At 70.9% G+C, this 53707-nt stretch carries 62 protein-coding genes and 1 pseudogene (2 of these 63 cut by a window edge); 31 read left to right on the forward strand and 32 right to left on the reverse strand.

What is annotated here, in order from left to right:
* Together E6W39_RS20715 and E6W39_RS20720 are read left to right on the forward strand one after the other, a co-directional pair.
* Positions 1-734: the 3' portion of an acyl-CoA dehydrogenase family protein gene (locus E6W39_RS20715; protein WP_228718256.1), read on the forward strand. Its footprint begins 376 nt before the window's first position; the window shows 734 of its 1110 coding nt (coding positions 377-1110); its start codon lies beyond the left edge, outside the window; it ends in the stop codon at positions 732-734.
* The gene (locus tag E6W39_RS20720; protein ID WP_141634795.1) at positions 731-1774 is read left to right on the forward strand and encodes an acyl-CoA dehydrogenase family protein; all 1044 of its coding nucleotides are present in this window, start codon (positions 731-733) and stop codon (positions 1772-1774) included. Before E6W39_RS20715 ends, E6W39_RS20720 begins: the two co-directional genes overlap by 4 nt.
* Positions 1775-1937: 163 nt before the next feature.
* Here E6W39_RS20720 and E6W39_RS20730 read toward each other — a convergent pair whose 3' ends face one another.
* The 3 genes from E6W39_RS20730 to E6W39_RS20740 form a co-directional block, all read right to left on the reverse strand.
* Entirely contained in the window at positions 1938-2150 is a 213-nt protein-coding gene (locus tag E6W39_RS20730) for a hypothetical protein (protein WP_141634796.1), read from the reverse strand.
* Complete coding sequence (locus E6W39_RS20735) at positions 2150-2548, reverse strand: carboxymuconolactone decarboxylase family protein (protein WP_101380597.1); 399 nt, start codon at positions 2546-2548, stop codon at positions 2150-2152. Before E6W39_RS20735 ends, E6W39_RS20730 begins: the two co-directional genes overlap by 1 nt.
* A 138-nt stretch (positions 2549-2686) precedes the next feature.
* Complete coding sequence (locus E6W39_RS20740) at positions 2687-3556, reverse strand: helix-turn-helix domain-containing protein (RefSeq protein ID WP_141634798.1); 870 nt, start codon at positions 3554-3556, stop codon at positions 2687-2689.
* 112 nt (positions 3557-3668) lie between these two features.
* On the opposite strand from E6W39_RS20740, the gene E6W39_RS20745 reads away from it, so the two are divergent.
* Entirely contained in the window at positions 3669-4025 is a 357-nt protein-coding gene (locus E6W39_RS20745) for a VOC family protein (protein WP_141634799.1), read from the forward strand.
* A 16-nt stretch (positions 4026-4041) separates the two neighbouring features.
* Positions 4042-4455, forward strand: a complete 414-nt coding sequence (locus E6W39_RS20750) for an SRPBCC family protein (RefSeq protein WP_141634800.1) — start codon at positions 4042-4044, stop codon at positions 4453-4455.
* A 59-nt stretch (positions 4456-4514) separates the two neighbouring features.
* Here the strand turns inward: E6W39_RS20750 and E6W39_RS20755 are convergent, their stop codons facing one another.
* Together E6W39_RS20755 and E6W39_RS20760 are read right to left on the reverse strand one after the other, a co-directional pair.
* Positions 4515-4946, reverse strand: coding sequence for a BrxA/BrxB family bacilliredoxin (locus E6W39_RS20755; protein WP_228718257.1), 432 nt, complete (start codon positions 4944-4946; stop codon positions 4515-4517).
* The gene (locus tag E6W39_RS20760; RefSeq protein ID WP_323809063.1) at positions 4940-5389 is read right to left on the reverse strand and encodes a DUF5994 family protein; all 450 of its coding nucleotides are present in this window, start codon (positions 5387-5389) and stop codon (positions 4940-4942) included. The genes E6W39_RS20755 and E6W39_RS20760 overlap by 7 nt, the downstream gene beginning before the upstream one ends.
* 257 nt (positions 5390-5646) lie before the next feature.
* On the opposite strand from E6W39_RS20760, the gene E6W39_RS20765 reads away from it, so the two are divergent.
* Together E6W39_RS20765 and E6W39_RS20770 are read left to right on the forward strand one after the other, a co-directional pair.
* A complete protein-coding gene (locus tag E6W39_RS20765) occupies positions 5647-6072 on the forward strand; it encodes a CBS domain-containing protein (protein WP_141634803.1) in 426 nt (141 codons plus the stop codon).
* A 158-nt stretch (positions 6073-6230) separates the two neighbouring features.
* Complete coding sequence (locus E6W39_RS20770) at positions 6231-6884, forward strand: GNAT family N-acetyltransferase (protein ID WP_228718258.1); 654 nt, start codon at positions 6231-6233, stop codon at positions 6882-6884.
* Between the two features lie 149 nt (positions 6885-7033).
* On the opposite strand, the gene E6W39_RS20775 is transcribed toward E6W39_RS20770, so the two are convergent.
* The 3 genes from E6W39_RS20775 to thiC all read right to left on the reverse strand — a co-directional run bounded on the left by E6W39_RS20775 (position 7034) and on the right by thiC (position 9710).
* Positions 7034-7432, reverse strand: coding sequence for a type II toxin-antitoxin system VapC family toxin (locus E6W39_RS20775; protein ID WP_220140244.1), 399 nt, complete (start codon positions 7430-7432; stop codon positions 7034-7036).
* A 37-nt stretch (positions 7433-7469) separates the two neighbouring features.
* Positions 7470-7697 carry an AbrB/MazE/SpoVT family DNA-binding domain-containing protein gene (locus E6W39_RS20780; protein WP_141634804.1) on the reverse strand — a complete coding sequence of 76 codons (228 nt, stop codon included), beginning with the start codon at positions 7695-7697 and terminating at the stop codon, positions 7470-7472.
* 162 nt (positions 7698-7859) lie between these two features.
* Positions 7860-9710, reverse strand: a complete 1851-nt coding sequence (gene thiC, locus E6W39_RS20785) for a phosphomethylpyrimidine synthase ThiC (protein WP_141634805.1) — start codon at positions 9708-9710, stop codon at positions 7860-7862.
* 300 nt (positions 9711-10010) lie between these two features.
* Between thiC and E6W39_RS20790 the strand changes: the two genes are divergently transcribed.
* Both E6W39_RS20790 and E6W39_RS20795 read left to right on the forward strand, forming a co-directional pair.
* On the forward strand, positions 10011-10217 hold the full coding sequence (locus E6W39_RS20790) for a hypothetical protein (protein WP_141634806.1): 207 nt from the start codon (positions 10011-10013) through the stop codon (positions 10215-10217).
* Between the two features lie 203 nt (positions 10218-10420).
* On the forward strand, positions 10421-11899 hold the full coding sequence (locus E6W39_RS20795) for an SPFH domain-containing protein (RefSeq protein WP_141634807.1): 1479 nt from the start codon (positions 10421-10423) through the stop codon (positions 11897-11899).
* Positions 11900-12020: 121 nt separating this feature from the next.
* Here the strand turns inward: E6W39_RS20795 and E6W39_RS20800 are convergent, their stop codons facing one another.
* The 5 genes from E6W39_RS20800 to E6W39_RS20820 all read right to left on the reverse strand — a co-directional run bounded on the left by E6W39_RS20800 (position 12021) and on the right by E6W39_RS20820 (position 15389).
* Entirely contained in the window at positions 12021-13016 is a 996-nt protein-coding gene (locus E6W39_RS20800) for a hypothetical protein (RefSeq protein ID WP_228718259.1), read from the reverse strand.
* 5 nt (positions 13017-13021) lie between these two features.
* A complete protein-coding gene (locus tag E6W39_RS20805; RefSeq protein ID WP_141634808.1) occupies positions 13022-13741 on the reverse strand; it encodes a VC0807 family protein in 720 nt (239 codons plus the stop codon).
* 215 nt (positions 13742-13956) lie between these two features.
* Positions 13957-14157 (reverse strand): DUF5326 family protein, encoded by a 201-nt coding sequence (locus E6W39_RS20810; protein ID WP_141634809.1) that lies wholly within the window; start codon positions 14155-14157, stop codon positions 13957-13959.
* A 178-nt stretch (positions 14158-14335) separates the two neighbouring features.
* Entirely contained in the window at positions 14336-15004 is a 669-nt protein-coding gene (tenA, locus tag E6W39_RS20815; protein ID WP_141634810.1) for a thiaminase II, read from the reverse strand.
* 67 nt (positions 15005-15071) lie between these two features.
* The gene (locus E6W39_RS20820) at positions 15072-15389 is read right to left on the reverse strand and encodes a cupin domain-containing protein (protein WP_141634811.1); all 318 of its coding nucleotides are present in this window, start codon (positions 15387-15389) and stop codon (positions 15072-15074) included.
* Between the two features lie 59 nt (positions 15390-15448).
* Between E6W39_RS20820 and E6W39_RS20825 the strand changes: the two genes are divergently transcribed.
* A complete protein-coding gene (locus tag E6W39_RS20825) occupies positions 15449-15829 on the forward strand; it encodes a phage holin family protein (RefSeq protein WP_141634812.1) in 381 nt (126 codons plus the stop codon).
* 67 nt (positions 15830-15896) lie between these two features.
* On the opposite strand, the gene E6W39_RS20830 is transcribed toward E6W39_RS20825, so the two are convergent.
* Positions 15897-16328, reverse strand: coding sequence for an SsgA family sporulation/cell division regulator (locus E6W39_RS20830; protein WP_141634813.1), 432 nt, complete (start codon positions 16326-16328; stop codon positions 15897-15899).
* A gap of 276 nt (positions 16329-16604) precedes the next feature.
* Here E6W39_RS20830 and E6W39_RS20835 point away from each other — a divergent pair, with 276 nt between their 5' ends.
* Positions 16605-17108: an NUDIX domain-containing protein gene (locus E6W39_RS20835; RefSeq protein WP_228718260.1), complete on the forward strand. Its 504-nt coding sequence runs from the start codon at positions 16605-16607 to the stop codon at positions 17106-17108.
* Positions 17109-17128: 20 nt separating this feature from the next.
* On the opposite strand, the gene E6W39_RS20840 is transcribed toward E6W39_RS20835, so the two are convergent.
* A complete protein-coding gene (locus E6W39_RS20840; protein WP_228718261.1) occupies positions 17129-18646 on the reverse strand; it encodes a globin domain-containing protein in 1518 nt (505 codons plus the stop codon).
* A gap of 392 nt (positions 18647-19038) precedes the next feature.
* Here E6W39_RS20840 and E6W39_RS20845 point away from each other — a divergent pair, with 392 nt between their 5' ends.
* Positions 19039-19698, forward strand: coding sequence for a DUF6159 family protein (locus E6W39_RS20845; RefSeq protein ID WP_141634814.1), 660 nt, complete (start codon positions 19039-19041; stop codon positions 19696-19698).
* A gap of 86 nt (positions 19699-19784) precedes the next feature.
* On the opposite strand, the gene E6W39_RS20850 is transcribed toward E6W39_RS20845, so the two are convergent.
* The 3 genes from E6W39_RS20850 to E6W39_RS20860 form a co-directional block, all read right to left on the reverse strand.
* On the reverse strand, positions 19785-20255 hold the full coding sequence (locus E6W39_RS20850; protein WP_141634815.1) for an NUDIX domain-containing protein: 471 nt from the start codon (positions 20253-20255) through the stop codon (positions 19785-19787).
* A gap of 92 nt (positions 20256-20347) precedes the next feature.
* Positions 20348-20761, reverse strand: a complete 414-nt coding sequence (locus E6W39_RS20855; protein WP_141634816.1) for an NUDIX hydrolase — start codon at positions 20759-20761, stop codon at positions 20348-20350.
* Complete coding sequence (locus E6W39_RS20860; protein ID WP_141634817.1) at positions 20758-21423, reverse strand: NUDIX hydrolase; 666 nt, start codon at positions 21421-21423, stop codon at positions 20758-20760. The genes E6W39_RS20855 and E6W39_RS20860 overlap by 4 nt, the downstream gene beginning before the upstream one ends.
* Before the next feature lie 426 nt (positions 21424-21849).
* Between E6W39_RS20860 and E6W39_RS20865 the strand changes: the two are divergent.
* The 6 genes and pseudogenes from E6W39_RS20865 to E6W39_RS20890 all read left to right on the forward strand — a co-directional run bounded on the left by E6W39_RS20865 (position 21850) and on the right by E6W39_RS20890 (position 26744).
* Positions 21850-22358: pseudogene (locus E6W39_RS20865) on the forward strand (nucleoside-diphosphate kinase).
* Positions 22359-22438: 80 nt separating this feature from the next.
* Entirely contained in the window at positions 22439-22738 is a 300-nt protein-coding gene (locus E6W39_RS20870; RefSeq protein WP_141634818.1) for a hypothetical protein, read from the forward strand.
* A 152-nt stretch (positions 22739-22890) separates the two neighbouring features.
* On the forward strand, positions 22891-23475 hold the full coding sequence (locus E6W39_RS20875) for a CYTH domain-containing protein (RefSeq protein WP_141634819.1): 585 nt from the start codon (positions 22891-22893) through the stop codon (positions 23473-23475).
* 43 nt (positions 23476-23518) lie between these two features.
* Complete coding sequence (locus E6W39_RS20880) at positions 23519-24283, forward strand: hypothetical protein (protein ID WP_181799371.1); 765 nt, start codon at positions 23519-23521, stop codon at positions 24281-24283.
* Between the two features lie 2 nt (positions 24284-24285).
* Positions 24286-25653 carry a hypothetical protein gene (locus E6W39_RS20885; protein WP_141634820.1) on the forward strand — a complete coding sequence of 456 codons (1368 nt, stop codon included), beginning with the start codon at positions 24286-24288 and terminating at the stop codon, positions 25651-25653.
* A 377-nt stretch (positions 25654-26030) separates the two neighbouring features.
* A complete protein-coding gene (locus E6W39_RS20890) occupies positions 26031-26744 on the forward strand; it encodes a class I SAM-dependent methyltransferase (RefSeq protein WP_228718262.1) in 714 nt (237 codons plus the stop codon).
* 332 nt (positions 26745-27076) lie between these two features.
* Here the strand turns inward: E6W39_RS20890 and E6W39_RS20895 are convergent, their stop codons facing one another.
* Positions 27077-27280, reverse strand: a complete 204-nt coding sequence (locus E6W39_RS20895) for a DUF397 domain-containing protein (RefSeq protein WP_141634822.1) — start codon at positions 27278-27280, stop codon at positions 27077-27079.
* The gene (locus E6W39_RS20900) at positions 27273-28139 is read right to left on the reverse strand and encodes a helix-turn-helix domain-containing protein (RefSeq protein ID WP_141634823.1); all 867 of its coding nucleotides are present in this window, start codon (positions 28137-28139) and stop codon (positions 27273-27275) included. The genes E6W39_RS20895 and E6W39_RS20900 overlap by 8 nt, the downstream gene beginning before the upstream one ends.
* Before the next feature lie 278 nt (positions 28140-28417).
* Here E6W39_RS20900 and E6W39_RS20905 point away from each other — a divergent pair, with 278 nt between their 5' ends.
* The 5 genes from E6W39_RS20905 to E6W39_RS20925 all read left to right on the forward strand — a co-directional run bounded on the left by E6W39_RS20905 (position 28418) and on the right by E6W39_RS20925 (position 30550).
* On the forward strand, positions 28418-28849 hold the full coding sequence (locus E6W39_RS20905; protein ID WP_141634824.1) for an ATP-binding protein: 432 nt from the start codon (positions 28418-28420) through the stop codon (positions 28847-28849).
* On the forward strand, positions 28846-29079 hold the full coding sequence (locus E6W39_RS20910) for a hypothetical protein (RefSeq protein WP_141634825.1): 234 nt from the start codon (positions 28846-28848) through the stop codon (positions 29077-29079). Before E6W39_RS20905 ends, E6W39_RS20910 begins: the two co-directional genes overlap by 4 nt.
* Positions 29067-29306, forward strand: coding sequence for a hypothetical protein (locus tag E6W39_RS20915; protein WP_141634826.1), 240 nt, complete (start codon positions 29067-29069; stop codon positions 29304-29306). The genes E6W39_RS20910 and E6W39_RS20915 overlap by 13 nt, the downstream gene beginning before the upstream one ends.
* Positions 29307-29520: 214 nt before the next feature.
* Positions 29521-29823, forward strand: coding sequence for a hypothetical protein (locus tag E6W39_RS20920; RefSeq protein WP_141634827.1), 303 nt, complete (start codon positions 29521-29523; stop codon positions 29821-29823).
* Between the two features lie 274 nt (positions 29824-30097).
* Complete coding sequence (locus tag E6W39_RS20925) at positions 30098-30550, forward strand: hypothetical protein (protein WP_141634828.1); 453 nt, start codon at positions 30098-30100, stop codon at positions 30548-30550.
* A 108-nt stretch (positions 30551-30658) separates the two neighbouring features.
* Here the strand turns inward: E6W39_RS20925 and E6W39_RS20930 are convergent, their stop codons facing one another.
* From E6W39_RS20930 to E6W39_RS20940, 3 genes are read right to left on the reverse strand one after another with little or no spacing between them, the layout of a single operon-like run.
* Positions 30659-31999, reverse strand: coding sequence for a dihydrolipoamide acetyltransferase family protein (locus tag E6W39_RS20930; RefSeq protein WP_407658420.1), 1341 nt, complete (start codon positions 31997-31999; stop codon positions 30659-30661).
* Positions 31987-32973: an alpha-ketoacid dehydrogenase subunit beta gene (locus tag E6W39_RS20935; protein WP_141634829.1), complete on the reverse strand. Its 987-nt coding sequence runs from the start codon at positions 32971-32973 to the stop codon at positions 31987-31989. Before E6W39_RS20935 ends, E6W39_RS20930 begins: the two co-directional genes overlap by 13 nt.
* A 5-nt stretch (positions 32974-32978) precedes the next feature.
* Positions 32979-34112: a thiamine pyrophosphate-dependent dehydrogenase E1 component subunit alpha gene (locus E6W39_RS20940; protein WP_141634830.1), complete on the reverse strand. Its 1134-nt coding sequence runs from the start codon at positions 34110-34112 to the stop codon at positions 32979-32981.
* A 172-nt stretch (positions 34113-34284) separates the two neighbouring features.
* Here E6W39_RS20940 and E6W39_RS20945 point away from each other — a divergent pair, with 172 nt between their 5' ends.
* On the forward strand, positions 34285-34848 hold the full coding sequence (locus E6W39_RS20945; protein ID WP_141634831.1) for an Lrp/AsnC family transcriptional regulator: 564 nt from the start codon (positions 34285-34287) through the stop codon (positions 34846-34848).
* Positions 34849-34867: 19 nt separating this feature from the next.
* Here the strand turns inward: E6W39_RS20945 and E6W39_RS20950 are convergent, their stop codons facing one another.
* Positions 34868-35452, reverse strand: a complete 585-nt coding sequence (locus E6W39_RS20950) for a TetR/AcrR family transcriptional regulator (protein WP_141634832.1) — start codon at positions 35450-35452, stop codon at positions 34868-34870.
* 113 nt (positions 35453-35565) lie between these two features.
* On the opposite strand from E6W39_RS20950, the gene paaN reads away from it, so the two are divergent.
* Positions 35566-37248 (forward strand): phenylacetic acid degradation protein PaaN, encoded by a 1683-nt coding sequence (gene paaN, locus E6W39_RS20955; RefSeq protein ID WP_141634833.1) that lies wholly within the window; start codon positions 35566-35568, stop codon positions 37246-37248.
* A gap of 90 nt (positions 37249-37338) precedes the next feature.
* On the opposite strand, the gene E6W39_RS20960 is transcribed toward paaN, so the two are convergent.
* The 4 genes from E6W39_RS20960 to E6W39_RS20975 all read right to left on the reverse strand — a co-directional run bounded on the left by E6W39_RS20960 (position 37339) and on the right by E6W39_RS20975 (position 39464).
* Positions 37339-37767 carry a type II toxin-antitoxin system VapC family toxin gene (locus E6W39_RS20960; RefSeq protein WP_141634834.1) on the reverse strand — a complete coding sequence of 143 codons (429 nt, stop codon included), beginning with the start codon at positions 37765-37767 and terminating at the stop codon, positions 37339-37341.
* Positions 37764-38045: a hypothetical protein gene (locus E6W39_RS20965; protein ID WP_141634835.1), complete on the reverse strand. Its 282-nt coding sequence runs from the start codon at positions 38043-38045 to the stop codon at positions 37764-37766. Before E6W39_RS20965 ends, E6W39_RS20960 begins: the two co-directional genes overlap by 4 nt.
* 161 nt (positions 38046-38206) lie before the next feature.
* Positions 38207-39025, reverse strand: a complete 819-nt coding sequence (locus tag E6W39_RS20970) for a MerR family transcriptional regulator (RefSeq protein ID WP_141634836.1) — start codon at positions 39023-39025, stop codon at positions 38207-38209.
* Between the two features lie 64 nt (positions 39026-39089).
* Positions 39090-39464: a winged helix-turn-helix transcriptional regulator gene (locus E6W39_RS20975; RefSeq protein ID WP_141634837.1), complete on the reverse strand. Its 375-nt coding sequence runs from the start codon at positions 39462-39464 to the stop codon at positions 39090-39092.
* 74 nt (positions 39465-39538) lie between these two features.
* Between E6W39_RS20975 and E6W39_RS20980 the strand changes: the two genes are divergently transcribed.
* The 7 genes from E6W39_RS20980 (at position 39539) to E6W39_RS21010 (ending at position 48276) form a co-directional block, all read left to right on the forward strand.
* Entirely contained in the window at positions 39539-40300 is a 762-nt protein-coding gene (locus E6W39_RS20980; RefSeq protein WP_141634838.1) for a group II truncated hemoglobin, read from the forward strand.
* 116 nt (positions 40301-40416) lie between these two features.
* Positions 40417-41934, forward strand: coding sequence for an FAD-dependent monooxygenase (locus tag E6W39_RS20985; protein ID WP_141634839.1), 1518 nt, complete (start codon positions 40417-40419; stop codon positions 41932-41934).
* A gap of 44 nt (positions 41935-41978) precedes the next feature.
* Positions 41979-42875, forward strand: a complete 897-nt coding sequence (locus E6W39_RS20990; RefSeq protein ID WP_141634840.1) for an oxygenase MpaB family protein — start codon at positions 41979-41981, stop codon at positions 42873-42875.
* Between the two features lie 273 nt (positions 42876-43148).
* A complete protein-coding gene (locus tag E6W39_RS20995) occupies positions 43149-45566 on the forward strand; it encodes a protease pro-enzyme activation domain-containing protein (RefSeq protein ID WP_220140245.1) in 2418 nt (805 codons plus the stop codon).
* 314 nt (positions 45567-45880) lie between these two features.
* Complete coding sequence (locus tag E6W39_RS21000; RefSeq protein WP_141634841.1) at positions 45881-46915, forward strand: hypothetical protein; 1035 nt, start codon at positions 45881-45883, stop codon at positions 46913-46915.
* A gap of 55 nt (positions 46916-46970) precedes the next feature.
* Entirely contained in the window at positions 46971-47435 is a 465-nt protein-coding gene (locus E6W39_RS21005) for an SAM-dependent methyltransferase (protein WP_141634842.1), read from the forward strand.
* Positions 47436-47505: 70 nt separating this feature from the next.
* Positions 47506-48276 carry a TrmH family RNA methyltransferase gene (locus E6W39_RS21010; RefSeq protein ID WP_228718264.1) on the forward strand — a complete coding sequence of 257 codons (771 nt, stop codon included), beginning with the start codon at positions 47506-47508 and terminating at the stop codon, positions 48274-48276.
* Positions 48277-48288: 12 nt separating this feature from the next.
* Here E6W39_RS21010 and E6W39_RS21015 read toward each other — a convergent pair whose 3' ends face one another.
* The 4 genes in view from E6W39_RS21015 to E6W39_RS21030 are tightly spaced (at most 46 nt apart) and all read right to left on the reverse strand, a layout consistent with a single transcriptional unit that may run on beyond the window.
* Positions 48289-50508: an FUSC family protein gene (locus E6W39_RS21015; protein WP_141634844.1), complete on the reverse strand. Its 2220-nt coding sequence runs from the start codon at positions 50506-50508 to the stop codon at positions 48289-48291.
* A 10-nt stretch (positions 50509-50518) separates the two neighbouring features.
* Positions 50519-51814, reverse strand: a complete 1296-nt coding sequence (locus tag E6W39_RS21020; protein ID WP_141634845.1) for an HTTM domain-containing protein — start codon at positions 51812-51814, stop codon at positions 50519-50521.
* Positions 51814-52533, reverse strand: coding sequence for a DUF5819 family protein (locus tag E6W39_RS39545; RefSeq protein WP_181799373.1), 720 nt, complete (start codon positions 52531-52533; stop codon positions 51814-51816). The genes E6W39_RS21020 and E6W39_RS39545 overlap by 1 nt, the downstream gene beginning before the upstream one ends.
* 46 nt (positions 52534-52579) lie before the next feature.
* A protein-coding gene (locus E6W39_RS21030) for a rhodanese-like domain-containing protein (RefSeq protein ID WP_141634846.1) crosses the window boundary here: on the reverse strand, positions 52580-53707 show its 3' portion. It continues 111 nt past the right edge of the window; only the last 1128 of its 1239 coding nucleotides appear in the window; its start codon lies beyond the right edge, outside the window; its stop codon occupies positions 52580-52582.

Raw genomic sequence — 53707 nt, forward strand, 5'->3', positions numbered from 1 at the left:
TGGCCTCGGTGCGGACGCGGGCGGAACGGACCGGCAACGGCTGGCGGTTGACCGGCACCAAGATGTGGACCGGCGGCGCGCACGTCAACGACTACGCGATCGTGCTCGCCCGCACGGACGAATCGGCGGACCGGCACGCCGGGTTGAGCCAGTTCATCGTCGACCTGCGCGATCCGCGGATCCGGGTCGAGCCGATCCGGCTGCTCAGCGGTGAGCACACCTTCAACTACGTGCACCTGGAGGCCGTCGAGCTCGCCGACGACGCGCTGCTCGGCCACGCCGGTGACGGCTGGCAGCAGGTCACCGGGGAGCTGGCCCTGGAGCGCAGCGGGCCGGAGCGGTTCCTGTCCACGCTGCCCCTGCTGATCGCGCTGGTCGCAGAGTTGCGGCGCGGTGCCTGCAGCCCGGAGCAGCACGCCCGGGTCGGCCGGCTCACCGCGCGCCTGGCCTCGATCCGGCAGCTGTCGCTGTCCGTGGCCGCCGCCCTGGAGGCCGGCCGCCCGGCCGATGTGCAGGCCGCGCTGGTCAAGGACCTCGGCACCCGCTTCGAGGGCGAACTCATCAACGAGGCACGGGAGATCCTGCCGGTCGCCGCCCGGTTCGACGCCACCCGCGGCAGCTACCCCGAACTGCTCGCCACCGCGATCCTGCACTCACCGGGATACACCCTGCGCGGCGGCACCAACGAGATCCTGCGCGGCATCATCACCCGAGGCCTGGAGGCGTCCCGATGAGCACCCAATCCGTCTTCGAACGGGCTGCCACCGTGCTGGCCGGACCGAGCGCGCCCGACACCCCCCGGGCGGTGTGGGACGCGCTGCGCACGGCCGGTGCCCTGCCGCCGCTCGACGCGGACCCGGCCGACCTGGTCGCGCTGGTCGGCGAGGCCGGCTACCACGGCACCCCGGCCCCGCTCGCCGAGACACTGCTGGTCGCCCGCCCACTGCTGGCCGCGGCCGGGCTCGCCGCACCCCACGGGCCGCTCGCGGTCGCCGCCGGCCCACTCGACGTGGTCTTCGCCCACCCCGACACGGGCAACCGGGTCGGCCCGCCGGGTGCGGGCGGCACCGACGACGCCGTGCGGGTCAGCGGCGTGCTGAGCCGGGTGCCATGGGCCCGGGCAGCCGACGCCGTGGTGGTGCTGACCGAGGGGCCGTCCTGCGGGCCGGTCCTGCTGCTCCTCGAAGCAGGCGAGTTCCTGCGGGTCGAGGGCACCAACCTGGCGGGTGAGCCCAGGGACGACCTGGTGCTGATCGACGCGGCCGTCCCCGCCGAACGGGTTCGCCGGATCCCGGCCGCCCTGGCCCGTGAGGCGCAGTGGCGCTCCGGCCTGGCCCGTGCCGCCCTGATCGCCGGCGCGGCCCGCCGCTGCGTCGACCTCACCGTCGCCCGCACCGGCTCCCGCGTGCAGTTCGGCCGCCCGCTGAGCCACTTCCAGGCGGTCAAGCAGGAGGAGGCCAGGCTGATCGAGGAGGCGGCGCTGGTCGACGCGGCCGTCGGCGCTGCCGCAGCCGCCCTGCCCACTCCCGACACCTGCGAGCTCCCCGCTTGGATCGCCGCCGCCCAGGCCTCGGCCTCGGTCGCCGAGATCACCCGCATCGCCCACCAGCTCCACGGCGCCATCGGCTTCACCGAACTCAGCCGACTCCACCTGGCCACCACCCGGCTGTGGTCGTGGCGCGACGAGGACGGCACCGAGCAGGCCTGGTGCCGGAGGATCGGCCGGCAAGTAGTGGAGGGCGACCCGCTGTGGCCCCAGGTGACCGGCGGCTGAGTCGACCGGGCGGCGGGGCCGGGGCGGTGCTCCCGGCCCCGCCGCCCGGTGGAGCGGACTGGCTACGGGCAGATCGGCTCAATGGTCGGGAAGTAGCTGCGGTACCGGGCGGCATCACGCGTGAGCAGCCGATGGCCCCGGACCGCCGCTGGGCGCCGATGTACTAGCTCCCCTCAGCTGTCTCGGCCGGGGTCGACAGGTTCCGCACCTGCTCGTCGTAGTCGGCCAGCACACTCGCCAGCTGCTCGAGCGACTCCGGCGGAATGTCGGCGGGCGCGGACTCCACCACGTAGCGCGCGGCCGCGGTGAGTGCGGCCAGCTCGTAGGCGTGGAACGTGCCGCGCAGCACCATCGGCCGCACCCTCTCCAACTGCATCACGCGGCCTTGGCGCGGACGTAGTCGGTGACCTGCTTCAGCTCGGCCTCGAACTGGTCGTAGTCCTCCTGCATGCCGTTGATGTACGCGCTCCAGCCGAGGCTGGCCTTGGCGTAGTGGACGGCCTCCTGGATCTCCTCGTCGGTGGCGCCGAAGAGCTTGGCGGCCTCGGTGTGGAACAGGGAGCAGTAGCGGCACTTGGTCTCGGCGTGCAGCCCGACCCCGATCAGTTCCTTGTACTTGTTCGGGATCAGCGTCTCGCCGAGTTCGATCCGCTTGAAGATCTCCCACTCCGGCCCGAGCAGCTCGGTGGGGATCTTGGTGAAGAAGTGCGGGACGAGGCCCAGCGTCTCCTTGATGTCGGCCTCGATCTCGGCACGGTTGACCGTGGTGGCCATAACGGCCTCCTCTTGGGTCCCGGATGCCCGGCTCGGCCCAGTCCGCGTGGCCCGAAGACTTCCCGAAGGCCGAGCCCTGCCTTCGCCGCACCGCCCTGGTCGGGCTCCGTGCGCGAGGACCGGCATCGGGCCCTGCCCTCACCGTAACCAGCCGGGATCCGCCCCGGCCAGCACCGGAGGCCGGGCTACCTGCGGCAATCCAGTCGCACCCGGGCCCGGGGCGAGGAGTCGGCGCAGCGCAGTCGGCGTGTGTCCCACGTGCTCGCGGATGGTGCGGGTCAGGTGCGCCTGGTCGGCGAAGCCGAGCTGTGCGGCCAGGTCGGCGAGGCTGGGTGCGCCCTCGGCGATGCGGTCCATGGCCCGGGTGACGCGCACGCGGTTGCGGTAGCGGGTCAGGGAGACACCCGTCTCCCGGGAGAACACCCGGCTGAGCCGGTAGGGCGACACCTCCAGCAGCGCGGCCAGGCCGGAGAGCCCCGCCGCCTCCGCCGCCTCCTCGGTGATCGCCTCACGCGCCGCGGCGGCCAGCGCCCGGTCGGCCGGCCGCGAATGCGGACGCGGACGCGGCTGGGATTGGACGGACGGCTCACCGGCCGCTGCCGCGACCAGGCGAACCAGCTCCTCGGTCAGCGCGTAGTCGACGTCGCCGGTGCCCGCGGCGACGACGAGACGGCGGTGGGCGAGATCGACGCGCGCGTCCACGTAGACGGTCGCCGCAGTGGGAGGGTGTCCCAGGAGGGCGGGCGTGAAGCTGACCGACGTGCAGAGGTCGCCGCCGGCCGGGTGCGCGAAGCGCTCCTCCTCACCGGGTGCGCCCAGGTAGGCCATGGTCGGGTCCAGATCGGCCTCGCCGCCGTCGACCCAGCGCCGGAACCTGCCGCGTCGCACCAGCACCAGGCGGTGGTCATCACGGGTCTCCAGCCCCGACCATCGGACGTGATCGGAACGGCACCCCACCACGGCCACGGTGAACTCGGGCCGGGCGGCGAGGATCGAAGCCGAGAGCATGCCGCGAACGGTAGCCGCCGGGTACGACAGAACGGCCCGCAAGGATCTTCAAGACCTCCATGGCCATCACCCCGGATCCTTGGGGAACTTGATGACACGAAGGGAACCATCCATGGCCGTCCACGCAGAGCTCACCGCGATCACCATCGACTGCGCCGATCCCCGGGCCCTCGCCGAGTTCTACCGGAAGCTCACCGGCTGGGACATCGGGCAGGCTGACGACGACTTCGTCCAGCTGGGCCAGGGGACAGTCCAGTTGGCCTTCCAGCGGGTCGCCGACTACCGGGGGCCGAGCTGGCCCGACGCCGCAAAGCACGCCCACCTCGACTTCACCGTCGCCGACCCGGAGATCGCGGTGAAGGAACTGCTCGCAGCGGGAGCGGCCAAGCCCGAGTTCCAGCCCGGCGGGGACCAGTGGACCGTTCTCGCCGACCCCGAAGGCCATCTGTTCTGCCTCGCCTCAGCCTGACCGGGAGTCGATCACCATGGCCTCGATCCACAAGGAACTCATCGTCGACGCCCACCCCGAGCTGGTGTGGGCGGTGCTCAGCGACTACGGCGCGGTACACGAGCGCCTCGCACCCGGGTACGTCATCGACACCCAGCTGAACTCGGACACCCGCACCGTCACCTTCGCCGACGGCACGATCGTCCTCGAACGGCTCGTCGACCTCGACCACCAGGCGATGCGCCTCGCCTACACGGTCATCGGCGGCAGCCTCCACCCGTCCCACCACCACGCTTCCATGCAGGCGCTGCCGGAAGGCGGCGGCCGGACGAGATTCGTGTGGCACACCGACGTCCTCCCCGATGCCCTGGCCGCACCGATCGCCGAGTCCATGGAGCACGGCTCGGCGGTCATCCGGCGCGCCCTGGAGGCCGCGCAGCCGGGCAGCTGAACTGCCCCTGCCAGGGCGGCCGTTCCGGGGCATCACTCACCCGGAACGGCCGGCCGGGCCTACTCGCCGAACTCGTCGAACGCAGCGGTGAGGTCGGCCGCCACCGCCTGGGGGTCGCGGGCCTCGATGCGGTGACGTGGGATGAAGTAGACGAGCTCGCCGTCCTTGAACACGGCGAACGACGGCTCGGACGGCGGGATGTCCGCGATGTAGCTGCGGAACCGCGCGGTGGCCTCCAGATCCTGTTCGGCGAAGACCGTCAGCAGCCGGTCCGGACGCTTGGAGGCGTTCTCCAGGGCGAGGCGCACCCCCTGACGAGCCATCACCGCAGCGCCGTACACCGCATTGACGACCACCAGGGTCAGGCCAGTGTCGGCGTCCTTCATGGCGGCTTCCACGTCGTCGGCAGTCAGCAGTTCCGCCCACCACGCAGCGCCGGACGTCAGGCCGTGATCTCCCGCCCAGGCGCGGTGCTGGCCATCTGTCAGCAAGCAAGCAGGAGTTCGGCTGCCGGGGTGTGGTTTCCGGTCGTGGCGGCTCCGGCCATTGCCGAGGCGGCCGTGGCCGGGTCGGTGCCGGGCGGCACCACCAGCAGCAGGAAGTGGTCCTGGAAGCCCCGAGTGACGCTGATCGTCGCGTTGCTGCCGGTGAACCAGTTGATCCTGATCATCAGGTTGTTCACCACGATGGACCGGGGCACGCCGTCCCAGGCCGTGGTGTCGAGACCGACCCGGATGATGCGCCCGAAGTGGGCGCCGAGCGCGGTGATCAAGTCCGGCAGCTCGACGGCGAGGTGCTTCGAGCGGGGCCACCAAGCCCCGTCGAAGACGCCCTCCCGCGACATCGACGGCTCAAGTAGCAGCCGCGGCAGCAGCGATTCATCGGCCGATGACCACAGCCCGGCAGAGGCAGGGAAGAAGAAGGTCGGCATCATGCGGAGCCGCCCGTCTGGTCCACGAGGGACCAATCATGACCCAGGGCGACGTCGACGCTGATGCCGGTGTACGGAATGTCCTTGGTTGTCTCCCAACGTACTCCGCGGCGCTCTTCCCCGGGGCCACCCGCCACCGGAGTAGCCTCGAAGACATCCAGGGCATCCCGCATTCCGGTACTCGTTCCGGCTTCGTTCTGGGTGAAGGACAGCCCGGCGGCCCCTGATCGGGCAGCCGGAGACGGGAAACGGTGAAAACCGTGACCACTCACTCACCGCAGTCGGCACAGCGCGACCACGGCCTCACGGTCGCCGACGCCATGGAAACCTGCGACTACCAGATAGCCGACGACAGCACCGTCGATCGCGCCAACGACATCCTGCACAGCGCCCACGTCGAGTACCTGCTCGTCCGCGACCACAACGGCCGCTGCGAGGGGCTGGTCACCCGCATCGGACTCCGCCCGTTCCTGGCCCGCTCCTGGTACACCGAGCGGACCGCGATCAGCGCCACCTCGCACCAGCGGGGCCCGTTCGCCTGGCCGACCATGGGTCTGACCCTGGCCGCGCTCGCGATGCGCATCAAGCGCCTGGCGGTCTGGCCCGTCGTCGACGACGACGGCTACATCCTCGGCGTGCTCACGGCGGACCGCGCCACCGGCGTCCTCGCCGCCGCGCCCGCCTGACCCGACAACCGCTCCCCGCCCCGTCCATGGAGTTTCGGACGGCTTGGGCCCGGCCGGGAGCGGAACCGTCACGAACACCGGTCGCACTCTCGCCACATCACCCGCCACCCGTAAGTGATGCAGTAGCATTGCACCTATTACACACTAAGGGGGCGGCAGTGCACGACGTCACGGTTGGCGAGCTCGTACGGATGTGGGTTGACGGCTGGATCGTCTCGCGCGGCGCGTCCGATCCGATCGAGCAGCCATGGGGATGGACGATCGACATGGGGCAGGCCACGCACGTGTCGCGGCATGTGCTGCCCGCTCCCCGCGAGGCAGACGTGCGCAAGATCGTGGCCGATACGAGTGCGCCGGGGACGTGGCTGAAGCTGTTCGCGGCGGAGGGCACCGTCCGGCCATGGCTGGGCCCTGGCTGGCAGTTCGACCAGGTCGCATGCCTGATGACCGTGCCGCTCGCCCCCGAGCGGCCCGAAGTTCCGGCCGGCTACACCCTGACCCGCTGGACCAGGGGCGGGGTCACCCGCGTGCTGGTCCGCACCTCCGAGGGGCACTTCGCCGCCCGCGGCCAGGTCGCCGCGACCGGCCGCAGCGCCGTCGTCGACCAGATCGAGACCGCCCCGGGACACCGGCGTCGCGGGCTCGGTGCCCTGGTGATGCGAACGCTGCAGGACACCGCCCACGCAGCCGGCGCCACCACCGGCGTGCTCGTCGCCACCCCTGACGGTCAGGCGCTCTACTCCACGCTGGGCTGGACCACCCACTCCCCCATGACCAGCCTGTGGTTCGAGCCGTCGGACAGCTCCTCCTGACGCGCCGAGGCCCGGCGGAGTGGAGGCTGCACCGCCCGTGCAGCGGCCTCACGAGACAGCGAACCGCCGACCTGAAGCACCTGGAGGTGGAGCACTTGTCGCCGGCAGTCGCGCCGTCGCCGTGCTCGTCGCTGATCTTCTGCGAGACGCTACGGACAGATCAGTTCGATGGTCGGAAAGTAGGTCCGGTAGCGCGAGGCGTCGCGCGTGAGCAGTCGGTACCCACGCACAGCCGCATGCGCTCCGATGTAGAAGTCCGGCAGGGGCGCGGTCTTCTGCCCGCCACGCTTGCGGTACAGCAGGAATGCCTTGCCTGCAAGGAACCCGGCCTCGTAGGGGAGCGGCTCTCGGGCGAAGTCCGCGGTGGGCAGGACCGCGTCCAAGTCCTCGATCGCCGCGTACGCCACCGAGACCTCGGCGTAGACGATCGGGTTGATCACCACCTCCCCCTCGTCCTGGGCGTTGGACAGCGCGGACTCCGACCAGTCGGCCCATTTCTCATCGTCCGTCATCAGGTCGAGCAGCACACAGGAGTCGACCAACGTCACTGGTCGGCCCTCTCCCGGGCCGACCGGCCTCAACCGACTACTCGCCACGCAAGAGCTCCATGATCTCGTCCGTGGACATGCCGCCCGCAGCGCTTCCCCTCATCCGGCGGGCCACCCGCTGTCCTCTGGTGCCATGCCCCTCCCGGCGCACTATCCGCAGGACGCCACCCTCCTCGATGACGTCCACCTCGTCCCCGGGTCGCAGACCGCACTTCTCGCGAATGTCTGCGGGGATGGTGACTTGTCCCTTGCTGTTGAGTCGCATCTCCCACCTCCTGTACCACGTAATACTGCTACCACGTAATACTAGACCGCACGTGTCCGCCCGGAAGCGGTGCGACCATCGCCCAGTCCTTTCGGGCGGCGCTGAACATGGCTGTGGCTCGAGAGTCGGTCCAGACTCCCGAGCCACAGCCATGTGCCGGGGTCAGTCCGCCAGCGGCAGATAGACCCGGTTGCCCTGGGCCGCGAACTCGGCGGACTTCTCCGCCATGCCCGCCAGCGCCTCGGCGTCGAACTCGCTGGCCACCGCCGACGAACCTCCCCCAGCCTTCGGCCGGGAGGTGCCCCCATCGTGCTCGTCGCGGATCTTCTGCGAGATCTTCATCGAGCAGAACTTCGGCCCGCACATCGAGCAGAAGTGCGCCGTCTTGGCCGGCTCCGCGGGGAGCGTCTCGTCGTGGAAGGCGCGGGCCGTCTCCGGGTCGAGGGCCAGGTTGAACTGGTCCTCCCAGCGGAACTCGAAGCGGGCGTCGGAGAGGGCGTCGTCCCAGTCGCGCGCGCCGGGGTGGCCCTTGGCGAGGTCGGCGGCGTGGGCGGCGATCTTGTAGGTGATCACGCCGGTCTTGACGTCGTCCCGGTTGGGCAGGCCCAGGTGCTCCTTGGGCGTGACGTAGCAGAGCATCGCGGTGCCCCACCAGGCGATCATCGCGGCGCCGATGCCCGAGGTGATGTGGTCGTAGCCGGGCGCCACGTCGGTGGTCAGCGGGCCCAGGGTGTAGAAGGGGGCCTCGTCGCAGATCTCCTTCTGGAGATCCATGTTCTCCTTGATCTTGTTCATCGCGACGTGGCCCGGGCCCTCGATCATCACCTGGACGTCCTTGGCCCGCGCGATCCGGCCGAGCTCGCCGAGGGTCTGCAGTTCGGCGAACTGGGCCTCGTCGTTGGCGTCGGCGGTCGAGCCCGGGCGCAGGCCGTCACCGAGCGAGAAGGTGACGTCGTAGGCGCGCAGGATGTCGCAGAGTTCCTCGAAGTTGGTGTAGAGGAAGTTCTCCTGATGGTGCGCCAGGCACCAGGCGGCCATGATGGAGCCGCCGCGCGAGACGATGCCGGTCTTGCGGCGGGCGGTCAGCGGGACGTAGCGCAGCAGCACGCCGGCGTGCACCGTCATGTAGTCGACGCCCTGCTCGCACTGCTCGATGACGGTGTCCCGGTAGACCTCCCAACTCAGCTCCTCGGCCCGGCCGTCCACCTTCTCCAGCGCCTGGTAGAGCGGCACGGTGCCGATCGGCACCGGGGAGTTGCGCAGGATCCACTCGCGGGTGGTGTGGATGTTGCGGCCGGTGGAGAGGTCCATGACGGTGTCGGCACCCCAGCGGGTGGCCCAGGTCATCTTCTCCACCTCCTCCTCGATGGAGGAAGTGACCGCCGAATTGCCGATGTTGGCGTTGATCTTGACCAGGAAGTTGGTGCCGATGATGGCCGGCTCCACCTCCGGGTGGTTGACGTTCACCGGGATCACGGCGCGGCCGCGGGCCACCTCGTCGCGGACGAACTCCGGCTCCAGGCCCTCGCGCAGCGCCACGAACTCCATCTCGGGGGTGATGATCCCGCGCTTGGCGTAGCCGAGCTGGGTCACCGCCACCCCGTCGCGGGCGCGCAGCGGGCGGCGCGGGCGGCCGGGGAAGACCGCGTCCAGGTTGCGCAGGTCGCCACCGCGCGGCGAGGTGTGCTTGATCCCGTCGTCCTCGGGCCGCGCCTCGCGGCCGTCGTACTCCTCGATGTCGCCGCGCTGGCGGATCCAGGAGTCGCGCAGCGCGGGCAGGCCGCGGCGCACGTCGGGCTGGTGGTCGGGGTCGGTGTACGGCCCGGAGGTGTCGTACAGCGGCACGGTGGCGCCGTTGGTGAGGTGCACCTCGCGGTAGGGGACCCGCAGATCGGGGCGGGAGCCCTGGCGGTAGGCCTTGCGCCAGGCCGGGGTGGGGTACCCGGTGGCGGCGCTGCTGACTGCGGTCCGGTCCTCGGTGGTGGCCGGGCGTGCGTCATCCAAACTGGTCATCAGACCTTCTACTCCCTACGCCGGCATTACCCGGTCAGGTTCCTGCGGTCGGCGCAGCGGTCGGCCCGTCCGTCGACGGATCGTTCAGCGCCCTCTCAGCCCGGTGCTCCGAGCTCCCGTTCGGCAGGCGGAAGTGCCTGCCTGAAGACCTCCCCACGGTAACGGGCGGTCCGGCGGAGCGTCCAGAGGGGGTGCGGTCGGCGAGCGGGCGGCCCCGCCCTGGGCAGCCGTCGGTGCCCGGGGGCACACTGGGAGCTCGCCGACGGACGGCGAAGGTGCAGCGACGGGGGGGACGCAACGGTGATCGGATACACCGGACGGGTCACGGGCAGGGTCGGCGAAGGGCTGGTCGGCGAGGTGATGGTGCACGTGCCGGAACGGGTCGGCACCGAGGCCTTCCTGGCCTACCTGGCGGTGCCGGGCGACCAACTGCCGGTCGGGACCCCGGTGGTGGTGGTCGAGTACCAGCCGCCGCGGACCGTCTTCGTGGCCCCGACCACGGGCTGACGCGGCACCAGCCGGGGGGTGCGGTGGATGGGCAGCGTGTCCGCACTTTGTCACCTCTGAGTGACAACATCGGCGACACGCCGCCCCGGTATTCCCAACCGAATGGATCAAGCGCAGAATCTCCACTCGCCACCGCGTTCCGCGCAATCCTGCACAACCGAGCGCAGCCACGGAGCGGTGTGCCCTGAAGGGGGAAGCAGCCGATGTTGATCGGCATCATCGCGGGGGCGGCAGTCGCCGCCGTCATTCTTCTGATCGTGCTGTTCAAGCTCTGCTGGCGCGTCGCCGAGCCGAACGAGGCACTGGTCATCTCCGGTTCCAACCACCGCACCGAAGGCGTCGGCGAGGGACTGGGCTTTCGGATCGTCACCGGTCGCGGGACCCTGGTGACCCCGGGCATCCAGACCGTGCGCAAGCTCTCACTCGACCTCAACGAAGCCGAGCTGGATGTCGAGTGTGTGACCTCGCAGGGCATCCCGGTGCGGGTCAAGGGTGTGGTGATCTTCAAGGTCGGCGACGACATGGTGTCGATCGCCAACGCCGCCCGGCGCTTCCTGGACCAGCAGAAGCAGATGGGCAACCGGGTCCACAACGTCTTCGCCGGCCATCTGCGCTCCATCGTCGGCGGGTTGACGGTCGAGCAGATGATCCGCGACCGCGAGCGGCTCACCGGTGAGACCCGGGCGGCCTCCGGCACCGAGATGGAGAAGCTCGGACTGATCATCGACTCGCTGCAGATCCAGGAGATCCTGGACCCGACCGGCTACATCAAGAACCTGGCCGCGCCGCACGCCGCCGCCGTGCAGCGGGACGCCCGCATCGCGGCCGCCGAGGCCGACCGGGTGGCCACCGAGGCCGAGCAGGAGGCGTCCGCCCGCAAGGCCGAGGCAACCCGCAACTCCGGTATCCAGCAGGCCGGTTACCAGGCCGAGATGGACACCGCCGCAGCCCGCGCGCTGCAGGCCGGCCCGCTCGCCGAGGCCGCCGCCCGGCAGGAGGTCGTGGTCCAGGAGACCAAGGTCGCCGAGCTGGAGGGTCTGCGCAAGGAGCAGCAGCTGCAGGCGGAGGTCCGCAAGCCGGCCGACGCGCGCGCCTACGAGACCCGCACCAAGGCCGACGCCGACCGCGACGCCCGGATCTCGGCCGCCCAGGCGCAGGCCAAGGAGACCGAGCTGAAGGCCGGTGCCGAGGCCAACCGGGTCAAGGTCGCCGCGCAGGCCGAGGCCGAGGCGACCAAGGCCCGCGGTCTGGCCGCCGCCGAGGCCACCCGGGCGACCGGTCAGGCCGAGGCCGCCTCCGCCGAGGCCAAGGGTCTGGCCGCCGCCGAGGCGGCCCGCGCCCTCGGTCTGGCCGAGGCCGAGGCGATCAAGGCCCGGGCCGCCGCGCTGGCGGAGAACCAGGAGGCCGTGGTCGCCCAGCAACTCGCCGAGAACTGGCCGGAGATCGTCCGGGCCGGGGCCGACGCCTTCGGCAACGTGGAGCACATGGTGCTGCTCAACGGCGCCGAGGGCATGGGCGAGATGTTCGCCAAGGCGCTCACCATGGGCGGCACCGGTCTCGGGCTGGCCCGCCAGCTGCTCGGCACGATGAACCCGGGCAGCGGCGAGGAGGCCAAGGACGCCAAGGAGGCCAAGCCGGCCAAGCCCGCGTCGCAGACGATCCCGCTGCAGGACGTGCAGTGAGCTGAACAGCCGTAAGGCACAAGGAGAACGCGGCCGCGACCGATCCCTCCCCCCGGAGGGACCGAGCGCGGCCGCGTTCGGCTTTCTGTCGGCGGGCCGAAACCCGCCTGCGGCAGCTGTGTCAGCGCCGGTAGGCCTCGGCCAGTGCGGCGAAGACCGCCTTCGGCCGCCGGCCGCCCTCGGGCAGCACCGCCACCACCCCGTAACTGGCGAGGTCCAGGTCGTGGGCCGGGTCCTCGGGCCGGTGCGGAGCCTCGAAGTGCGCGAAGGTGAACCAGAACGCCGAGTCGACCCCCGCTTCCTCGAAGTCCGCGAGCAGCTCCCGCAGGTACCGCACCTGCTCCTGCTCGTCCCGGACCAGCGGCTCGGTGATGCACCGCGGCTCGGCGTCGTCGTCCACGACCGCCCACCCCATCCCGCCCCTGGCGCCCGCGCCCTGGTAGGCGCAGCAGCCGAACTCGGTGACCGCCACCGGCTTGCCGTGCTCGAAGGCACCCGCCAGCAGGTGGTGGAAGTGGTCGGCGTTGTGGGCGTCCCGGTAGGCGTCCACCCCGACGAGGTCGAAGCCCGACCAGTCCGGCTTCTCCCAGACGCCCGAGGCGTAGCTGATCCGGCCGCCGAACTCGGCCCGCACCCTCGGCAGCAGCTCGGCGAAGAAGGCGTTCACCCGGTCCGCGGTGCCGACCAGCGGCATCCGGTCGGGTGCGGTCAGCGCGGCCATCCGGCCGGCGAAGCCGTCGCCGGGGATGAACCCCTCGGCGAAGAGGCTGAGTTCGCAGCCGAGGACGAGCACCACCTCGGCGCCCGAGCGGCGGATCCGCTCGGCCCGCCGCGCGCAGTCCAGGAAGAACGGGACCAGCTGATCCGCCGTCATGTTGCAGGGGAAGGGCGCGAACCAGACCTCGAGCCCGTGTGCGGCGGCGGCCTCGGCCGCGAGCTCGATCCGCTCCGGCAGGCCTCCGGAGATCCGCACCGCCGTGCAGTGCAGCTCCTCGGCGATCACCCGCAGTTCCTCGGCGACCTCGGCGGGGTCGAACCGGGGCCGGGAGAGGTCTCCCACCGGGGCGAACCCGGTGTCGTAGTTGATGCCACGGCCACGTATCGGCTTGCCGGTCATGGTGCTCACTCCCCGTTCTTGATCTGCTGGTCCATCAGCTTCTTCATCCGCTCGGTGTACGGGCCGCTGACCATGCTCGCCACCCCGATCGCGCCGATCAGCAGCACGGTCGGCAGCCAGGCCATGGTGGCCAGCGGCAGGGTGTAGGCACCGACCACCCGGGCCGCGCACTCCAGCACCAGGGCCGCGCCCCAGACCACCGAGTGGGCCAGCGCACTGCGGCGGAACTCGGCCGAGCCGGCGGTCGCGACCTGTCCTGAACCGGTCCGCAGGGCCTCCCAGGCGGCTTCCCGCGCGGCGTCGCCCCTGGTCAGGAAGGGCCGCAGACCCGCGCTCATCGCCGGCCGGCCGCGCAGCACCGAAACCAGGATGCCGATCCCGATCGCGCTGCTGACCAGCCCGTCCTTGGCGATCATCAGCCGGGGGTCGCCGGTGATGAAGGTGGTGACCAGGCCCACCACGTTCACCACCAGGATCAGCGGCGCCAGGCCCGCACCGGACTTGCTCCCGGCCCCGGCCCGACGCGAGCGCACCAGCCCGTAGACGGTTCGCACGGCCGGGACCACGCTGGAGATGACCAGGGCCGGGACCATCCCGACGCCGAACGCCCGCGCCGCGTAGTACGTGCCCAGTGGCACCACGACGTCCACGGCCAGCGGAAGCAGCCCGTCGACCAGCGGATTGCGGGTCTTGGTGGAGCCGGCCGGCAGTTCTGCGGTGCTCATCTCGGTGGTTCCTTCCCCCGTGCGTCCCTTGACGTGATCAAGAATCGCAGCAGGAACTGACCGGACGTCAGTGCAATCTGTGCGCAGCTCCTCATGACAGCTGTCATGCCGGGGAGCTGACGGACACCGCGCCGAACTGCCCGGCACCGGAGCGGAAAACGCCGAGCGCCCGCCCCAACTGGGGGCGGGCGCTTGGGCGGAGGGTGCGGGGAGGGTCAGCCTCGGGCGGCCTTCTTCACCAGGATCACCACCGCCGCCGCGATACCGACCACCACCAGGGCCTTGATCGCGAATCCCACCAGTGCACCGATCAGACCGAACACCGCACCGATGATGTTGAAGGCGATCACCAGAACGATGATCGGCACCACGATGTTGCGCACAAAGCCCGGCAGCGACTTCCAGATCTCAGCCATGTCCGTTACCTCATAATCCCATTCGGGTCGGCTCTGCGGTGCCGCACCCTGTCCGCTTTCGATACTTCGATCGTAGGAGTGCCGAGCAGCGATGACGAGCGATTCCGCCCCCGAGAGAACCCGGATAAAGCCCTGAGGGGCACCCCTCGGGTCGGCCCCTACCTGAGGGCCGGTTCGGTCACACCGGCCACTGCTCGCCCCGCCAGGCCGCGTCCCAGAACATCCACTCGTAGCGGGTGGTGGTGGTGAAGTGCTCGAACACCCGCCCCCGTTCCGCTTCCGAGAGCTGCTCGCCGAGCCGGTCGGTGAGGGCCAGCACCCGGCGCACCACGGACTGGAACGCCTCGTCGCCGTAGGTGGCGATCCAGCGGGCGTAGAGCGGGTCGGGGGAGGAGCGCGCCAGCAGCTGCTCGCCGACCCGGGCGTAGACCCAGTAGCAGGGCAGCACCGCGGCCACCGCCTCGGCGAACGAGCCGCCGTAGACGGTGGCCAGCAGGTAGCTGGTGTAGGCGCGGGTGGTGGGCAGCACCGGCTCGGCGGCGGCTTGCTCGGCGCTCTCGCCGAAGGCGGTGAGGAACTCGGCGTGCATGCCCTGCTCGGCGGCGAGCGCGCCGATCGCGTCGTCCGCGAAGGCCCGCACCTCGGCCTCGCCCGGCGCCTTGGCCGCGCAGATCGCCAGCGCCCTGGCGTAGTCCCGCAGGTAGTGGGAGTCCTGCACCACGAAGTGCCGGAAGGCCGGGCGGGGCAGCGTGCCGTCGGTCAGGCCGGCCAGGAACGGGTGGTCGAGGATCTCGGCGTAGACCGGCTCGACGGCGGCCCACAGCTGCTCGGTCAGGGTCTGGGTCATGCCCCGAGCCTAGGGCCGGCTCTGCTGGATCACGCCGGGCGGGCAGAGCGGCCTTGGGTGAGCGGCCTCACGGCTCCGGCGGCGAGAAGACCACCAGCACCCGCAGCTCCTCGGTGACGTGGTGGAACCGGTGCGGCACCCCGGCCGGGACGAAGACCACGCTGCCCCGACCGACCGTCGCGGTCTCGTCGCCCACGGTGAGGTACGCCCGCCCGCTGACCACCTGGTAGAGCTCGTCCTGCTGGTGCGCGCTCTGCGTGTCGGCCTCGCCCGGCGCCAGCGCGTACAGGCCCACCGACATCGTGCGCTCCTTGAGGAACCGCAGGTAGGCGCCCTGTTCGGCGGCCCGCTCCGCGTCCAGCTGATCCAGTCGGAAAACCTTCATCGCCCTGCTTCCTGCCAGATGCTTCCGTCGACCGCCCGAGCCTGCCACCATGCGGGAGCATGAAGCACTTCGTTCTGAAGACACTGGTCAACGCCGTCGCCATCTGGGTGGCTGCCTGGTTGGTCAAGGGGATAACCCTGTCCGGCAGTTCCTGGGGCAAGCAGGCGCTGACCGTGATCGCGGTGGCGCTGATCTTCGGGGTGGTGAACTGGTTGATCAAGCCGCTGGTGAAGTTCTTCTCGTTCCCGCTGTTCATCCTCACGCTCGGCCTGATCACCTTCGTGATCAACGCGCTGATGCTCTGGCTGACCTCGTTCGCCTCCGACCGGCTGAAGCTGGACTTCCATGTGAACGGCTTCCTGCCGGCGCTGTTCGGCTCGCTGATCATCAGCCTGGTCGCCTGGGGCCTGCACCTGGCGCTGGGCGACGAGCGGGACTGAGCGCCCACGCCGGTGCGGCCCGCCTCCCCGGGCAAAGCACGGGGAGGCGGGCCGCTGTGCGTGCGGGTCAGCCCTGGTTCTCGAAGCCCCGGCTGAGGATCGCGGCCAGCGCGGCATCCAGCGAGGCCGTGGTCGGCTCCTCGCCGACCGGCACCAGGCGGCCGGCCCGCTCCAGGAAGGCGACCAGCGGCGGCACCGCGCAGCGCAGCAGCGCGTCGCCCCCCGGCGCCCGCAGCAGGACGGCGATCTCCGGCACCCGGCCCGGGCCCTCCAGCGGCCGCACCCGCACATCCCCCTCGCCGCTGGGCCCGCTGAGCCCGTCGACCAGCAGCTCCCTGCCGAACACCCAGCTCACCGGGGCGTCCCCGGGCAGGTGGAAGGTGAGCCGGACCGCGTACGGGTCGGCCGCGGCATACTCCAGGTCGGCCACCAGGCGGAAGGACAGCTCGTCGGAGACCACCAGGCTCATCACGACCTGTCCCTGGACTGTGCTCTGCATGCGCCACTACCTCTCAAGCTCCAAAGTGCCCGTATTGGTACAGACCTTCCGATTCACCCGGCCCGGGACCGCGCCCGGCCTGGGACCGTGTCACCTGACCTGGGACCGCGCCGGAAGCCGCCACTCCATTTCGTCCAGGTGTGCGAGTTTCGACCGTGCTGAGCTGCGGGATGCTCCCGCACAACGCTCGCGGAGGTGAGGTCGGTGGCTCCAGGGATCACGCCGGGAACACCAGGGACTGCGACGCCCGTCGGGCCGACGCCGCAGCCGCGGCCGGTGGTCAAACGCACCGCCCGCGCGATCCTGCTGGACCTGCTCGGCGACGACCCGAGGCACGGCGCCGCCGAGCTGATCGTGATCAAGCGGACCAGGCCCGGCTGCGATCCGTACTGGATCACCCCCGGCGGCGGCGTGGAACCCGAGGACCGCACCGTCACCGAGGCGCTGCACCGCGAGGTGGACGAGGAACTCGGCGGCAAGGTGGCCGACGCGGTACCGGCCTTCGTCGACACCGTCGCGCACTCCCACCACGAGGACGGCACCCTGGCGCACCCGCACGGGGTCAAGGTGCAGCACTTCTTCGTCTGCCGGCTGGTGAGCCTGGACCCGGCCCGGCGGCACGGACCGGAGGTCGACGAGCCACGCGGCGAGTACGAGATCGTCCGGCTGCCGTTCACCCGGGAGGGCGTCACCGCGGTCAACCTGGTCCCGCCCTCGCTGCGGGCCTATCTCGCCGCCAACATCGAGGGCGTCCTGGCCCTGCTGGCACCCGACTTGTGAGCCGCCGCACGGCCACCCCCCTACTCCTCGGGCAGGTCGTGCCGGATCAGCTCCGGGTGGACCCCGGAGCGGGCCAGCGCCGCCGCCGCCCGGCGCACCATCGCCGCCGGGCCGGCCAGGAAGGCGCGGTGGCCGTCCCACGGACCGAGCTGCGCGGCCACGTCGCTGAGCAGCCCGCCCGGCTCCCCCGCCGTGCCGCCCGGCTCGGAGAGCACCGGGCGGACCGCCAACCACGGGTGCCGGCGCTCCAGTTGGCGCAGGGCTTCGAGCTGGTAGAGGTCGTCGGCGCGGCGGGCGCCGTAGAGCACCTGGACGGTGCGGCCGGCCGAACCGTGCTCGGCGACGTCCTCGACCAGCGCGGAGATCGGCGCGATCCCGGTGCCGCCGCCCACGCACAGCAGCGGCGTCGGATCCGCGTGGTCCAGCACCATCCGGCCCGCGGGCGGGCCGAGCCGCAGCACATCGCCGGGGCGCGCCCGGCGCAGCAGGGCGTTGCTCACCCAGCCGGCCTGCACCGCCCGCACATGGAAGGTCAGCAGGCCGTCGGGGCGCGGTGCGGTGGCGAACGAGTAGTTCCGCCAGACCCGGGGCCACCACGGCGTCTCCAGGGTGGCGTACTGGCCGGCCCGGTACGGGTACGGCTGGTCGGGGCGGACGGTGAGGACCGCGACGTCCCGGCCGCGCACCTGGTGCGAGACCACCTCGCCCTGCCACCAGGGCGGTGCGGTGCGGGCCGCCTGCTCGGCGGCGTCGATCATGATCTGGGAGACCATCCGGTAGGCCCGGCGCCAGGCGAGCTCGGCCTCGGCGTCCCAGCGGCCGCCCGCGTACCTGGCCAGCGCCGCCAGTAGGCACTCGCCGACCGGGCCGTAGTGGGCGGCCAGGGTGCCGTACTTGCGGTGGCCCCGGCCCAGGGCGCCCAGTTGGGCGGTCAGGGTCACCGGGTCGCCGGCACCGCGGGCCGCCATGAGCAGGGCGCGGAACAGCCGGTCGCGCTGCACGTCCATGGCGGCCGGGAAGAGCGAGCGCAGCTGCGGATAGTGCAGGAAGAGCAGTGCGTAGAAGTGCGCGGTCGCGCGGTCGGCGACCGGTTCGACCACGGCCAGGGTGGCGGCGATCAGCTCCAGGTCGCGCGGGGTGGGCGGGAGTTCGGCGGCGCTGCCCGGGGGCGGGGCGGTCAGCGGGCCCGGGTCGGGCACGGGGTGCTGCTCGGCGTCCCAGGCCTGGGCCCAATGGTCGCCGGGCCCAGCCCAGTTGAGGCCGGGGGCCCAGGTGAACAGCGGCTCGATGGCGGGGCGCTCGGGCTCGGGCTGGGCGGGCTCGGGCTGCGGGGTCGCGGGGACCGGCTCCGGCTGAAAGGTCTCCGCCGGTGGCGGCGGCACCCGTGGCGGCTCAACGGGCTTGGGCGGCACCACCAGCCTCGGCACCCCGCCGTCCGCCCCCGCCATGCCCGGCACCGCCGTGGCCGCCGCCGAGCCCTTGGCGGACCGGACCAGCAGCGCGGCGAGCGACTTCCCTGCTACTTGACGCGTACTCAAGAGAATCGTTTCGCCTCCGGTCGTCCCAGCAACGCCGTGGGTAGCGTGGCACCGGCCGGGAAGCTGATCCGACAAATCACTCAAACGCCGGACGAACGGATGCCTGGGACGCTAAGGTCTCCCCTTCCCATGCCCAGGGCAGCCACTAACGGGCGGTCCGACCGAGAATCGGGGATGGGCCAAGAAGGCCATGGCACGGGACCTGTCGGACCATGCGGTCTGCACCCGGATCCTGGCTGCGCCGGCGACTGGCATAGCCTTTGGCGCGCCACCGAAGCACGACCACCCGTGGGGAACCTCTCGTGAGTACCGCTCAGCCCGTTCGCGTGTCCTTCGGGGTGCTACGGAACAACCGCCGCCTGCTGGTGTTCCCGCTACTCGGCGGTGCCGCGTTGGCGCTGATCTCCGGTGGCGTGGCGGTGCCGACGTTCATCAGGGATTGGGCCGAGCCGTCGCCGTCCGCCTTCGATGTGATCTCTCTGGGAGTCGGCTACCTCCTGTTGGGATTCGCCCTCACCCTCTGCAGTGCCGCGATGATCTGCGCGGTCGATGACGTGCTGCGGGGAGAGCCCGCCCGGATCGGCGTGAGCTATCGGCGAGCTCTGCGGCACTGGCGACAGCTGCTGGCGTGGAGCCTGCTCAACACGACGGTTCTGCTGCTCATCCGACAGCTGAAGCGGATCCCGGTCGCCGGCGAGATCATGGACGGACTGTTCAGTGCAGGCTGGGCCGTCGCCACCTACCTGGCACTACCAGCCATGATGATCGACGGCCTCGGGGTGACAGAGGGCATCCGCCGGTCGTCGCGGATGCTGCGCGCGACCTTCTCCCGGCAGGTGTACGGCTCGCTGTGGATCGCGGCGCCCGTGGTCCTCTCGGTGGTCATCGGATTCCTGGCATTCATGCTCGGAGTCGAGTCGAACAGCCTGGGGCCTGCCGTTGCGGGCGGCGTGGTCGCCGCTCTGCTCCTGATGTGCGCACTTCTCGCAGGGGCCACGATCTCCGGGATCTTCCGCACCGTGCTCTACCGGGACTCCTCGACTGCAGCCTGATGGTCCCGATGTGATCCCATGGCCGGCGGTCCGCTCGTGGCAGCGAGAGGACCGGCCGGGCAGCTGGATCACCAAGCAGTGACCGCCTATCCCAGGTACGGAGTTGCCCGGTGCTCCAGGAAATGGCGGAGCCGGAGCTGCTGAGTGTGGTGCATCGACAGGTCTGAGAGGTCGCCGGGAGCTACGAACTTGAGATCGGTGGACTCGTCGGAGATCCGGAGTTCCCCGCCCACGATGCGCGCAGTGAAGCAGACGTTGAACTGCTGCCGAACCTCGCCGTCCGAGTAGGCGATCACATGTCGGGGATCGGTGTACGTGCCGACCAATCCGGTGATCTCGACCTCAAGGCCGGTCTCCTCTCGGACCTCCCGAACAGCCGTACCCGGAAGCGACTCGCCGAGGTCCATCGTCCCGCCCGGCAGTGCGTACAGGCCGTTGTCGGTACGCCGCTGGAGCAGGATGCGCCCTTCGTCATCCGTCACCACGGCGGACGCCGCCACCACCAGCCGGTTCGGCTTGGGTGCGTTGGGATCGTCGTAGAACTCGGTCCGTGCCACGTGGTCAGTTGTCCTCAACAGGTGCGGCGGCGGGGGTTGATGCCGAGCATGCGAGCTGGCTGCCTCCGAGGCCGGCTTGCTCCCGCATCCGCTCAGGGCAGGAGGGTGGCGTCCAGGTATTCCTGCACTGGTTCGAAGAGCCCGTACGGCACGTACTCGGGGATCTCAGCGAGAGCCACCCACGCGAGCTGGTCCAGTTCCTCCGTGTCGACTACCTCGGCGGTGCCGCTGACGACTTCGCAGGCCGTGTACGACATCAGTCGGCCGGTCTTCGGATGCATGCGCTCACCCAGGAGCTTGATCACGGCCACACCGAGCCCGGTCTCCTCCGCCGTCTCACGGACAGCCGCCTGCTCAGACGACTCACCGGCCTCGATCTCTCCAGCCGGAAACTGCCAGGAGAGCTGGCCCTCGCTGACCCGCCGTCGGACCATCAGGACGCGGCCTTCGTGGACCACGATCGCGGCGGCGATTCCCGGACGTTCCTCCGCAGTCTGCTGTGTCACGTCTGCTCCTCCAGGGCGGCCAGGATGGGTGGGAAGATCGTATCGGCGTCGATGAAGCGGGTCACCGAGTTTCGAGGAACCCACATCACGTCGACGTTCTCGACGGCGTCGCTGTTGGTCGCCTCGCCAGCCAAGTACTCGCACAGGAAGTACTCACACAGCACTCCTGTCACCGGGTGAAGACGACTGCCGAGGCTTTGGCGGACCGCGCAGTGGACCCCGGTTTCGTCCAGCGTCTCCCGGACAGTCACGGTCTCCGGCTTCGCGCCGGGCTTGATCACCCCGGCCGGGAACTGCCAGGTGATCCCGGATGCATCTTCCTCGCGTCGGCAGACCAGCAGGACGGCGCTCTGCCGGACGACAATCGAGATGGCCACCCGTAGGGCTTGGACAGCCGGTGTGCCGGTCTCAATGGCGCCGCCGTCACCTTCTCTGGCTGCCAAGAGCGCGAAGCGCTGGCGGGCCGCGTTCGAAGCCTTCTCGTAGGCGGTGTCGAGGAGTTGCTGCATCTCCGCCCTCGGGACGACAGATGGGTCAGCGTGCCATGTGGCCACCGTGCGCACTGCGATCCCGAGCTGACTTGCGAACGCCTCGTTAGTGAGGCGAAGAGCGGACTGAAGCAGGCAGGCGTAACGACCGCTCCAGACCTCGATGACGTCCAACACCGTTCCCTCTCCGTCGTGGCCGCTCTGATGCATAGGCAATGCGTCGAAGATGCACATCGACTGCACTGGCGCTTCATCGCCGCGCGGCGTGGATGCCGGAAGACTTGCAGTCGTATCCCAAGGCCACTGCCATCCACGGCACTTGAGCCCTGGGAAAGGGTCCAGGAGCAACAGAGCACGCACGCCGATCCCCTCGGAGATTCTAGGTGAGTACCCGAAGCAGGACAGCGAGTTGGGTGATTGCACCTGCCCGGCCGCCCTGCGGCGAGAGCAGTGGTTCGAGCGCCCGCTGAACCGCGTCAGGTTCGCTCGTTTGGGGGACAGGCCGGAGCACCGAAAGTGCCTCGCCGACGCCGGTAACCTCAGTTCATGGCGAACTGATGGTTCGTCACTCCTGAATGCCAGAAAGCTGAAAGGGAACTGATGGCCGAGGACCAGGTCCACACGGTCGAGCGCACGCTCGTCCTGCTCAAGCCCGACGCGCTGGTACGCGGCCTCGGGGAAGGATCATCTCGCGCTTCGAGGATGCCGCGCTGAAGATCGTCGGTGTCAAGATGAAGTGGATGGACGAGGAGTTCACCCGCAAGCACTACTTCGACCTCGAAGAGCGGCTCGGGGCCGAGGTCTACAACCTCACTGCCACCTTCATGCAGCAGGGGCCGGTCATCGCCCTGGTGCTGGAGGGCTACGACGCCATCGCCACGGTCCGGAAGATCGTGGGTAGCACCTACCCGAACCAGGCTCCGGCCGGCACCATCCGCGGCGACCTCTCGCACATGAGCTCGGCGGGCAGCGTGGCCGTCGGCAAGGCCGTGGCCAACCTGGTCCACGCCTCCGGCAACAGGGAGGAGGCCGCGCAGGAGGTCGATCTGTGGTTCGCCAAGGACGAGTTGCACGAGTACCGCACGCTGGCAGAGATCTTCACCAACTGACGGCACGTCGCGGCGTCACTACTGGGGCGCCGCTGCGTTGACCACCACCGGGGCACCACCGTCTGATCCGAGAGGGCACCATGACCAACCAGACCCGCCAGGCTTCCGCCCAGGAGCTGGAGTTGATCTTCCAGCGTGAGCTGGCGACCGACCGGTGGGCGGCCACCGAGACCGCCTACGCCCTGGCGGTCCGCCTGCGCGACGCCGGCGACTGGCCCAAGTCCCGCGAGTGGGTGCAGCAGTGCCTCCAGCTCCTGGGGGGCTTCCCCAGCGAGACCGAGGACCAGGTGGCGACCACCCGCGTGGCGGTCGGCGGCGTCCCGCTGCCGAACTACCTGCACGCCGGTGTGATCCGGGAGCGCTTCGGCGACCTGGGCTGATCCATCTCGGGTGGTGCGGCCGACGAAGTGAAGTCGTCGGCCGCACCGCCCGGCACCCACACCAACTCCGCACCGCCCCATCCGGACCAGCCAGGGGCCGTCCCGCCCTGGTTCGGCTGGATTCGCCATGCCTGAAACGAGGAGACACGACCGTGGCTGTCGAGATCGAGATGCGCGCCCGCTTCGACAAAGAGACCCACGACCGTCTCTTGAACCGTCTGAGGCAGGATGGCGAGGACCTGGGCGACGACGCCAAGCACATCTACTTCTATGTGCTGCCCGAGCAGTTGCTCAAAGTCACGGACAGCACCGCCGCCGGCACCGCCAAGATCACCCTCAAGGGCAGCAAGATCGGTCAGGGCGCTGCCTTCCCTGAGACCGAGTTCGCCATCGCCCGCGAGGACGTCCCGACGGCCGTGAAGGTGTTCAACGCCCTTGGCTTCGAGAACGCGATGCACGAGGCGTTCAACTTCCGCCACAACTTCCACTACCAGGGCGTGGAGATCGCGCTCAAGTGGAGCGAGGCATGGGGCTACCACGCCGAGTTCGAGGTGCTGCTCGACGACGGCGCCTCGGACGCCGCCCACGACGATGCGTCTGCCCAGATCATCGAGGCCGCCGCCGAGCTCGGCGTGACGCTGATGAGCGAGCAGGAGCTGGCCGACTTCACCGCCGCCTTCGAGGCCGCCGAGCAGGAGCGCAAGGCACATGAGGCACGGGCCGCTCCGATCCGGTAGGAGCCTCTCGCCGCGGTAAACCACCGGAAGGGGGTGGACACAGATGAGCACAACCCCGACGACCACGAGTCTGGTCGACCTGGCAGCCCGCAGGCAGCTGCCGCACCACCAGTACATGGATCCGGCCACCGTCGAGTGGATCAAGGCCAACCGGCCGGCCTTCGGTCCGGCTTGGCCGCCGCCCCTGCGGCCGGCCTCGAAGCACCTCATGAGCCGGTCCGCTCTTCCGGCGACGTGGCTGGCGGAGCCCCGCCTCCACGACTCGCTCCATGGCGTCCGGCACAGCATGCGGACCGCCGCGCTGGCCGCCCTGCTCGCCGAGATCCACGAGCTGGACGAAACCGAGACTGCCACGGTCGTCATAGCCGCCGCCGTCCACGACTGCCAGCGCCTGCACGATCAAGACGACCAGGGCCACGGTGCCCGTGCCGCCATCTGGCTGGCCGCCAACGCCGACACCGTCTGGACCCACTTCGGCTTGGTGGCCACGCCCCGGCGGATCATCCAGGCCGCGACCGCAATCCGCCTGCACGACGTGCCGTACGACGCCTTCAGCTCGGACGATCGGGCCGACTACACCCGCGCCGAACTCTTCTGCGACCTGGTCAAGGCCAGCGACGCGCTCGACCGCTACCGTCTGCCGAAGCTCAGCTGGTGGCCTGACGCGCGGCACGTCCGTGAGCTGGCCTTCGACCAGCTCCATGCCGTGGCCTTCGACCTCGTCGCCACCTCCGAGACCGCGCATCTCGCCGGAGCCAGCAGCGCCGAAGCCGTCCTGTACGCGCTCGCCGAAAGGGGACTGGTGTAGTAGTGAACCTCCGCAACGCCTACGACCTGTGGGCCGACGCGCACGCCTTCTTCGACTCCGCGCTGCTGCCCGACTCTGGGCAGCACGGCCCGCTGGCGGCCCAGACGGCCGCTTGGCACAAGCGCCTCACCGACGAGACACCAAACGGCAGCCTGCTCCGGAAGAACGCGCTCTTCGACAGCCTGAGCAGCGATGGCGAGCTGCACCTGCTCCACGTCACCCACGCCTTGGAAGAGATCAGCAAGGACGGGGTGCTCTACCCCTCCGGCGGATGCCTCGTCGGCAGCATCTACTGCGCGCCGCTGACACTGACCGGCCGTGGCTTCCGCATGCACAACCTGGCTGCCTACGTCCTCACGAGAGAGGTCCCGGCCTCCCTCGCCAAAACCGGCCTGAGCGGGCGTGCGCCCACACCGCTGATCTTCGAGATCACCGTGCCGCCCCAGGCGTACCGCGGATTGGCGGGGGTGGATTACCTGCGGCTGGGCTCGATCCACCTGCAGATCTATACCGACCTTGAGTACCTGCTCAGCAAAACCGAGCGACACCACTTGCGTGAGACCGTTGTTGGCCGGATCAAGAACTCGGCTGCGTTCCTGGCCCTGGCCGCCGGCATCGTCTACCAGGGCTTGACTGTGGCTACGGACGGCTTCCTCCAACTACTGGACGCGGTCATCCCTCGGCTGCCAATCCTCGGCTACCTCTACTTTGAGGCCCTCGCCGAGTACTTGATGCTCCACTCCACCTCCGTACGGACCCAACAGCTAGCCGGCCTTGGAGAGTTCAACAACTGGCTCTACAAGGAGATGCTGTTCGCCTCCTTTCCGGATATGGCCGGTAAGTTCAACCTCGCCAGGTTCCGCCCCCGCCCGCAGCATCTGGCGACGCTTCTGCAGCAGGTGGACCCGACCATCGACGCCGACCACGCCCGCGCCTACATGGTCCAGAGGATCAGTTACCTCGTAGCCGCCCGGCTCTTCACCAGCGGCCAGATGCCCGAGGCCTGGCACCGCACGCGCTGGGAGTTCGAGAGCCTCGCTACCCAGCTCGGCCCTCTACTCGGCCACCTCATCCACCGGGAGCTCCGCAGCTTCGGTCGCTACCCCGACTTCTACTTCTACTTCGACCAGCACAAGGCACTACAAGCGTGGAACTACTGGAACCACATGGACATCGTCGTGCCGTTCAACGGCACGATGCCCAAGGGCGAGATTGGCATCAACCCGGCCTACCCGAACCTGGACTACCGCGTCTGGCATGCCGAGCCCGACGACGCCGGGCACCTCCACCCGACCGAGCAGTTGGCGCTGAGCATCGCGCCGCGCCTGGTCGACATCAAGTACACACTGATGCGCAACAGCAGCCGCTGACCGCTGCCCCAATCCCCTCGACGACCGATCGTGGAGGAGACCTATGCCCATCCACGACCCCTTCACCTGGTCCACCGCCGCCTGGCCGGGACCCACCCAGCCCGCCGAGGCGCTCTTTCGCCGAGATCTACCGCACCAACACTGGGGATCCCCCGACTCCGTCTCCGGGCCCGGCTCCGAGATGCGCCGGGCCAAGGCCCTCCGGACCGCCCTCGTCTCGGTCCTCATGTGCTACCCGATCCGCACCATACGGACGGCGGTCGGCACCACCCCGGCAACGGTCTGGGCCTGTGGACGATCGATCAGCTCAACTCACGGACCACCTGACCACCACCCCAGGAGGCGAGACACCCGCGATGACCCCGCACGACCAGCAAATGAGCAACCTCCGTGCCCAGCTCGATCAGATCCTCAACTCACCCGCGACCACCCACGGCCTCGCCCGCACGCTCCGGGCGGCCGTCAAGGAAGTCGAACTGCACCGCCACCACCAGGCCAGCGTCGCCACCCTGCCCAACGGCCTCCTGAAGCCCGGCCCCGCCAAGGTCCAGATCGGCGGCGGCGGCCACCGCATCGACGGCTTCTTCAACATCGACGTCGTCCCGCCGGCCGATCTCCTGTGGGACGTGCGCGAGGGCATCCCGCTCGCCGATGCCAGCGCCGAGACGATCTTCTCCGAACACTTCCTGGAACACATCGACTACCCGCGCTCCGCCAAGTGCTACGCCCGCGAGGCCCACCGCGTCCTCACGCCCGGCGGGCAGCTCATCACCGGCGTCCCCGATGCCGCCTTCGTCCTGAGCCAGTACCCGGCACCCCCGGACCGGGCCACCGAGATGATCGAGCGCTGGTACGCCAACCGGCAGTGCCGAGGCGACATCAACACCTACCTCGACCTCATCAACTACGTCTTCCGCGACCAGGACGATGACCCAACCTACAACCCCCACTACTGGGCCTACGACCTCGAGAAGCTCGCCCAACTCTTCAGCGAGGCGGGCTTCCGCACCGTCGAGCCGTGGACCTTCGATCCGGCAACGGCCAACCCGAAGCGTCAGTGGGCCAGCGTCTACGTGACCGCCACGAAGTAGCTCTGGGAGGCGTGTAACCCGCGAGTGATCCGCACGAGAGCGTACGCACTGCAGGCCTCCGACATCGCCCTCGGCGGCCGACTCTCCGTCGGCCACCGATAACTCACCACAAGAGTCACACCGTTGGCTGAGCAGGCCTGGTGCCAGCCACGTACCAACGGTGGCAACGCCTTGACCGACCGAGCCTGTCACGGCTAGTTCTGACCGTCACCATGGCGGGCGAACACAGGGCCTGGCTGGACGCCCCGAACTACGTGATCGGCTGATTCCACAGGCGGCCGCCCGGCACGCTGGGTCTCCCTTTCGCGTGCCGGGCGGCCGTCGTCGGTGCGTCAGTTGGCGAGGTCGGCGAAGTGGTCGAACTCTCCTGCCTTGACGCCCTGGAGGAACTTGGCGAACTTGACCGGGGTGGTGCGGACGATGACGTCGCCCTCGTCGGACTCACGGAGTTCGACCAGGCCGTCAGCGGTGCGGACTTCGACGCAGTCATTCGCGTTGCCGCTGTAGCTGGACTTCTGCCACGACGAGCTAGCCATGTTTGCGTTGAACCTCTTTCATGGTCGATCGAATGAAGCCGCGTGAGTCATCTTCAGAGAGTGCAACGGCTTCGATGCGCTCAAGGATCGCACGGTGGCGGGCAAGCCGCGCGGGTTGATCAACGATGTACACACCGTGTGAGGCATCGACCTGGACCGTGTCCAACTCCGGCACAACGCCTGCCATATGGACGAGATCTTCGCTCGGGACTGGGAAGGTGACCGCCTCGAAAGGGACGACTCTGATCGAGGTGGTCGGGTGTTCGGAACTCTCGATCAGGGAGGAGAGTTGCTCGATGAGTACGTCACGCCCGCCATAGTGACCGTGCAGCGCGGCTTCGTGCAGCAACGCCAAGTACGGCGTCCCAGCGGAGCGGGTCTCTTGCTGCCTACGCAGGCGGAGGGCGACCCTGAGGTCGATCTCCTGATCGCGGAGTGGAACGAGTCCTTCCGTGAACAAGGCCTTGGCATATGAACGCGTCTGGAGCAGGCCTGGGACGAAGGCCATGTTGAACGCGACGATCCCCTTCGCGTGGCCTTCGAGCTCAGCCACTTCGAGGAAGTCGATCGGGAGCGCTCCCCGGTACTCCTCCCACCAGCCACCCTTGCCCCGATCCGCAATGGTCTCTGCGAGCGCTTCGAGAAGCGGCTCATTGGTACACATGCACATCCCGGCGATGGTGTACATGCGCTCCACGCTGATCGGGGTCTTGCCGCTCTCCACCTGTGTGATGTGTGCAGGAGTGACATCGAGTAGGCGGGCGAGCTGGCTACCCGCAAGCCCCGCCTGCTCCCGCATCCTCCGCAGCTCGGCCCCAACGCGGCGCTGACGGAGCGTTGGATTGGTGCGCCCAGCCATGACTTCCTCTCGGTCCTCGTGCGATCAGTCTGCCTCACTCGCGCGAGGGAATCTTCTGCCAAGGACAGTTAACCTTAACCTCCAGTGCGCTATGGTCGTTGCCATAGCCGATCCGACGGATCGTCAGTAACGCCTGTCACCCGGGCAGTAGGCGCCTGCTGCCCCCGCACCGCAGAGCAGCCACACGCGACCTCAACCAGTCCCGCCCTGGCCTGGCTCACGGCGACGCATTCCGTCGATCACCGCACCATCACCGCAGCCTCATACGGAGGTTCCCCATGAACTCCTGCCCCGGCATGCCCGAATCCGCCGAACCCGCCGGATCCGCCAAGTCCCCCGAGCCGCCCGACTGGTCGGCCGCCCGCCAAGAGCTGCGCGACCTGCTGGCCTCCGCCGACTGGTCCGACGACCTCATCCACGACGCCGAACTCGCCCTCCACGAGCTCTTCGTCAACGCCTGGAAGCACGGCGGCAGCCCCGCGCCCGTCGTGGTCGTCATGCTCCTCGCCAACCACGCCCTCCGCACGCTCCGGGTCTCCGTGGCCGACGACAGCCCCACTCTCCCCGAGCAGCGCACCCGCAACGCCGCCCCCTACGAGCTGTCCGGCCGGGGCCTCCACCTGGTCCGCTCGCTCACCCACCGGTTCGGTGTCGCCCCGCACAAGCGCGGGGGCAAGCGCATCTGGTTCGAGCTGGACTCGGCCGCGTGAGCGCCCCTCGTGAGGCGAGCGACCACACCGAGGCCCAGGTCGACGTCCTGATCCGCCAACTCCAGGAGCGCGGAGCCAGATTGGGCCTGCTCTGGGGATCCGCCCGGACCAACGGCACGGTCAACGGGCACATCCTCGTCAACTTCGGCAACGCCCCGGTCAGCACCCTGCTCAACCTCCTCGCGCTCATCACCAACGCGGAAGCGAAGGGCAGCCCGTGGGAGTCGTGATCCTGCTCGGCACCGGCCCGGCCCCCGTCGAGCGGACCACAGTCGCCCACCTCGGCGTCGAGTCCCCGCCCGACACCGCCATCCAGCTCCGCGCCGCCGTCGACCTCGACATCCACGTCGGCCCGGGCGAACACCTCGCCCTCGCCCTCACCCACCAGCAGGCCGACCAGCTGCTCCAGGACTTGGCCGCCCGGCTCGGCCAGCGCCTCATGAGCATCCGCCGGTGAGCCCGGCGCCAAGGACGCCCTCGCCGACATCATGGCGATGGCGGACGGAATCCTGTCGGATCTGGGCGTGAACGGCACCGGTTCCCTCCCTCGCCTGAGGACTTGCCGGTCCCGACCTCCGTGAGGTCATCAGCAGCGCGAATGTTGCCTGACATGACACTCTTGCAAGGAGCCTGCAGCACTCATACGATCCCACTTGCCGTATCAGCCGGGGGTGTTCGCCCTTCAGAGCGTCGAGCCTCAAAAAAAAGTCCGTTGTTACCAGCGAGTAGGCTCTCTTGCCTTCGAGCTGGCCGACGGACCCAACACCGCCATCGTGCGGATTGAGGCTGGCTGTTCGTTGAGTCCCTTGATGATCAAGCATGCACTCGTCGTGCTGAAGGTCCTTCCTGTGCTCCTCGTGGTCGTGCTGTCCGCTCCGGCATGGCTGACCTGGCCCTTCTTGCCTGAGCAGCGACAACGGATGGTGCTCGACATGGTGAAAGCCTTGGCCGACTGGACCCGTAACACCGCCTGACCACCGAGGGCCCGCTCCCTCACTGTCCGGGAGCGCCTCCGCGCACAATCCACGGACTACGAGACGTCGTCCAACTCGCCGCTGATGATGGTGTGTTGACCTTCCCGGTGCGAGTTGTCGCTGTCGCGGATCCCGACGAACCGCTCGCGCTGTCCCGGGAAGGCACTGCCGACTCGCCCCGCAGAGTGCAACGTGAGGCGCCGTTCGCGACGTTGTAGAGAAGTGAGGCGCTCCGCCGTGGACGCCTTGAATCCTTTTGCAAGGAGTCTTTTTGATGTCTCGTCACTTTGGCTTCGTCGCCGCCGGTGTGGCCAGTGCAGCTCTCGCCTTGACCGCGTTCGGCGCCACCGCCGCGTCGGCGGCGCCGTCGGCGGGCGACTGCGGGGGCAACCCGTACCACCTGCGGGTCGTGCAGGCCATCGATGTGAGTGCTTCCGGCAAGTCGCTGATCGGCCAGAACACCAAGTACACCTGCGGCGACGACGACGGCCAGTTCATTCCGGTGGGGAAGCCCAAGAAGTTCACCTTCGCACCCGGTGCCAAGGCCTTCCTGCTCAATCGCGTCCACGACCAGCAGGTCAGTGTGACCGACCTCCTGCAGCGCGTTCACGCCTGCAAGGCCAACCCCGGCGCCGTTCAGTACCCGGCCTCATGTCGTAGCCAGTACGTGATCACCGTCAACAAGACCGGCGCGATCACCACCATCGCCCAGCGCTACCAGCCCTGACCCGTCCACCCCTGCGGCCGCTGACCCGCACCCGCCGGGTATGACAGCCCCCCGCTCAAGTTCGGCTGCGGCGGTCACATGAAGCACCGCCGCAGCCTTGCTCCCCGCTCAGAGCTGCCGCAGCAACATCCCCGGCCGCTCCACGCAGTCCGCGACGAACCGCAGGAACCCGCCCGAGGTACCGCCGTCGCAGACCCGGTGGTCGAAGGTGAACGACAGCTGCGTGACATGACGCACCGTCAACTCACCATTGTGGACCCACGGTTTGGCGACGATCCGGCCGATTCCGAGCATCGCCGCCTCCGGGTGGTTGATGATCGGCGTGGAGCCGTCGACACCGAAGACGCCGTAGTTGTTCAGCGTGAAGGTGCCGCCGGTCAACTCGGCCGGGGTGAGCGAGCCGGCCCGCGCGGCGGCGGTCAACCGGCCCAGCTCGGCGCCGAGTTGCTCGGTGCTGAGCTGCTGGGCGTCGCGCACCACCGGAACCACCAGGCCGCGGTCGCTCTGCGCCGCGAAGCCCAGGTGCACCGCGGAGTGCCGGCGCAGCGCCACCGCGCGGCCCTGCTCGTCCAGGTCCACGCTGGCGTTGAGCTCCGGGTAGCGGGCCAGGGCGGCCACGCAGATCCGGCCCAGCAGGGCCAGCAGGCTGACCTTGGGGGCATCACCCTGGTTCATCTGGGCGCGGACGGCGAGCAGTTCGGTCGCGTCGGCGTCCACCCAGCAGGTGGCGGCGGGGATCTCGTGGTGGCTGCGGGTGAGCTTCTCGGCCACCGTGCGGCGCAGGCCGCGCAGCGGGATCACCTCATCGCCGGCGTGGGCCGCGGCGACCACGGGGGCGGTGGCGGCCGGGGCCTGCCCGGCCTGGATCGCGCGCTCCACATCGGCGCGCATGATCAGCCCGTCCGGGCCGGTACCGGTCACTGCGGCCAGCTCGATGCCGTGCTCGCGGGCCAGCCGGCGCACCAGCGGGGAGATCACGGCGACCACGGCGGGGGCAGCAGGCGCAGCTGCCACGGGCACAGGCGCGGGCGCACCCGGCGCCGGTGCAGCCGCCGTTGCGGCCACCACCCCGACCCGGCGCCGCCGCGCACCCTTGCCGCCCTCCGCCACGCCGTACCCCACCAGCGGCCGCTCGGCCGGCGTCTCGGCCGGGGCGGCGACCTGCGGCACCTCGGTGCCCGGCTCCGGCGCCACCGCCACCGTGACCAGCGGCTGCCCGACCGCGCGCTCCTCGCCGACCTCACCGAACCGCGCGGTCACCACCCCGCCGTACGGGCAGGGCACCTCGACCACCGCCTTGGCGGTCTCCACCTCCACCACCGGCTGGTCGACGGCGATCACCTCGCCGACCTCGACCATCCAGCGCACCACCTCGGCACCGGTCAGCCCCTCGCCCAGGTCGGGCAGCGTGAACTCGCGCACGATCGGATTCACGGTCAGTCCTCCCACTGCAGCTTGGCGACCGCGTCCAGGATCCGGTCCACGCCCGGCAGATGATGGTGCTCCAGCATCGGCGCCGGGTACGGGATGTCGAACCCGGTCACCCGCAGCACCGGCGCCGCCAGGTGGTGGAAGCAGCGCTCGGATACCCGGGCCGCGATCTCCGCACCCGTGCCGCCGAATCCGGTGGACTCGTGCACCACCACGGCCCGGCCCACGGAGCGGACCACGTTCTCCACCGTGGCGTCGTCGAACGGCACCAGCGAGCGCAGGTCCAGCACCGCCAGGTCCCAGCCCTCCGCGACCGCAGCCTCGGCCGCCTCCAGGCAGACCGGCAGCGACGGGCCGTAGGTGATCAGCACCGCCGAGCGGCCCGGCCGGCGCAGCACCGCCCGCCCGATCGGCTCCACCGCACTGGTGGTGTCCAGGTCGGCCTTGGACCAGTAGAGCCGCTTGGGCTCCAGGAAGACCACCGGGTCGTCGGAGGCGATCGAGGCGCGCAGCAGGCCGTAGGCGTCCGCGGCGGTGGCCGGGGTGACCACGTGCAGGCCCGGGGTGGCGGCGTAGTACGCCTCGGAGGAGTCGCTGTGGTGCTCCACCCCGCCGATGCCGCCGCCGTAGGGGATCCGCACGGTGATCGGCAGCGGCAGCTTGCCGGCCGTGCGGTTGCGCATCTTGGCCACGTGCGAGACCAGTTGCTCCATCGCCGGGTAGGCGAACGCGTCGAACTGCATCTCCACCACCGGACGCAGGCCGTACATGGCCATCCCGATCGCGGTGCCCAGGATGCCGGCCTCGGCCAGCGGGGTGTCCAGGCAGCGCTGCTCGCCGAACTCGGCCGCCAGGCCGTCGGTGATCCGGAACACGCCGCCGAGCCGGCCGACGTCCTCGCCGAGCAGATGGACCGAGGCGTCCTCGCGCATCGCGTCGCGCAGCGCGGTGTTGAGAGCCTGGGCCATGGTGACGGTACGGGTCGGGGTCATGGTTGTCACCGCTCGGCCTCCGCGGCCAGCTCGGCCGCCAACTGGTGCTGCTGCTCCAGGAGTTGCGGGGTGGGGTGGGCGTAGACATGCTGGAAGAGGGACATCGGGTCGAGCACCGGCTCGGCGTGGAACTCGGCGCGCATCCGGGCCGCCAGGGTCTCGGCCGCCTCACTGGCCTCGGCCGCGGTCGCGTCGTCCAGCAGGTCCATGGCGCGCAGCCGGCGCTCCATCAGCACCAGCGGATCGTGCTCCTGCCAGGCCGTCACCTCGTCCGAGCCGCGGTAGCGGGTGGCGTCGTCGGCGTTGGTGTGGGCCTCCAAGCGGTAGGTCAGCGCCTCCACCAGGGTCGGGCCGCCGCCGGTGCGGGCCTGCTCCATCGCCTCGGCCAGCACCTGGTGCACCGCGACCACGTCGTTGCCGTCCACCAGACGGCCGCGCATGCCGTAGCCGACCGCCTTGTGCGCCAGGGTGGGCGCGGCGGACTGCTTGGCCAGCGGCACCGAGATGGCGTAGCCGTTGTTCTGCACCAGGAAGACCACCGGGGCGTTCAGCACGGCCGCGAAGTTCAGCGCCTCGTGGAAGTCGCCCTCGCTGGTGCCGCCGTCGCCCATCATGGCCAGCGCCACCACCGGGTCACCGGCCAGCCGGGCCGCGTGCGCCAGGCCCACCGCGTGCGGCGCCTGGGTGGCCAGCGGGGTGCACAGCGGCGCGGTGCGGGTGGCCAGCGGGTCGTAGCCGGTGTGCGCGTTGCCGCGCAGCAGGGTCAGCGCCTCCAGCGGGTCGACGCCGCGGCCGACCACCGCCAGGGTGTCCCGGTAGCTGGGGAACAGCCAGTCGCCCGGCCGCAGCACCGTGGCGGCCGCCACCTCGCAGGCCTCCTGGCCGGTCGAGGACGGGTAGACCGCGAGGCGGCCCTGCTTGGTCAGGGTGGTGGCCTGCTGGTTGTAGCGGCGGCCCACCACCAGTCGCCGGTAGAGGTCCAGCAGCAGGGCCGGATCCTGGTCCTTGAGCTCGTCGGTGCCGAGCATCCGGACCGGCGACGGGTCCGGCAGGAGGGGCGCGGGATCGGTCCGCGGTGCGGTCGCACCAGGGAGCCAACCGGGCACCGGCGAGGTCGGCCGGTGTTCGAGCATGGTCATCGGGCACCTCCAAAGGGTGGGGAGGGCAGCAGGGCAGCAGCGGGGGATTGCCTCCCAACCGATTGTTCGGTTGTCTTTTCATTGTGGCCACAGCACGGTGAAGGTGCTGGACAATCGGCCTGCTCGGCAGTCTGCTGAAAGCAGCACGTCCATCATCGGAGAGCTGGGGGACATGAGCACTGAACAAATGGTCGGACCGAGTGGCGCCAGACCGGTGCTGCCCGCGCCGTCGCCGGCCGGCGGGCCGCTGGTCGGCGCGTCACCGCCGGTCAGCGCGCCGCCGCCGGTCGAACGCGGCCTGGACCGGGTGGACCGCTCGATCCTGCGGCTGCTCCAGCAGGACGGCCGGGCCTCGGTGCGCTCGGTGGCCGAGCGGGTGCACGTCTCCCGGGCCAACGCCTACGCCCGGATCGCCCGGATGATGGAGGACGGGGTGATCCGCGGCTTCACCGCACGGGTCGACCACGAACGGGCCGGGCTGAGCGCGTGCGCCTACGTCACCCTGAAGATCGTGCAGAACTCCTGGCGCAGCGTGCGGGAGCGGCTGCTCGACCTGCCGGGGGTCGCGCACATCGCGCTGGTCGGCGGGGAGTTCGACGTGCTGCTGCTGGTGCACACGGCCGACAACCGGGAGCTGCGGGAGCTGGTGCTGAACAGCATCCAGTCGATCCCCGACGTGCTCTCCACCCAGACCCTGCTGGTCTTCGAGGAGACCGACCGGGTGCCCCCGGCCTGAGCCTGCTACGCCAGGGTGCTCAGGAGGCTCGCAGGCCGTCGAACGCCAGTCGGACCACGGCATCCGCGATGCCGTCGGTGCCGCCGTGGTCCGGGCGGTACCACTCCACGATCGAGTTGATCATGCCGAAGAGCAGCCGGGTGGCCAGCCTCGGCTCCACGTCCGCCCGCAGCTCGCCGGCCGCCACCGCGTCCCTGAGCAGCTCGGCCACCCGGTGGTCGAAGTCCCGCCGCCGCTCCAGCGCCCACAGCTCGGTCTCGGTGTTGCCGCGCACCCGCAGCAGCAGGGTCACGTAGGGCAGCTCGGTGAGCAGCACCTCGGCCGTGCGCCGCACCACGTGCTCCAGCCGGTCCACCGGGTGGCCCTGCCCGGACTCCGGCTCGTCCAGGATGCCGAACAGCCCGTCCAGCGCCCGGCCCACCGCGAGCCGCAGCAGCTCCTCCTTGCCGCGCACGTGGTGGTAGATCGAGGACTTGGAGATCCCGGCCGCCCGCGACAGGTCCTCCATCGAAGTGCCGTCGTAGCCGCGGTCGTTGAAGACCTGCACGGTGACCGCGAGCAGCGAGTCGACGGTGTAGGTGGTGCGGGTGGGGTTCTCGGCCATGCTCCGAGTATCCACGCCGCACGGACCGATCCGGCGCGGGGGCTGTTGAGCCGACCGATCGTTCGGTTACGCTGAGGAGCGTCAGCCCATACCTGTCCTCCGAGGAGCGCCGCATGGCCCCCGTCGACGAACTGATCGAGCGTCACCAGGACACCCTCTCCCGGGCGCTGACAGCGCTCGCCGAGCGGGACTACTGGTCCCCGTACCCGGAGATCCTGAAGGCCTACGGCGAGACCGGCGCCGCCGACGGCAAGGCCGCCTTCGAGGCGCTGCTCGGCGCCCCCTTCGCGCTGCCCGGCCACCCGGAGTCCGGCGAGACGGCCGGCTCCGAGGTCTCGCCGTACGGCATCGAGCTGAACATCGGCTACCCGCGCGCCGACGTGGACGCCCTGCTCACCGCCGCCGCGGCCGCCCGCGCCGACTGGGCCGCCGCCTCGCCGGCCGCCCGCGCGGCGGTCTGCCTGGAGATCCTGGCCCGGATCAACGCGCGCTCGCACGAGATGGCCCAGGCCGTGATGCACACCACGGGGCAGGCCTACGCGATGGCGTTCCAGGCCGGCGGCCCGCACGCCCAGGACCGCGGCCTGGAGGCCGTCGCCTACGCCTACGCCGAGCAGGCCAAGCTGCCCGGCACGGCCTCCTGGACCAAGCCGCAGGGCAAGCGCGACCCGCTGAAGCTCAGCAAGGACTTCATCACCGTGCCGCGCGGCACCGCGCTGGTGATCGGCTGCAACACCTTCCCGACCTGGAACGGCTACCCCGGCCTGTTCGCCTCGCTGGCCACCGGCAACCCCGTGGTGGTCAAGCCGCACCCGCGCGCCGTGCTGCCGCTGGCGCTGACCGTGCGGATCGCCCGCGAGGTGCTGACCGAGGCCGGCTTCGACCCCGACCTGGTCACGCTGGCCGTCGAGCGGGACGGGCAGGGCATCGCCAAGACCCTCGCCGTCCACCCCGACGTGCGGATCATCGACTACACCGGCTCCACCGAGTTCGGCGACTGGCTGGAGGAGAACGCCAAGCAGGCGCTCGTCTACACCGAGAAGGCCGGCGTCAACACCGTCGTCATCGACTCCACCGACGACTACAAGGGGATGCTGAACAACCTCTCCTTCGCCCTCTCGCTCTACACCGGCCAGATGTGCACCACCCCGCAGAACCTGCTCATCCCGCGCGCCGGCATCACCACCGACCAGGGCCCCAAGTCCTACGACGAGGTGGTGGCCGACCTGGCCCGCGCCATCGAGGGCCTGCTCGGCGACGACGCCCGGGCCACCGCGATCCTCGGCGCCGTGGTCAACCCGGCGGTGCTGCAGCGCAGCGCGGCGGCGGCCGGCGGCGAGTACGGCGACCTGGCGCTGGCCCCCCGGGTGATCGAGCACCCCGAGTTCCCCGGCGCCACGGTCCGCACCCCCGCCCTGGTCAAGGTCGAGGCACACAAGCCGGACGACCGTTCGCACTTCCTCACCGAGTGCTTCGGCCCGATCTACTTCGCGGTGGCCACCGAGTCCACCAGCGACGCCGTCGACCTGCTGCGCCAGACCGTCACCGAGCACGGCGCGATGACCGCCACCGGCTACACCACCTCCCCCGAGGTCGAGCACGCCCTGATCCAGGCCTGCCTGGACAGCGGCGTCTGCCTCTCCCTCAACCTGACCGGCGGGGTCTACCCCAACCAGACCGCCGCCTTCTCCGACCTCCACGGCACCGGCGCCAACCCGGCCGCCAACGCCGCCTACACCGACGCCGCCTTCGTGGCCAACCGCTTCCGCGTCATCGAGGTCCGCCGCCCCGCCTGACCCCCACCCCCCGAACCGCGGCCCGCCCGGCAGAGCATGCACTCGCCGGGCGGGCCGCTCACCTGCGCTCCACCCTCCGGGGCACTGCCGCTATGCCTGGTACTCCCACGGGTTCAGGGTGATCGCGCCGGTGCGGGCGAGATGCTTGATGTTCCGGCTGACCAGGGTCCAGCCGTTGGCAACGGCCGTCGCCGCGATCAGCGCATCCGGTGGATCGATGCTCGTTCCCGAACTCTTGAGCCGCCGGTGCACGGCCAGATAGGCGAGGGCCTCGCGCTCCCCGATGACGGCGACCCTGCCGTGATACTCATCCCGGACACGCGAAAGCGCCTGTTCCAGCGCGGCCTGTCGCAATGGATCCGGAGCCATCGCAATGCCCGCCGCGATCTCCGCGAGGGTGATCACGCTCAGGTACAGAGCGGCAGCCGGCACAGAATCCACCCAGGCCATGACCGAGGGGTCCGGCCGCCGCCTCGTGGTGAGTTCCGCGACCACGTTGGTGTCGAGCAGGTAGATCACTCACCACCCGCCGCGTCGTCATAGGAACGTGCTCCGAACTCCAGCCCCTCGAAGGGGGTCGACAGCAGGTACTGGACGAAACCGTCGCTGCCGAGGCTGGCCCAGCGATGCAGCATGGCGGGCAGCGCATCGATGTCGGTGTCGGCGAGTTCGGCGTCGAAGTGCCTGACCTGGTCTTCCGGCAGCGAGTCCCGGATCTCTCTTATCGTCCGCAGTGGATGGGAGTCCTCGGCACGGCGCGGCGGCATGGGCAAGGGCAGGTTCGGGGCAGTGCTCATGATCAGCTCCTCGACGGTGCGGACCGCTGGCCGTTGTCTGATGCAAGCCTAGGTCCGCTGAGCGCCGACATCAGCCACGTTGCCCCAGCAGAGCGGCGTGACCGTCGGTGATCTCGTCCAGCGTTCGGGGCGCTCCGAGACTCGAAGCCGAGCCCAGCCCCTCACCCCGCCCCCGTGCGGAACACCGGCCAGCCGATCTCGGTGCGCCAGCGGCCGCTGTCCGGGGTGTCGCGGGGGCCGACCAGGTAGTGCTCGCGGATCGGGCCGTCGACCGGCAGGGCGTGGCGGGCGACGTGGGCGGCCAGCACTCCGTACGTCTGGGCGGTGTCGACGGCGGGCCCTGCGTGGACCATGACGGCCAGGTCCACCGCGGGCAGGGCGGTGGCGGTGGCGCGGCCCAGGGGGCGGACGGGGGCCGCGCACGGCACGTAGACGGTGACGGTGCCGCGGTGCTCGGCGAAGAAGTCGTCACCGTAGACCCCGCCGGGTGGGCCGTCCGGCGTCGCGCCCTGGGCGGCCAGCAGGCCGTAGAGCTCCCCGAGGGCACCCTGGAGCCAGAGGCAGGCATCGGCGACGGCGACCGTCTCGGTGATCGCCAGCACCGGGGTCTCGGGCACGGCGCGCAGCTCCAACTCGACCTCGGTGGCGGGCGCGAGCAGGTTCCGCAGGGCCTCGACGGCGCCCTGGGTGCGGGCCAACTCGGCTTCCATCCGGGATAGATGAGCGGTCAGCCGGCCATTGCGGGACGCCAGGTCCGGCGCCGCCAGCAGCGCCTGGATCTCCTCCAGCGGCATGTCCAGATCCCGCAGCCGCCGGATCACCTGCGCCGCGCCGATCTGCTCCACCTCGTACCGCCGGTAGCCCGTCACCGGGTCCACGGCGGCCGGCTCCAGCAGGCCCAACTGGTGGTAGTGGCGCAGGGTCTTGACGGTCAGGTGGGTGGCCCGGGAGAAGTCGCCGATCGAGAGGTAGCTCGCCATGGCCCCATTCTGCGGGTCCCCCGCGGGGAGGGTTCCCCCGGCCGCCTCCGCCGCGACTACCACTTCACGGTGAAGCAGCTGACGCCTGCTCAGCAACAGCGACGAACCCGATGCCGGTGCGCGACGCCCGCTGCTCTCCCCAGGCATAGAGGGCGTTCAGCACCGGCACCAGGCTCTCGCCCTCCTCGGTCAGCCGGTACGACACGGCCAGCGGCGGCTTGCCGCAGTCGGAGTGACGCGCGATCAGACCGCGCTCCTCCAGCGAACGCAGGCGCTGCACCAGCACCTTCTCGCTGACCTGCGGCACCCGCCGGCGCAGCGCGCCGTACCGGTGGACACCCTCCTTGAGCAGCGACAGCACGATCGTCGCCCATTTGCCGCCGATCACGTCCAGCGCCAACTCCACCGGACAGTAGAACAGTTGATCGTCCTTAGCCATCGACTACGCCAATCCGGGTACTTACCGCCAGGTCAGTTCTTGTCTCGCCCGCCGCACTGCGCTTGAGTCGCCCCATGATTATCGAGTACATCCGCTACCGCATCGACGGCGCCCGCCGCGAGGCCTTCGAACAGGCCTACCAGCGGGCCGCCGACGCCCTGCAACAAGCCGAGCAGTGCGTGGACTACGAGCTGACCCGCTGCACCGAGGACCCCCGGGACTACATCCTGCGGATCCGCTGGACCTCCGCCGAGGACCACCTCCAGGGCTTCCGCAAGGGCGAGCACTTCGCGGCCTTCTTCGCCGAGATCCGCCCGTACGTCCAGGACATCGAGGAGATGCGGCACTACGAGGCGACCCCGGTGGCCGGCCGGGGAGGCTCCACCCCGACGCTGTACGAATGGGCCGGCGGGCAGCCCGCGTTGGAGCGGCTGTTCACCAGGTTCTACCAGCGGGTGGACGAAGACCCGCTGCTGGCACCGGTCTTCGCCGACAAGGAGCCCGACCACGCACTGAGCGTCGCGGCCTGGCTGGGCGAGGTGTTCGGCGGTCCGGCCCGCTACAGCACCGAACGCGGCGGCCACCGCCACATGGCGGCCCGCCACCTGGGTCGCGGCATCACCGAGCAGCAGCGGCGCCGGTGGGTCGCACTGCTGCTGGACACCGCTGACGAGGTGGAACTGCCTGCCGACCCCGAGTTCCGCGCCGTCCTCGCCTACTACCTGGAGTGGGGCACCCGGATGGCCCTGCTCTACTCGGGCCCGACCCCGCCCCCGCTGCCGGAAACGCCGATGCCGCGCTGGGACTGGGGCATCACCCCGCCGTACCGGGGCTGACGGCGCCGGTACCCGCCGTGCCGCAGCCACGGACAACCGGCCCGCGAGGATGGCAAGCTGAGGGCGGGCCGGGAACGGCCCGCCGCAGCTTGCTTTTCGACACTCGGGGAGATCGCATGACCAGTACGGTGACGGAGTCGGAGGTCGCGGTGGTCGGTGCCGGGCCGACCGGGCTGCTGCTGGCCGGGGATCTGGCGGCCGCCGGGGTCAAGGTGGTGGTGCTGGAGAAGCGCGCCGCGGAGTCCAACCTGACCCGGGCGTTCGCCGTGCACGCCCGCTCCCTGGAGCAGTTGGACGCCCGGGGCCTGGCCGATGAGCTGATCGCCACCGGCACCCCGGTCAGCCGGCTGCGGCTGTTCAACAACCTGGAGCTGGACCTCGGGCAGTTGCCCAGCCGGTTCCCGTTCGTGCTGATCACCCCCCAGTCGCACACCGAACGGCTGCTCCAGGAGCGGGCGTTGAAGGCCGGCGCGGTGCTGCTGCGGGACCACCGGGTGACCGGTCTGCGGCAGGACGCCGACGGGGTGACGCTGCAGGCGCAGACCGCCGACGGGCCGGTGAGCCACCGCGCCCGATACGTGGTGGGGGCCGACGGGGTGCGCAGCTCGGTGCGCGAGCTGGCCGGCATCCCGTTCCCCGGCGAGTCGGTGGTCAACTCGGTGGTGCTGGCGGACGTTCGGCTGGAGCGGACGCCGGGCGAGCTGCTGTCGGTCGGCGCCACCGGCGACGGCTTCGCCTTCGTGGTGCCGTTCGGGGACGGCTGGTACCGGGTGATCGCCTGGGACCGCCACCACCAACTCCCGGACGACGCACCGGTGGAGCTGGCCGACCTGGCCGAGCTGACCCGCCGGGCGCTGGGCGAGGACTACGGGCTGCACGACCCCCGCTGGATGTCCCGGTTCCACAGCGACGAGCGGCAGGCGCCGCGCTACCGGGACGGCCGGGTGCTGCTGGCCGGGGACGCCGCGCACTGCCACTCCCCGGCCGGCGGGCAGGGCATGAACACCGGCCTGCAGGACGCCGCCAACCTCAGCTGGAAGCTGGCCGCGGTGGTCCACGGGCAGGCACCGGAGAGCCTGTTGGACAGCTACCAGGACGAGCGGCACCCGGTCGGCAAGCTGGTGCTGCGGCTGTCCGGCGGGCTGATCCGGATGGCGCTGGCGCAGTCCACCCCGCTGCGGGCGGTGCGCTCGATGGTCGGCGGGATGGGCGGGGTGGTCAACCCGCTGGTGGCGCGCGGCGCCCGGCTGGTCTCCGGGATCGGGATCCACTACCGCGCCGAGCCGGGCTCGCACCCGCTGGCCGGCAAGCGGGTGCCGGACCTGCGACTGGCCCAGGACGCCCCGGACGCCCCCGGCCGGCTCTACGAGGCGTTGCGGGCCGGGAAGTTCGTGCTGGTGAGCACCGACGAGCGGGCACCCGGCTCGGTCTTCAGCGGGCTGGAGCCGGAGGTCACGGCGCCCTGGCGGGGTCGGCTGGTGCACGCGGCCCCCGCCGACCCGCACGGCAAGCTGCGGGCCACCGTGCTGCTGGTGCGCCCGGACGGCTACGCGGCCTGGGCGGCGTCCGACCCCAGCCGGGAGGAGCTGCGCCGGGCCCTGGTGCGGTGGGTGGGCGAGCCCGCCGGGGAGTGAGCTGATCGCTGCTCAGTTCGACTGCTGTGCGACGATACGTCGCTATGAAGCGCTTCGACCGCCTGCGCCAGATCCGCCGTCTCGACCCGGAGCGGGACTGCCTGGAGATCTACCGGCTCTCCTCGGCCTACGAGTTCCCGTGGGACCACACCAGGGCCCTGGAGCTGGCGCTCTACCGCACCTACGCGGTGCCGAGCATCGGGCGGCTGCTGGACCGGACGGCCGAACTGACCGACCGGTCCCAGAAGCGCTACGACGACACCTCGCTGCTGCTGGGCGCGGTGGTGGAGCACGGCTTCGACAGCGAGCGCGGCCGGATGGCGATCCGCCGGATCAACCGGATGCACCACCGCTACGACATCAGCAACGAGGACATGCGCTACGTGCTCTGCACCTTCGTGGTGGTGCCCAAGCGGTGGATCGCCGAGTACGGCTGGCGGCGTCTCAGCGAGCACGAACTGCGGGCCACCGCCGCCTACTACCGGCGGCTCGGCGAGCTGATGGGCATCCAGGACCTCCCGAGCACCCACCAGGAGTTCGAGGAGTGCCTGGACGCCTACGAGGCCGAGCACTTCGGTTGGGACGAGGGGGCCCGCCGGGTCTCCGACGCCACGTTGGGGCTGATGGCCTCCTGGTACCCGGCACCGCTGCGGCCGGCGGTCAGGGCGGCCAGTCGGGCGCTGCTCGACGAGCCGCTGCGCCGGGCCTTCCGGTATCCGGACCCGGCCCCGCTGACCGTCTCGCTGGTCTCCGGTGCGCTGCGGCTGCGGGCCCGCGTGGTGCGGGCCCTGCCGCCGCGCCGCCGGCCGCACTGGACCCGGCAGAACCCGGAGATCAGGAGCTACCGGGCCGGCTTCCGGATCCCCGAGCTCGGCACCTTCCCGAGCGCGGGGGCCGGCTGCCCGGTGCGCCCCTCGGGCCCGCCGCCGGCCGAGGGATAACCGACCGGCGAAGCGCCGTCGGAACGCTCCCGAACTACCGGCTCCCGCGCGGCGCCGGCGCTTCGATTGTCTATACCAATCCTATTCACTGTATGGAAATTGCTTCACTCAGTTGAATTCGCCGGTTTCCACACTTGACTGTTATTTGTCAGTTCATTACCTGATCATTGCTCAACTCCCAGGTAACTTCTGGGATCTTCATCAGAAGCGTTTTCGACCCCACACGTAAGAACGTCTGCCGACGCCTGCGCGCGTCGGCTGGAGGAGGAGCCCGTGCGTCCCCGCCCCCTCGCCCTCGCCGCCGCGATAGCCCTGCTGCCGCTCTCGGTCGCTTCGCTGGGCATCAGTAGCGCCCAGGCCGCCACCCCCAATGCCGCGGCCCCGCGGGTGGCACTGCCCGACACCGTCGCCCCGGCGGTGGCCCACTCGCAGAAGCAGGGCGACGTCCCCGCGAACCAGCAGCTCACCGTCGCCGTCGGCCTGAAGCTGCGCAACAGCGCGGACCTGGACGCCTTCCTGGCGCAGGTCTCCAACCCCAAGTCGCCGCAGTACGGCCACTACCTGACCCCGCAGCAGTTCGCCGACCGGTACGCCCCCACCCAGGCCGACATCGACCACGTGGTCAAGTACCTGGCGTCGCACGGCCTGACCGCCACGGTCTCGGCCAACCGCCAGGTGATCGACGCCAAGGGCACCGCGACCCAGATGTCGGCGGCCTTCGGCACCCACGAGAGCGCCTACTTCGACGCCCACCAGCAGAAGAAGTTCTTCGCCAACGACGGCGCCGCCTCGCTGCCGGCCGACGTCGCCTCGCTGGTGGCCGGCGTGGGCGGCCTGTCCAACCACACGGTGCGCACCCCGAGCCTGGCCAAGCCCGGCAACGCGGCCCCGAACGCCGCCCCGAGCGGCTACGGCCCGGGCCAGTACGACGGCGCCTACAACCTGAACAAGGTCGGCGCCGACGGCACCGGCGTCAAGGTCGCGCTCTGGGAGTTCGACGGCTACAAGTCGTCCAACCTCACCACCTACGACAGCCAGTACGGCCTGACCGGCCCCGCCGTCACCACCGTCCCGGTGGACGGCCAGAACTACGACAGCGCCCCCGGCCAGGGCCAGGGCGAGGTCGAGCTGGACTCGGAGATCGTCCGCGGTGTCGCCCCCAAGGCCACCCAGCTGATCTACGAGGCCCCCAACAACGACCAGGGCGAGATCGACATGGCCGCCAAGATCGTGGCGGACAACCAGGCCTCGGTGATCTCCATATCCTGGGGCTCCTGCGAGCCGGACACCACCGCCTCGGTGATGACCACGGTCTCCAACTCCTTCAAGCAGGCCGCCGCCCAGGGCATCTCGGCCTACTCCGCCTCCGGTGACGACGGCTCGCGCGACTGCACCCGCTCGACCAGCGGTGCGGGCGTCAAGGCGGTCGACTACCCGGCTTCGGACCCGTACGTGACCGGCGTCGGCGGCACCAACCTGCAGCTGTCCGGCACCAACTACGGCTCGGAGAGCGCCTGGAGCACCGCCGGCGGCGGCGTCTCCACCCAGTTCGGCAAGCCGTCCTGGCAGACCGGCACCGGCATCAGCGGCACCATGCGCACCGTGCCGGACGTCTCCTCCAACGCCGACCCGAACAGCGGCTTCGCCATCTACACCCAGGGCACCTCCGCCCCGGGCTGGCAGGTCTACGGCGGCACCAGCGCCGCGGCCCCGCTCTGGTCCGGATACACCGCGCTCTTCAACCAGAAGGCCAAGGCGGCCGGCAAGGCCAACCTCGGCCAGGCCAACCCGGCGCTCTACCAGGTCGCCAACTCCTCGGCGTACGGCACCGCCTTCCACGACGTCACCACCGGTGCCAACCAGGACTTCTCGACCAAGACCGGCTACGACCAGGTCACCGGCTGGGGCTCCCCGGTCGCCGACGCGCTGACCACCGCGCTGCTGGGCGGCTCGGGCTCGGGCACCGGCGGCAACACCGTGACCGTGACCAACCCGGGCAACCAGACCGGCACCGTCGGCACCGCCGTCTCGCTCCAGGTCAAGGGCACCGACTCGGCCTCGGGCCAGACCCTGAGCTACTCGGCCACCGGCCTGCCGGCCGGCCTGTCGATCAGCTCCTCGGGCCTGATCAGCGGCACCCCGACCGCCGCGGGCAGCAGCACCGTCACGGTCACCGCCAAGGACAGCACCGGCGCCACCGCGGCCGCCAGCTTCACCTTCACGGTCGCCTCGGCGTCCAGTTGCACCCCGGGCCATCTGATCGGCAACGGCGGCTTCGAGTCCGGCACCTCGCCGTGGACCGCCTCCTCCGGCGTCATCACCAACAGCACCGGTGAGGCCGCCCACAGCGGCAGCTACTACGCCTGGCTGGACGGCTACGGCACCACCCACACCGACACCCTGTCGCAGAAGGTCACCATCCCGGCCAACTGCACGGGCACCTTCACCTTCTGGCTGCACGTCGACACCGCCGAGACCGGCAGCACCGCGTACGACACCCTGAAGCTGACCGCCAACGGCACCCAGCTGAAGACCTGGTCGAACGTGGACGCCGCCAACGGCTACGTCCAGCAGACCGTCGACCTGTCCGCCTACGCCGGCCAGACCGTCACCCTGCAGTTCACCGGCACCGAGGACTCCAGCAACCAGACCAGCTTCGTCATCGACGACGCGAACCTGAACGTGGGCTGACAACAAACCGTCATCACCTGGTAGCGCGCAGATACCGATTTGCCGAATAATCCCAGGGAGTGAGACAACCCGCTGTTTCCGGGCAATGCCCGGAAACAGCGGGTTTGTTGCATTCTTGTTTCCAGCCTTTGGAGATGCCGATAACAACGTGAAGTTAATTTGTCGTGACCACTGTCATAGGGGCCCGCAGATGACGTAGCCTCTGGTGCCTGCGTAAGGTTCCTTCAGCTCGGTGGTGTCCCCACAACGCCATCGGGCCGGTCCCGCCGCGTAATCTCCGGGCAACGGGGCGGCTGGTGGGGAAGGTTATTCGCATGGGCTCGCAATACCAGCAGAACTCCGGGCATCTCCGTCTGGTGGAGCAGCGGCAGACGGCCTCGGTGCTGCTGCGCGGCCAGTCGGTTCCGCAGATCGACCTGCGGCCGGTCACCGCGCCCTGCCCGGCCGTGCCGGCGGCGGGCGGCAATTTCGCCCAGACGCTGCACAGCGCCATCGAGGCCAGCGGGCTGAGCCTGGACCGGATCCGCACCGAACTGGCCCAGCAGGGCGTCAGGGTCAGTGTCACGACGCTCAGTTACTGGCGGCGCGGGCGCAGCCAGCCGGAGCGCGCCGCCTCGGTCCGTGCGGTCGGCCTGCTGGAGGAACTGCTCGGCCTGGAGACCACCGCGCTGTCCAGCCTGCTCGGCCCGCCCCGACCACGCGGCCGCTGGGTCGCCCAGCAGGCCCCGGACAGCCTGCCGGTCTCCGCGGTCTGGCCCGAGGAGCAGCAGGTCGCCGAGGTCTTCGAGGAGCTGGACGCCCCACCGATCAGCGAGTTGGAGCGGCTCAGCGTCCACGACTCCTACTACGTCAGCGCCCGTCGGCAGGGTCAACTGCTGCGCACCCGGCAGGTGGTGCGGGCCACCGTGCCCGAGGTGACCCGCTGCCTGGTGGTGCATCAGGCCGACGCCAACGCGGCCGGCTGCCCGGAGATCACCGCGGTGCGGCACGCCCGGCTCGGCCGGGTGCGGCGCCGCCCGGGGATCGGGCTGCTGGTCGCCGAGCTGCTGCTGGACCGGCCGCTGGGGCTGGGCGACGCGGCGGTCTTCGAGTACGAGGTGGAGCTGCCGCCGTCCGAGCCGACCCAGCTGTACGGACGCAAGTTCGCCGTTCCGGTGCGGGAGTTCGTGCTCCAGGTGCACTTCGATCCGGCCGCGCTGCCGGCGCACTGCGAGCGCTACGAGCGGGACGGCGGCGACGACCAGGACCGGGTGCGCGAGCGGCTCTGGATCGGCGCCTCGGCCAGCGTGCACGCCCTGGTCACCGACCAGCAGCCCGGCCAGACCGGGATCCGCTGGGAGTGGGACTGACGCGGGCGGAACCGATGCGGCATGATCGTCGGCAACGACGAGGCGCAGGGGAACGATGAGCCTGGTGGAGCTGGAGCCGATCGGCACCGTGGTCGGCGGTCGCACCGAGGTGGAGGACGACGACTGGGGCCGGGTGGCCGCCGTGATCGAGCTGGACGGCGACCGGTACACCGAGGAGGCGCTGCGCGGTCTGGACGCCTTCACGCACCTGGAGGTGGTCTTCCACTTCCACAAGGTGGCGCCGGAGAAGATCGAGACCACCGCCCGCCGGCCGCGCGGCAACCCGGACTGGCCCGAGGTCGGGATCTTCGCCCAGCGCGGCAAGAACCGGCCCAACCGGCTGGGCGTCTCCCGCTGCCGCCTGCTGAAGGTGGACGGCCTGCAGGTGCACGTCCAGGGGCTGGACGCGGTGGCCGGCACCCCGGTGCTGGACCTCAAGCCCTGGATGGCCGAGTTCGGCCCGCTTGGCGACACCGCGCAGCCCGAGTGGGCGACCGAGCTGATGCGCCAGTACTACTGAGGCCCCGAGTACCGATGAGGCCCCGAGCCGGCGTCATGCGAGAGTGCTCGGCATGACCGACGATGCAGACATGACCAGTCCTCAGGACCCCGACCTCGCCGTGCGCCGCTGGCGGGCGGCGGCCGAGCGCCCGGAGAGCCTGCTGATCGACGGCTTCCACGCGCTGAAGCACACCCTGCGGTTCGGCGGCGAGGTCCGCCAGGTGCTCACCGCCGACGCGGCCGGGCTGGCCGTGCTCGCCGAGAAGCTGGCGCCGGACGTGGCCGAGCGGATCCTGGCGGCCGCCACCGCGGTGCCGCCCGCCGTGCTGCGCGAGCTGGTGCCCCGGCCGCACCCGACCGGGGTGGCCGCGCTCGCCGTCCGGCCCGACCTGGACGCCGTGCTGGACCGGCTGGCCGCGCTGCCGCGCCGCGCCCCGGTGGTGGTGCTCGACAACCCGCGCAACCTCGGCAACATCGGCGCCGTGGTCCGGCTGGCGGCCGGCTTCGGCGCCACCGGGGTGGTCACCACCGGTGACGTGGACCCCTGGCACCCGGGCGTGGTCAGGGCCGGCGCCGGACTGCACTTCGCCACCAACGTGGCCCGGCTGCCCACCGACCGGCTGCCCGCCGGCCCGCGCTTCGTGCTCGACCCCGAGGGCGACGACATCCGCTCGGTGGTGCTGCCCGACGACGCGCTGCTGGTGTTCGGCTCGGAGCGGCACGGCGTCTGTGAGGAGCTGCGGGCCGGGGCCGACGGCCTGCTGGCGATTCCGATGCGCCCCCAGGTCTCCAGTTTCAACCTGGCCACCTCGGTCGGCATGGGGCTGTTCCACTGGATGTCCCACACCCGGTCGTCCTGACGGTCCGTCGGCTCAGCTGCGCGGCCGCAGCGCCCGCTCCAACTCGCCGAGGGCCGCCAGCAGCAGCCGGCAGCCCGAGCGGACCACGTCATGCTGCTCGCTGGTGCCGCGGTGGCTGTACTCCAACTCCAGGTCGGTGGCCGGCATCTCGGCGTCCTCCCACTCCTGGTAGGCGGCCCGCAGCGGCGTGAAGTCCACCGAACCGCCGGTCAGCACGGCGGCCCCGGCGGCGGCCGTGGCCTCGGTCAGCAGCGCGCCGAACTCGCCCGCCCCCGGCACCGGTTCGGCCGCCGCTCCCGGCAGGTGGGCCTCCATCAGCAGCCCCACCCGGGAGAGGTAGGAGAGCGCCTCGCGGGCCCGGCCCAGCTGCTTGCGGGTCAGCTGGGGATGCCGGTCGGCCAGCGCCACCGGCTCGGCGGCGGCCCGCTCCCGGGCCTGCAGGAACTCCGCCCGGGCCTCCCGGGTGGCCAGCAGCGCGGCCCGTACGATGCGCGGGTCCCGGCCGGCCGGATCGCCGTAGCCGGCCAGCACCGCCGCGGCGTACCGGCCCAGCGCCGCGATCCACTCGGCGGTGCGCTCCGGCAGCCGCACCGTCTCCCAGGTCGGGAAGAGCGCATAGGCGACCAGCGCCACCGCACCGCCGAGCAGCGTCATCACCACCCGCTGCCAGCCGTTCGCCAGCGCACTGCCCGACACCAGGCTGAGCAGGAAGACCGCGTAGCCGGAGATGCAGGTGGTGATCACCGCATAGCCGGTGGGCAGCAGGAGGTAGGCGAAGCTCATGAAGAGCACCGCCAGGGCGCAGGAGACCCAGTCGTCGGGGTGGGCCAGCTCCACCACCGCGGTGGCCACCACCACGCCGGTGAGGGTACCCAGCACCCGGGCCACGCCGCGGCTGTAGGTCTGCCGGAAGTCCGGACGGATCACCATGGCGGCGGTCATCGCCGCCCAGTAGCTGTGGTGCAGCCCGGTCAGCTTGGCCAGCAGGTAGGAGACGGTGACCACCCCGGAGAGCCGCATCGCGTGGTGCAGCACCGGGGTGCCGAGCTGGATCTGCCGCCAGCCGGTACGGATCGCCACCGGCACCATCCGGGCCAGCCCCGGCCGCCGCAGCACCCCGTCATGGCCGGCCACCGGTCCGGTCAGCGGGGTCTCCCGGCTGCGCTCCAGCTCCTCGGCGGCCCGGCCGAGCAGGGTGGTCAGCAGCCGGGCGGCACGCAGTGCGGGGCCGCGCAGCGCCTGCCGACCGGACGGCGCCAGCGTCGCGGGGGCCGATCGGGGATAGGCGACCGGGTCGCCGGTGCGGACCGCCCTGGCCAGCGCGTCCAGCATCTGCGCGGCGCCGGCCAGCACCTCGCGGGAGCGGTCGTACTCGGCCTCGTTCTCCGCCTCGGCCGCGGCCGACAGCCGGGCCTCCACCTCGGCCAGTTCCGGGTCCTCCGGCTCGTCGGTCGGCTCCAGAGGCTCCAGCGGCTCGATGACCCGGCCGAACTCCACCTCGGCGATCGCCACCAGGGCAGGCCGGATCCGCTCCGCGATGGCGCGCAGCCCGGGCAGCTCCGGTGGCCGGCGGCGCTCCTGCCAGGGCGTCAGGGCCTCGGCGTGCCGGGCCTCCATCAGCGGCTCCGGATCGAGGGCGGCCCGCGGGTCGTGCCGCAGCCGACGGGCGAAGTGGGCCAGCTCGGCGAAGGCGTCGGCCAGCGCGTCCCGGTGGGTGCCCCAGCTGCGCAGCGGCAGCACGATGATCACCAGGGCTTGCACCGCGCCGCCGAGCGCGCAGAGCAGGGCGTGGCCGACCGCGGTCCCCACGCTGACCGGCAGCTGGACCACCACCAGCATCACCGTGACGGTGTTCGCGGCCAGCACCCCGGCGGTCGGGCCCATCGACCAGGCCAGCCCGGCGGCGAACGACCAGACGGCCAGCACCAGCAGGAACAACCCGGTCACCCCTACCGCCAGGTAGCCCAGGAAGGTGCTGACGCCCAGTCCGATCCCGGCGGCCAGGGCCAGTGAGGGCCGCGGCCGGAAGCTGCGCTGGAAGGTGGCGATCCCGGCGATGAAGGCGCCCGTCGCGGCCGAGGTGGCCGGCCGCGGCCCGCCGATCGCCAGCACCGGGAAGAGCACCAGCGCCACCGCGAACGCCCCGCGAGCCGCCCGCTTGGGCTCGTTGAACTGCCGCTCGACCTCCAGCGCGGCCCGGCTGGTGTGACGAAGCGCATCGAGCCAGGGCATAACGGACAGTCTAGGCGGGACGCGGCCGGCTGCCCGGCCACCACTCACCCGCCTTTCGGCCCAACCAGAGCAGCAGCCCGGTGGGCAGGAAGACCGCGTCCGCCGCGATCATCGCCAGCGAGAAGAGCGGCAGGCCGAGCAGCACGGCGATCCCCAGGTGCTCCACGACCATCACGGCCAGCAGCACGTTCTTCAGCCTGCGGTTCACCAGCGTGAACGGGAACGCCACCTGCAGCAGCACGGTGCCGTAGGAGAGCAGGAAGACCAGCAGCACGCTGGAGCCGAGCAGTGCCGACAGCCCGGGCCAGGGCGTGAAGTAGTCCAGGTGCAGCGGGTAGTAGAGCGCCGTGCCGTCCTGCCAGCGCGAGCCCTGCACCTTGTAGAGGCCGGCCGTCGCGTAGACCAGCACCACCTGGGCGCCGATCATGAACATCGCGCAGTGGTGCACCATGCTGCCGAGCGCGTCCAGCACGGCCCGGGCCTCGCCGGCCGGCCGCCACCGGTTGACGGCCCACCAGATCCCCGCCACCGCCCAGAGCGTCCAGAACAGCGCGGCCCACCCGGGGCCGGCCCAGCCGCCCGCCGCCGACCAGGAGATCCGGCCGGCCAGCTGCGCCCGGCCCAGCAGCCCCGCAGCCAGCATCCACAGCACCGGCCCGGACACCCCCGGGCCCACGCCCCGGGCCCGGCGGCGGGCGTCCAGCGACCAGACCTCGGCGCACCGGCTGAAGGCCAGGTAGATCGCCATCAGATGGACCAGGTTGTCGCCGCCGTCGCCGAGCAGCACGCTGCGGTTCTGCACCGACAGCACCCCGACCAGGAAGGCGACCGAGCTGAACCTGGTGCGCCAGCCGAGCAGCAGCAGCACCGCGGCCAGCAGGGTCAGCGCGTAGCAGCCCTCGAACCACCAGCGGCCGTCCTGCCACTCAAGCACCGAGAAGGCATGGGTCTGCTGCCCCAGCTGACGGGCCAGATCCAGGCTCCAGGGCGACCGGTCGCCGTACAGCTCGCGGCGCCTGGGCCACTCGCGCAGCAGCTGGAGCAGGACCACCAGGGCGAAGCCGATCCGCACCACGGCCGCCTGGTAGCGGGCCATCGGGCGGCCGGTGAAGGCGGCGAAGGCGGCCGCCGCGGCCGTGCCGAGCTGCTCGGCCACCCCGGGCCGGGCCGCCGCGGACAGCGGCGGCGGCGCGGTGGCGCCGGTGGGCTCGATGGGACCGGGCTGGCGCGGGATGCCGGACAGCAGCTCCTGGCGCTCGCCCTCGGCACGGCCGGTGTCCTGGCGACCGGTCTCCTGACTGCTCATCACAACCCCGCGTAATCCTGGTCGGACACCGACCACCAGGGCAGCTCGCGCAGCTGCGGCCCGGTTGCGGCCGGCCGGTCGGTGGACCACGGCGGCGGGGCCACCGCCACGGTGTCGGCCCGCAGCTCGATGCCGGTGATCGGCGCCCCGCCCGAGGTCCGGCCGAGCCGCTGCAGCGCTATCCGCTTGAGGTAGTCGTCGGCCAGCGCGCTGCGCACCCCGGCGGTCGGCATGTCCCGGTCGTCGTGGGTGGTGTCGTAGAAGTCCCAGGCCCGGCGCAGCTCGTTCTGCTCGGCGTGGCTGGGGAACGGGTTGCCGCGTATCGCGGCGATGTCCTGCGCCGTCAGGTCGACCCAGCCGCCGTCGCCGACCGCGCTGCGGGCCCGGACCTGCACGTTGATGTTGTTCTGCAGCGGATCCGGCGCGAACAGCCGCCAGTTCTGCTCGAACTCCGGATAGACCAGCCCGTTCAGCTGGTTCTGGTAGCGCTGCGAGAGCGAGTTCGGCGGCGCGTTGCTGAGCAGCAGCGCGCCCAGCAGCACCGCGGTGGCCGACAGCAGCGCCACCCCGGCGGCGGACAGCACCACCAGCGCGGGCAGCGACCAGGCCCGCGGCCCGGCCCCGGGCGCCGGCGCCGGCGCCGGCTCGGGATCGGGCGCCGGCTCGGGTTCAGCGCTCGGCTCCGGCTCCGGCTCGGCCGCCCCGCTCAGCTCCCCCAATGGACTCCCCCTCCGGTCTGGTCGGCTGCGGCCCGCGCGAAGCCGGTCAGAGCACGTACGCCTGGTCGCCCGAGCCGGACACCAGCGGGCGCCCTGCCTGCTCCCAGGCGAACATCCCGCCGTCCACGTTGAACGCCTCCCGGCCCTGCGCCACCAGGTACTGCACCACCTGGGCCGAGCGGCCGCCGACCCGGCACACCACGTACAGCGGGCCGTCCGGCAGCTCGTCGAGCCGGGCGGTGAACTGGCTCATCGGCAGGTGCAGCGCACCCTCGGCGTGCCCGGCGTCCCACTCGTCCTGCTCGCGCACGTCGATCAGCGCCGCACCGGCGGGAACGGTCTCGACCAGAACGGTGGGGATCTGCTGGAACATGCTCGAAGTCTCCTGTGGTGACGGTGGCTGGTGCGCCGCTTGGGGGTCCTCCGGCCGAAGACGGGAGGAGGGCCCATTGTGCCTGGCGTGACCGCCGGCCGGGGAGGCTGCGCCGAGCAACTGCTCCAGCTCGCGCTGCCGTTCGGCGGCGGTGGCCAGCAGCTGGTCGGCCAGCTCGGTGAGCAGCTGCTCCGGCTCGCCCGGAGCCAGCGCCAGCAGCGAACCCATCGGGCTGGACTCCAACCGCACCTGCTCGGCGGCCAGTTCACCGATCCGGGCGCTCAGCCACTCCAGGCGCTGGCGCAGCCACTGGCCGCGCTCCGGGGCCTGCGGGTGCGGGGCCGCCTCGGGCGCCGTCGACCACTCCTCGGCGAGCGCCCGCAGCCCCGCGGTGTCGCCGCGGCCGTAGGCCTCGTTGGCCCGCGCGATGAACTCCGAGCGGCGCTGCTGCTCAGCCGGCTCGGTGGTCAGGTCGGGGTGGGCGGCGCGGGCCAGCTCCCGGTAGAGCCGCTGCGCCTCCTTGTCGGGACGGACCCGGCGGGGCGGCTGGGAGACCTGCGGCTCGCTCGGCGGGCGCGGCTCGGACCGGGCCGCCTCGGCCTCCCGGATGTCGGCGAACAGCGCGTCCAGGTCGGGCAGCTCGGCCACCACCTGGCGGGCCTCGGCCGCCCGGCGGACGTCCTCCGGGTCGCCGGTGCGGGCCGCCCGCGCCTCGGCGACCAGCGCCTCCAGCTCGTCCAGCCGGGCGTAGAGCGGGCCCAGTCGCTCATGGTGGATCAACGCGAAGTTGTCGATCTCCAC

The organism is Kitasatospora acidiphila, from assembly GCF_006636205.1.
Taxonomy (GTDB): domain Bacteria; phylum Actinomycetota; class Actinomycetes; order Streptomycetales; family Streptomycetaceae; genus Kitasatospora; species Kitasatospora acidiphila.

Excerpts from the sequence above, each read along its gene's own strand:
- E6W39_RS20720 (WP_141634795.1), top strand. The coding sequence starts at position 731 with ATGAGCACCCAATCCGTCTTCGAACGGGCTGCCACCGTGCTGGCCGGA.
- E6W39_RS20730 (WP_141634796.1), bottom strand. The coding sequence starts at position 2,150 with ATGCAGTTGGAGAGGGTGCGGCCGATGGTGCTGCGCGGCACGTTCCAC.
- E6W39_RS20735 (WP_101380597.1), bottom strand. The coding sequence starts at position 2,548 with ATGGCCACCACGGTCAACCGTGCCGAGATCGAGGCCGACATCAAGGAG.
- E6W39_RS20740 (WP_141634798.1), bottom strand. The coding sequence starts at position 3,556 with ATGCTCTCGGCTTCGATCCTCGCCGCCCGGCCCGAGTTCACCGTGGCC.
- E6W39_RS20745 (WP_141634799.1), top strand. The coding sequence starts at position 3,669 with ATGGCCGTCCACGCAGAGCTCACCGCGATCACCATCGACTGCGCCGAT.
- E6W39_RS20750 (WP_141634800.1), top strand. The coding sequence starts at position 4,042 with ATGGCCTCGATCCACAAGGAACTCATCGTCGACGCCCACCCCGAGCTG.
- E6W39_RS20760 (WP_323809063.1), bottom strand. The coding sequence starts at position 5,389 with ATGATGCCGACCTTCTTCTTCCCTGCCTCTGCCGGGCTGTGGTCATCG.
- E6W39_RS20780 (WP_141634804.1), bottom strand. The coding sequence starts at position 7,697 with ATGCGACTCAACAGCAAGGGACAAGTCACCATCCCCGCAGACATTCGC.
- thiC (WP_141634805.1), bottom strand. The coding sequence starts at position 9,710 with ATGACCAGTTTGGATGACGCACGCCCGGCCACCACCGAGGACCGGACC.
- E6W39_RS20795 (WP_141634807.1), top strand. The coding sequence starts at position 10,421 with ATGTTGATCGGCATCATCGCGGGGGCGGCAGTCGCCGCCGTCATTCTT.
- E6W39_RS20800 (WP_228718259.1), bottom strand. The coding sequence starts at position 13,016 with ATGACCGGCAAGCCGATACGTGGCCGTGGCATCAACTACGACACCGGG.
- E6W39_RS20805 (WP_141634808.1), bottom strand. The coding sequence starts at position 13,741 with ATGAGCACCGCAGAACTGCCGGCCGGCTCCACCAAGACCCGCAATCCG.
- E6W39_RS20810 (WP_141634809.1), bottom strand. The coding sequence starts at position 14,157 with ATGGCTGAGATCTGGAAGTCGCTGCCGGGCTTTGTGCGCAACATCGTG.
- tenA (WP_141634810.1), bottom strand. The coding sequence starts at position 15,004 with ATGACCCAGACCCTGACCGAGCAGCTGTGGGCCGCCGTCGAGCCGGTC.
- E6W39_RS20820 (WP_141634811.1), bottom strand. The coding sequence starts at position 15,389 with ATGAAGGTTTTCCGACTGGATCAGCTGGACGCGGAGCGGGCCGCCGAA.
- E6W39_RS20825 (WP_141634812.1), top strand. The coding sequence starts at position 15,449 with ATGAAGCACTTCGTTCTGAAGACACTGGTCAACGCCGTCGCCATCTGG.
- E6W39_RS20830 (WP_141634813.1), bottom strand. The coding sequence starts at position 16,328 with ATGCAGAGCACAGTCCAGGGACAGGTCGTGATGAGCCTGGTGGTCTCC.
- E6W39_RS20870 (WP_141634818.1), top strand. The coding sequence starts at position 22,439 with ATGACCAACCAGACCCGCCAGGCTTCCGCCCAGGAGCTGGAGTTGATC.
- E6W39_RS20880 (WP_181799371.1), top strand. The coding sequence starts at position 23,519 with ATGAGCACAACCCCGACGACCACGAGTCTGGTCGACCTGGCAGCCCGC.
- E6W39_RS20890 (WP_228718262.1), top strand. The coding sequence starts at position 26,031 with ATGAGCAACCTCCGTGCCCAGCTCGATCAGATCCTCAACTCACCCGCG.
- E6W39_RS20895 (WP_141634822.1), bottom strand. The coding sequence starts at position 27,280 with ATGGCTAGCTCGTCGTGGCAGAAGTCCAGCTACAGCGGCAACGCGAAT.
- E6W39_RS20900 (WP_141634823.1), bottom strand. The coding sequence starts at position 28,139 with ATGGCTGGGCGCACCAATCCAACGCTCCGTCAGCGCCGCGTTGGGGCC.
- E6W39_RS20905 (WP_141634824.1), top strand. The coding sequence starts at position 28,418 with ATGAACTCCTGCCCCGGCATGCCCGAATCCGCCGAACCCGCCGGATCC.
- E6W39_RS20925 (WP_141634828.1), top strand. The coding sequence starts at position 30,098 with ATGTCTCGTCACTTTGGCTTCGTCGCCGCCGGTGTGGCCAGTGCAGCT.
- E6W39_RS20935 (WP_141634829.1), bottom strand. The coding sequence starts at position 32,973 with ATGACCCCGACCCGTACCGTCACCATGGCCCAGGCTCTCAACACCGCG.
- E6W39_RS20940 (WP_141634830.1), bottom strand. The coding sequence starts at position 34,112 with ATGACCATGCTCGAACACCGGCCGACCTCGCCGGTGCCCGGTTGGCTC.
- E6W39_RS20945 (WP_141634831.1), top strand. The coding sequence starts at position 34,285 with ATGAGCACTGAACAAATGGTCGGACCGAGTGGCGCCAGACCGGTGCTG.
- E6W39_RS20950 (WP_141634832.1), bottom strand. The coding sequence starts at position 35,452 with ATGGCCGAGAACCCCACCCGCACCACCTACACCGTCGACTCGCTGCTC.
- paaN (WP_141634833.1), top strand. The coding sequence starts at position 35,566 with ATGGCCCCCGTCGACGAACTGATCGAGCGTCACCAGGACACCCTCTCC.
- E6W39_RS20965 (WP_141634835.1), bottom strand. The coding sequence starts at position 38,045 with ATGAGCACTGCCCCGAACCTGCCCTTGCCCATGCCGCCGCGCCGTGCC.
- E6W39_RS20970 (WP_141634836.1), bottom strand. The coding sequence starts at position 39,025 with ATGGCGAGCTACCTCTCGATCGGCGACTTCTCCCGGGCCACCCACCTG.
- E6W39_RS20975 (WP_141634837.1), bottom strand. The coding sequence starts at position 39,464 with ATGGCTAAGGACGATCAACTGTTCTACTGTCCGGTGGAGTTGGCGCTG.
- E6W39_RS20980 (WP_141634838.1), top strand. The coding sequence starts at position 39,539 with ATGATTATCGAGTACATCCGCTACCGCATCGACGGCGCCCGCCGCGAG.
- E6W39_RS20985 (WP_141634839.1), top strand. The coding sequence starts at position 40,417 with ATGACCAGTACGGTGACGGAGTCGGAGGTCGCGGTGGTCGGTGCCGGG.
- E6W39_RS20990 (WP_141634840.1), top strand. The coding sequence starts at position 41,979 with ATGAAGCGCTTCGACCGCCTGCGCCAGATCCGCCGTCTCGACCCGGAG.
- E6W39_RS21000 (WP_141634841.1), top strand. The coding sequence starts at position 45,881 with ATGGGCTCGCAATACCAGCAGAACTCCGGGCATCTCCGTCTGGTGGAG.
- E6W39_RS21005 (WP_141634842.1), top strand. The coding sequence starts at position 46,971 with ATGAGCCTGGTGGAGCTGGAGCCGATCGGCACCGTGGTCGGCGGTCGC.
- E6W39_RS21010 (WP_228718264.1), top strand. The coding sequence starts at position 47,506 with ATGACCAGTCCTCAGGACCCCGACCTCGCCGTGCGCCGCTGGCGGGCG.
- E6W39_RS21015 (WP_141634844.1), bottom strand. The coding sequence starts at position 50,508 with ATGCCCTGGCTCGATGCGCTTCGTCACACCAGCCGGGCCGCGCTGGAG.
- E6W39_RS21020 (WP_141634845.1), bottom strand. The coding sequence starts at position 51,814 with ATGAGCAGTCAGGAGACCGGTCGCCAGGACACCGGCCGTGCCGAGGGC.